Origin of the sequence: Micromonospora arida, from assembly GCF_003857035.1 — a bacterium.
GTDB classification, from domain to species: Bacteria; Actinomycetota; Actinomycetes; order Mycobacteriales; family Micromonosporaceae; genus Micromonospora; species Micromonospora arida.
This window is the reverse complement of the sequence record NZ_QGSY01000173.1, coordinates 1-56,470: the sequence shown is the minus strand read 5'-3', so window position 1 is coordinate 56,470 and position 56,470 is coordinate 1. Positions and strand designations below refer to the sequence as shown.

Annotated in this window: 51 protein-coding genes, 1 pseudogene and 2 riboswitches (1 of these 54 cut by a window edge); of the genes and pseudogenes, 29 read left to right on the top strand and 23 right to left on the bottom strand. The window is 70.7% G+C overall.

Annotated elements, in window-relative coordinates; all coding sequences use genetic code 11:
- The 4 genes from DLJ58_RS15200 to DLJ58_RS15185 all read left to right on the top strand — a co-directional run.
- Positions 1–89, top strand: partial view of an MmcQ/YjbR family DNA-binding protein gene (locus DLJ58_RS15200; RefSeq protein WP_124856947.1) — the 3' portion only. Its footprint begins 334 nt before the window's first position; 89 of the gene's 423 nt are visible here — the last part of the coding sequence; its start codon lies off the left edge, out of view; it ends in the stop codon at positions 87–89.
- 153 nt (positions 90–242) lie between these two features.
- On the top strand, positions 243–1,280 hold the full coding sequence (locus DLJ58_RS15195; RefSeq protein WP_124856945.1) for an SMP-30/gluconolactonase/LRE family protein: 1,038 nt from the start codon (positions 243–245) through the stop codon (positions 1,278–1,280).
- A 97-nt stretch (positions 1,281–1,377) separates the two neighbouring features.
- Positions 1,378–1,977, top strand: coding sequence for a DUF4291 domain-containing protein (locus tag DLJ58_RS15190; RefSeq protein WP_124856943.1), 600 nt, complete (start codon positions 1,378–1,380; stop codon positions 1,975–1,977).
- 80 nt (positions 1,978–2,057) lie between these two features.
- On the top strand, positions 2,058–2,753 hold the full coding sequence (locus DLJ58_RS15185) for an alpha/beta fold hydrolase (protein WP_124856941.1): 696 nt from the start codon (positions 2,058–2,060) through the stop codon (positions 2,751–2,753).
- Positions 2,754–2,801: 48 nt separating this feature from the next.
- On the opposite strand, the gene DLJ58_RS15180 is transcribed toward DLJ58_RS15185, so the two are convergent.
- The 3 genes from DLJ58_RS15180 to DLJ58_RS15170 form a co-directional block, all read right to left on the bottom strand.
- Positions 2,802–4,067, bottom strand: coding sequence for an MFS transporter (locus DLJ58_RS15180; RefSeq protein WP_124856939.1), 1,266 nt, complete (start codon positions 4,065–4,067; stop codon positions 2,802–2,804).
- Positions 4,064–4,684 carry an ArsR/SmtB family transcription factor gene (locus DLJ58_RS15175; RefSeq protein ID WP_124856937.1) on the bottom strand — a complete coding sequence of 207 codons (621 nt, stop codon included), beginning with the start codon at positions 4,682–4,684 and terminating at the stop codon, positions 4,064–4,066. Before DLJ58_RS15175 ends, DLJ58_RS15180 begins: the two co-directional genes overlap by 4 nt.
- 64 nt (positions 4,685–4,748) lie before the next feature.
- Positions 4,749–6,326, bottom strand: coding sequence for an LLM class flavin-dependent oxidoreductase (locus tag DLJ58_RS15170; RefSeq protein WP_124856935.1), 1,578 nt, complete (start codon positions 6,324–6,326; stop codon positions 4,749–4,751).
- Between the two features lie 114 nt (positions 6,327–6,440).
- Between DLJ58_RS15170 and DLJ58_RS15165 the strand changes: the two genes are divergently transcribed.
- Positions 6,441–7,034 (top strand): MarR family winged helix-turn-helix transcriptional regulator, encoded by a 594-nt coding sequence (locus DLJ58_RS15165; RefSeq protein ID WP_124856933.1) that lies wholly within the window; start codon positions 6,441–6,443, stop codon positions 7,032–7,034.
- 91 nt (positions 7,035–7,125) lie between these two features.
- Here DLJ58_RS15165 and DLJ58_RS15160 read toward each other — a convergent pair whose 3' ends face one another.
- Together DLJ58_RS15160 and DLJ58_RS34575 are read right to left on the bottom strand one after the other, a co-directional pair.
- Positions 7,126–8,637 (bottom strand): CehA/McbA family metallohydrolase domain-containing protein, encoded by a 1,512-nt coding sequence (locus DLJ58_RS15160; RefSeq protein WP_124856931.1) that lies wholly within the window; start codon positions 8,635–8,637, stop codon positions 7,126–7,128.
- 228 nt (positions 8,638–8,865) lie between these two features.
- A complete protein-coding gene (locus DLJ58_RS34575; RefSeq protein WP_244218946.1) occupies positions 8,866–9,528 on the bottom strand; it encodes a hypothetical protein in 663 nt (220 codons plus the stop codon).
- 422 nt (positions 9,529–9,950) lie between these two features.
- Here DLJ58_RS34575 and DLJ58_RS15150 point away from each other — a divergent pair, with 422 nt between their 5' ends.
- Positions 9,951–10,913 carry an AraC family transcriptional regulator gene (locus tag DLJ58_RS15150; RefSeq protein ID WP_124856929.1) on the top strand — a complete coding sequence of 321 codons (963 nt, stop codon included), beginning with the start codon at positions 9,951–9,953 and terminating at the stop codon, positions 10,911–10,913.
- Positions 10,914–10,954: 41 nt separating this feature from the next.
- On the opposite strand, the gene DLJ58_RS15145 is transcribed toward DLJ58_RS15150, so the two are convergent.
- A complete protein-coding gene (locus DLJ58_RS15145; protein WP_124856927.1) occupies positions 10,955–12,343 on the bottom strand; it encodes an aminotransferase-like domain-containing protein in 1,389 nt (462 codons plus the stop codon).
- Here DLJ58_RS15145 and DLJ58_RS15140 point away from each other — a divergent pair.
- On the top strand, positions 12,342–13,298 hold the full coding sequence (locus tag DLJ58_RS15140) for a DMT family transporter (protein WP_124856925.1): 957 nt from the start codon (positions 12,342–12,344) through the stop codon (positions 13,296–13,298). The two genes, DLJ58_RS15145 and DLJ58_RS15140, sit on opposite strands and share 2 nt — an antisense overlap.
- A 4-nt stretch (positions 13,299–13,302) precedes the next feature.
- On the opposite strand, the gene DLJ58_RS15135 is transcribed toward DLJ58_RS15140, so the two are convergent.
- Positions 13,303–13,698, bottom strand: a complete 396-nt coding sequence (locus tag DLJ58_RS15135; RefSeq protein WP_196924914.1) for a winged helix-turn-helix transcriptional regulator — start codon at positions 13,696–13,698, stop codon at positions 13,303–13,305.
- A gap of 96 nt (positions 13,699–13,794) precedes the next feature.
- Between DLJ58_RS15135 and DLJ58_RS15130 the strand changes: the two genes are divergently transcribed.
- Positions 13,795–14,652, top strand: a complete 858-nt coding sequence (locus DLJ58_RS15130; protein ID WP_124856923.1) for an SDR family oxidoreductase — start codon at positions 13,795–13,797, stop codon at positions 14,650–14,652.
- A 180-nt stretch (positions 14,653–14,832) separates the two neighbouring features.
- Complete coding sequence (locus DLJ58_RS15125) at positions 14,833–15,297, top strand: GNAT family N-acetyltransferase (RefSeq protein ID WP_208741108.1); 465 nt, start codon at positions 14,833–14,835, stop codon at positions 15,295–15,297.
- A 33-nt stretch (positions 15,298–15,330) separates the two neighbouring features.
- Here the strand turns inward: DLJ58_RS15125 and DLJ58_RS15120 are convergent, their stop codons facing one another.
- Both DLJ58_RS15120 and DLJ58_RS15115 read right to left on the bottom strand, forming a co-directional pair.
- Positions 15,331–15,690, bottom strand: coding sequence for a hypothetical protein (locus tag DLJ58_RS15120; RefSeq protein ID WP_244218945.1), 360 nt, complete (start codon positions 15,688–15,690; stop codon positions 15,331–15,333).
- Between the two features lie 119 nt (positions 15,691–15,809).
- Positions 15,810–16,496: a TetR/AcrR family transcriptional regulator gene (locus DLJ58_RS15115; RefSeq protein WP_124856921.1), complete on the bottom strand. Its 687-nt coding sequence runs from the start codon at positions 16,494–16,496 to the stop codon at positions 15,810–15,812.
- A gap of 219 nt (positions 16,497–16,715) precedes the next feature.
- Here DLJ58_RS15115 and DLJ58_RS15110 point away from each other — a divergent pair, with 219 nt between their 5' ends.
- The 4 genes from DLJ58_RS15110 to DLJ58_RS15095 all read left to right on the top strand — a co-directional run bounded on the left by DLJ58_RS15110 (position 16,716) and on the right by DLJ58_RS15095 (position 20,964).
- Positions 16,716–17,663, top strand: coding sequence for an ion transporter (locus DLJ58_RS15110; protein ID WP_124856919.1), 948 nt, complete (start codon positions 16,716–16,718; stop codon positions 17,661–17,663).
- A gap of 78 nt (positions 17,664–17,741) precedes the next feature.
- Positions 17,742–18,911 carry an acyl-CoA dehydrogenase family protein gene (locus tag DLJ58_RS15105; protein WP_124856917.1) on the top strand — a complete coding sequence of 390 codons (1,170 nt, stop codon included), beginning with the start codon at positions 17,742–17,744 and terminating at the stop codon, positions 18,909–18,911.
- Complete coding sequence (locus tag DLJ58_RS15100; RefSeq protein WP_124856915.1) at positions 18,911–19,756, top strand: phosphate/phosphite/phosphonate ABC transporter substrate-binding protein; 846 nt, start codon at positions 18,911–18,913, stop codon at positions 19,754–19,756. Before DLJ58_RS15105 ends, DLJ58_RS15100 begins: the two co-directional genes overlap by 1 nt.
- The gene (locus DLJ58_RS15095) at positions 19,753–20,964 is read left to right on the top strand and encodes a ferritin-like domain-containing protein (RefSeq protein WP_124856913.1); all 1,212 of its coding nucleotides are present in this window, start codon (positions 19,753–19,755) and stop codon (positions 20,962–20,964) included. Before DLJ58_RS15100 ends, DLJ58_RS15095 begins: the two co-directional genes overlap by 4 nt.
- Before the next feature lie 63 nt (positions 20,965–21,027).
- Here the strand turns inward: DLJ58_RS15095 and DLJ58_RS15090 are convergent, their stop codons facing one another.
- On the bottom strand, positions 21,028–21,378 hold the full coding sequence (locus tag DLJ58_RS15090) for a DUF1330 domain-containing protein (RefSeq protein ID WP_112589787.1): 351 nt from the start codon (positions 21,376–21,378) through the stop codon (positions 21,028–21,030).
- A 122-nt stretch (positions 21,379–21,500) separates the two neighbouring features.
- Positions 21,501–22,091 carry a TetR/AcrR family transcriptional regulator gene (locus tag DLJ58_RS15085; RefSeq protein WP_158629591.1) on the bottom strand — a complete coding sequence of 197 codons (591 nt, stop codon included), beginning with the start codon at positions 22,089–22,091 and terminating at the stop codon, positions 21,501–21,503.
- A gap of 118 nt (positions 22,092–22,209) precedes the next feature.
- Between DLJ58_RS15085 and DLJ58_RS15080 the strand changes: the two genes are divergently transcribed.
- Positions 22,210–22,563, top strand: coding sequence for a TraR/DksA family transcriptional regulator (locus DLJ58_RS15080; RefSeq protein WP_124856909.1), 354 nt, complete (start codon positions 22,210–22,212; stop codon positions 22,561–22,563).
- Between the two features lie 82 nt (positions 22,564–22,645).
- On the opposite strand, the gene DLJ58_RS15075 is transcribed toward DLJ58_RS15080, so the two are convergent.
- The gene (locus DLJ58_RS15075) at positions 22,646–24,040 is read right to left on the bottom strand and encodes an FAD-dependent oxidoreductase (protein WP_124856907.1); all 1,395 of its coding nucleotides are present in this window, start codon (positions 24,038–24,040) and stop codon (positions 22,646–22,648) included.
- A gap of 45 nt (positions 24,041–24,085) precedes the next feature.
- Entirely contained in the window at positions 24,086–24,583 is a 498-nt protein-coding gene (locus tag DLJ58_RS15070) for a GNAT family N-acetyltransferase (protein WP_124856905.1), read from the bottom strand.
- 95 nt (positions 24,584–24,678) lie between these two features.
- Between DLJ58_RS15070 and DLJ58_RS15065 the strand changes: the two genes are divergently transcribed.
- The 3 genes from DLJ58_RS15065 to DLJ58_RS15055 are packed head-to-tail and all read left to right on the top strand — an operon-like array spanning position 24,679 to position 26,572.
- A complete protein-coding gene (locus tag DLJ58_RS15065; protein ID WP_124856903.1) occupies positions 24,679–25,026 on the top strand; it encodes an ArsR/SmtB family transcription factor in 348 nt (115 codons plus the stop codon).
- The gene (arsB, locus tag DLJ58_RS15060) at positions 25,023–26,114 is read left to right on the top strand and encodes an ACR3 family arsenite efflux transporter (protein WP_124856901.1); all 1,092 of its coding nucleotides are present in this window, start codon (positions 25,023–25,025) and stop codon (positions 26,112–26,114) included. Before DLJ58_RS15065 ends, arsB begins: the two co-directional genes overlap by 4 nt.
- A gap of 17 nt (positions 26,115–26,131) precedes the next feature.
- On the top strand, positions 26,132–26,572 hold the full coding sequence (locus DLJ58_RS15055) for an arsenate reductase ArsC (protein ID WP_124856899.1): 441 nt from the start codon (positions 26,132–26,134) through the stop codon (positions 26,570–26,572).
- Here the strand turns inward: DLJ58_RS15055 and eno are convergent.
- Positions 26,554–27,819: a phosphopyruvate hydratase gene (gene eno, locus DLJ58_RS15050; protein WP_124856897.1), complete on the bottom strand. Its 1,266-nt coding sequence runs from the start codon at positions 27,817–27,819 to the stop codon at positions 26,554–26,556. The genes DLJ58_RS15055 and eno overlap by 19 nt on opposite strands.
- Before the next feature lie 118 nt (positions 27,820–27,937).
- On the opposite strand from eno, the gene DLJ58_RS15045 reads away from it, so the two are divergent.
- Positions 27,938–28,849, top strand: coding sequence for a MerR family transcriptional regulator (locus DLJ58_RS15045; protein ID WP_124856895.1), 912 nt, complete (start codon positions 27,938–27,940; stop codon positions 28,847–28,849).
- 139 nt (positions 28,850–28,988) lie between these two features.
- Here DLJ58_RS15045 and DLJ58_RS15040 read toward each other — a convergent pair whose 3' ends face one another.
- Together DLJ58_RS15040 and DLJ58_RS15035 are read right to left on the bottom strand one after the other, a co-directional pair.
- The gene (locus tag DLJ58_RS15040; RefSeq protein ID WP_124856955.1) at positions 28,989–29,984 is read right to left on the bottom strand and encodes a ribonucleotide-diphosphate reductase subunit beta; all 996 of its coding nucleotides are present in this window, start codon (positions 29,982–29,984) and stop codon (positions 28,989–28,991) included.
- Positions 29,985–30,034: 50 nt separating this feature from the next.
- Entirely contained in the window at positions 30,035–32,353 is a 2,319-nt protein-coding gene (locus tag DLJ58_RS15035) for a ribonucleoside-diphosphate reductase subunit alpha (RefSeq protein ID WP_244218947.1), read from the bottom strand.
- 193 nt (positions 32,354–32,546) lie between these two features.
- Positions 32,547–32,763: riboswitch (cobalamin riboswitch) on the bottom strand.
- A gap of 429 nt (positions 32,764–33,192) precedes the next feature.
- Here DLJ58_RS15035 and DLJ58_RS15030 point away from each other — a divergent pair.
- Positions 33,193–34,590, top strand: a complete 1,398-nt coding sequence (locus DLJ58_RS15030) for an enolase C-terminal domain-like protein (protein ID WP_124856893.1) — start codon at positions 33,193–33,195, stop codon at positions 34,588–34,590.
- A 7-nt stretch (positions 34,591–34,597) separates the two neighbouring features.
- Complete coding sequence (locus tag DLJ58_RS15025) at positions 34,598–35,320, top strand: FadR/GntR family transcriptional regulator (RefSeq protein ID WP_124856891.1); 723 nt, start codon at positions 34,598–34,600, stop codon at positions 35,318–35,320.
- Positions 35,321–35,511: 191 nt separating this feature from the next.
- Here the strand turns inward: DLJ58_RS15025 and DLJ58_RS15020 are convergent, their stop codons facing one another.
- The 4 genes from DLJ58_RS15020 to DLJ58_RS15005 all read right to left on the bottom strand — a co-directional run bounded on the left by DLJ58_RS15020 (position 35,512) and on the right by DLJ58_RS15005 (position 39,629).
- Positions 35,512–36,330 carry an ATP-binding cassette domain-containing protein gene (locus tag DLJ58_RS15020; RefSeq protein WP_124856887.1) on the bottom strand — a complete coding sequence of 273 codons (819 nt, stop codon included), beginning with the start codon at positions 36,328–36,330 and terminating at the stop codon, positions 35,512–35,514.
- Entirely contained in the window at positions 36,330–37,382 is a 1,053-nt protein-coding gene (locus DLJ58_RS15015; RefSeq protein ID WP_124856885.1) for an ABC transporter substrate-binding protein, read from the bottom strand. Before DLJ58_RS15015 ends, DLJ58_RS15020 begins: the two co-directional genes overlap by 1 nt.
- 40 nt (positions 37,383–37,422) lie before the next feature.
- Entirely contained in the window at positions 37,423–38,430 is a 1,008-nt protein-coding gene (locus DLJ58_RS15010; protein ID WP_091406814.1) for an ABC transporter permease, read from the bottom strand.
- Positions 38,431–38,750: 320 nt separating this feature from the next.
- A complete protein-coding gene (locus tag DLJ58_RS15005) occupies positions 38,751–39,629 on the bottom strand; it encodes an amidohydrolase family protein (RefSeq protein WP_124856883.1) in 879 nt (292 codons plus the stop codon).
- 274 nt (positions 39,630–39,903) lie between these two features.
- Positions 39,904–40,049, top strand: a riboswitch (cobalamin riboswitch).
- Positions 40,050–40,153: 104 nt separating this feature from the next.
- Here DLJ58_RS15005 and DLJ58_RS15000 point away from each other — a divergent pair.
- Genes DLJ58_RS15000 through DLJ58_RS14990 form a run of 3 tightly spaced genes read left to right on the top strand, consistent with a single transcriptional unit; the run spans position 40,154 to position 41,642 of the window.
- Positions 40,154–40,288, top strand: a complete 135-nt coding sequence (locus tag DLJ58_RS15000; RefSeq protein WP_244218944.1) for a CbtB domain-containing protein — start codon at positions 40,154–40,156, stop codon at positions 40,286–40,288.
- The gene (locus DLJ58_RS14995) at positions 40,279–41,049 is read left to right on the top strand and encodes a CbtA family protein (RefSeq protein ID WP_124856880.1); all 771 of its coding nucleotides are present in this window, start codon (positions 40,279–40,281) and stop codon (positions 41,047–41,049) included. The genes DLJ58_RS15000 and DLJ58_RS14995 overlap by 10 nt, the downstream gene beginning before the upstream one ends.
- On the top strand, positions 41,046–41,642 hold the full coding sequence (locus DLJ58_RS14990; protein ID WP_208741104.1) for a histidine phosphatase family protein: 597 nt from the start codon (positions 41,046–41,048) through the stop codon (positions 41,640–41,642). Before DLJ58_RS14995 ends, DLJ58_RS14990 begins: the two co-directional genes overlap by 4 nt.
- Positions 41,643–41,794: 152 nt before the next feature.
- Here the strand turns inward: DLJ58_RS14990 and DLJ58_RS14985 are convergent, their stop codons facing one another.
- From DLJ58_RS14985 to DLJ58_RS14975, 3 genes are all read right to left on the bottom strand, one after another.
- Entirely contained in the window at positions 41,795–42,454 is a 660-nt protein-coding gene (locus tag DLJ58_RS14985) for a phosphotransferase (protein WP_124856877.1), read from the bottom strand.
- 95 nt (positions 42,455–42,549) lie between these two features.
- On the bottom strand, positions 42,550–48,165 hold the full coding sequence (locus tag DLJ58_RS14980) for a GH92 family glycosyl hydrolase (protein ID WP_124856873.1): 5,616 nt from the start codon (positions 48,163–48,165) through the stop codon (positions 42,550–42,552).
- Positions 48,166–48,440: 275 nt separating this feature from the next.
- Complete coding sequence (locus DLJ58_RS14975) at positions 48,441–49,520, bottom strand: glycoside hydrolase family 19 protein (protein ID WP_124856870.1); 1,080 nt, start codon at positions 49,518–49,520, stop codon at positions 48,441–48,443.
- Positions 49,521–49,947: 427 nt separating this feature from the next.
- Here DLJ58_RS14975 and DLJ58_RS14970 point away from each other — a divergent pair, with 427 nt between their 5' ends.
- The 6 genes and pseudogenes from DLJ58_RS14970 to DLJ58_RS14945 form a co-directional block, all read left to right on the top strand.
- Entirely contained in the window at positions 49,948–50,967 is a 1,020-nt protein-coding gene (locus DLJ58_RS14970) for a polysaccharide deacetylase family protein (protein WP_124856867.1), read from the top strand.
- Between the two features lie 90 nt (positions 50,968–51,057).
- The gene (locus tag DLJ58_RS14965) at positions 51,058–52,017 is read left to right on the top strand and encodes an acetamidase/formamidase family protein (protein WP_124856863.1); all 960 of its coding nucleotides are present in this window, start codon (positions 51,058–51,060) and stop codon (positions 52,015–52,017) included.
- A 62-nt stretch (positions 52,018–52,079) separates the two neighbouring features.
- Positions 52,080–53,498 carry a WGR domain-containing protein gene (locus tag DLJ58_RS14960; protein ID WP_124856860.1) on the top strand — a complete coding sequence of 473 codons (1,419 nt, stop codon included), beginning with the start codon at positions 52,080–52,082 and terminating at the stop codon, positions 53,496–53,498.
- Positions 53,499–53,565: 67 nt separating this feature from the next.
- Entirely contained in the window at positions 53,566–54,681 is a 1,116-nt protein-coding gene (locus tag DLJ58_RS14955; RefSeq protein ID WP_124856856.1) for an endonuclease domain-containing protein, read from the top strand.
- Positions 54,678–55,403 (top strand): hypothetical protein, encoded by a 726-nt coding sequence (locus DLJ58_RS14950; RefSeq protein ID WP_124856853.1) that lies wholly within the window; start codon positions 54,678–54,680, stop codon positions 55,401–55,403. Before DLJ58_RS14955 ends, DLJ58_RS14950 begins: the two co-directional genes overlap by 4 nt.
- A pseudogene (locus DLJ58_RS14945) lies at positions 55,400–56,470 on the top strand (AAA family ATPase); the annotation flags it as partial. The gene DLJ58_RS14950 and the pseudogene DLJ58_RS14945, both read left to right, overlap by 4 nt.

The window sequence follows — 56,470 nt, the reverse complement described above, 5'->3', positions numbered from 1 at the left end:
TGGGCGAGTTGCTCACCGAGAGTTACTGCGTCATGGCCCCGAAGCGGCTCGCCGCCCGGGTCATCCCTCCGGCACCGCCGATCGGCTGAGCGCCGAGGGCATCCTGCCGCCGGTTGAGCGTCGGCGGTGTCCTGCGACCGACGGTTTCGGCCGGCACGCTCCGGGGATACCGCGCCGGACGGCCGTAGCCGTCGGTTACCGGCTGAAGCCGAGGCGCCGCCGGGCGGGTGAGGAGCAGGTCGATGTCGTCGCTGCCCACCGAGGAGGATCACCGGTTGACGCCGGTGTTTCAGGAGGACCGGGTGTGCACGGGCGTGACCACAGTGCGAGGGCGGGTGTTCCTGAGCTACCCGTTGGCGGATCGGCCCGGCGTGCAGGTGGTGGAGGTGCTGCCGGACGGTCGTCGTGTCCCGTACCCCGACGTCGCCTGGAACCGCGCCGACCAATCGCCGAGCGGGGCGTTCGTCCACGTCAACGGGTTGCGCGGCGGCCCGGACGGCCGGTTGTGGATCGTCGACTCGGGCGCGCCGCAGATCGGTTCCGCGCAGGTGCCCGGCGGTGCTCGGCTGATCGCGGTCGACCCGGACGACGACCGCGTGGAGCGGGTCTACCACCTCGACGAGGCGGTACGCCCGGGCAGCTACGTCGACGACGTCCGATTCAACGGCCGGGTGGCGTATTTCAGCGACGCCGGGGCGGCCGGCCTCATCGTGCTCGACCTCGACTCTGGTCGGTCGAGACGGGTGTTGGACGGGCATCCGAGCACGGCGGGCGGCCCGGTGGTCGCCGACGGTCGCGTGCTGCGTGACCCGGACGGCGCCGAGGTACGCCTGCACGTGGACCAGTTGGAGGTGTCGCCGGACGGTAGCTGGCTCTACTACCAGCCGGCCTCCGGCGGGATGTCCCGGATCGCCACCCGCTGGTTGGACGATCCGTCGGTGTCCGCCGACGAGTTGGCCCGGACTGTCGAACGCTGGTGTGACACACCCAGCACCGGCGGCACGGCCATCGACGCCGCCGGCACCATCTATCTCAGCGACCTGGAACGGCGGCGTGTCCTCGTCCTCGCACCCGACGGCAGCGTACGGACGCTCGTCGCCGACCCTCGACTGGCCTGGGTGGACGCGATGTGGCTCGACGCCGATGCCCGGCTCTGGATGCCGGCGGCCCAGCTGCACCTGACCGCCGGGCTCAACGGCGGGGTCTCGGCCGTCGAATACCCGGTCCAGATCTACCGGATGCCCGTTGAGATCGGGCCGCCCGCCCGGGACCACGGCTGAGTGCGCAATTCGACAGCCGCCGAACGGCACCGGGTCTCCCCCGGCCGGGTACGAAATCCCGGTGGAGAGGATGCGCCGGATGGGTGAAGATCGCAGGGTGTCCGTCCCTGCCCGTCAGATCCGTGCTCGTTTCTCGGCCGAGACGATCACCGTGTACCAGGCGTACCCATCGGAGATCGCGCTGCCGGCGGTGGCCGCCGGTCGCTTCGTGGCCCCCTTCAAGCGTGACCGGATGACCTGGATCAAGCCGTCGTTCCTGTGGATGATGTACCGCTGCGGTTGGGCCACCAAGCCTGGGCAGGAGCGCGTGCTGTCCATCGACATCACGCGGGAGGGCTTCGAGTGGGCGCTGACGCGAGCCTGTCTGAGTCACTACGACCAGGGCCTGCACGGTGACCGGGCGACGTGGTCGCGGCAGCTCAGGGCCAGCCCGGTACGGGTGCAGTGGGATCCGGAACGGACACTGCACCTGAGCGCGTTGCCCTACCGGTCCTTGCAGGTCGGACTGTCCAGCGAAGCCGTCGCCCGGTACGTCGACGACTGGACGGTCAGCGTCACGGACATCACCCCCACCGTCCACCGCGTACGGGAACTGGTGCGGGCCCATGACGTGCGGGCGGCCACGGACCACCTGCCGGCCGAACGGAGCTATCCGCTCCCGAGGCAGATCGCGGCCCACCTCGACGCCACCGGCTGACCTTTCGCGGTCACCGGCCCAGGCCCGCACCTGGTCCTGACGTATCGGGGCTGTCGGAGGGTGCCGATAGGGTCCCGCCCATGGCTGAATTCGTACTGGTGGCGGGGGCGTGGCTGGGATCGTCGGCATGGGACGAGGTGGTGGCACCACTTCGGGAGGCCGGCCACGGCGCCCACGCATTGACCCTCTCCGGCCTCGCCGAGAAGCAGGGCGTGCCCGCCGGGCAGCACACCCACGTGCAGGACATCGTCGACGAGATCGAGCGCGGCGACCTGCGCGACGTGGTGTTGGTCGGGCACAGCTACTCGGGCATTCCGGTGGGTCAGGCCGCTGAGCGGATCGGCGACCGCTTGGCCCGGGTGGTCTTCGTGGACTCCGAGGTGCCGGTTGACGGTGGGTCGTTCGCCTCCGGCTGGTGGCAGGGTCAGGCGGCCTTCGAGGCGCAGATCGCCGACAACAACGGTTTCTGGGCTCCGCTCGGCGCGGCCGACTTCGACGGTCAGGGTCTCACCGACGAGCAGGTCGCCCGGCTGATCGAGGGCTCCACGCCGCATCCGGGGGCGACGCTGACCGAGCCGGCCGTGCTGAACCGGCCGTTGGGTGAGCTGCCGGCGACGTACGTCAAGTGCCTGCTCGACGGGCCTGAGCCCAACGACACGGTGGCGAAACTGCTGACCAGTGACCACTGGCGACTGGTCACCATGGACACCGGCCACTGGCCGATGTTCTCCCAACCCACCGAGCTGGCCCGGATCCTGTTGGCCGAGGCCGCCTGACCCGCGGTGTCCTGGGCCGCGGCTCAGGACACCGCGCCGCCGCTGCCCTCAGGCGGCGTCGATGGTCTGGATGCGGCGCACCGGTGACGCGAGCAACCACAGCACGGCGAGCACGCCACCCAGGCCGGCGATGGCCAGGGTGGGTCGCAGCCCGATGGTGGTGCCCAACGCACCGCCGACCAGCGCACCGAGCGGTCGGATGCCGTAGTTGACGGCACTGTAGGCACCGGCCCGGCGTCCCAGCGCGTCGGCGGGTGTCACGGCGATGATGAGGGCGTTGAGGTTCACGTCCATCAGCATCACCCCGACGCTGGAGACCAGCTCGATGGCCGCCAGCATGGCGACCTTCGTCCAGGTGGGTCCGGACACCAGCGCGGTCAGCGCCAGTGGCGCGGGGAAGAGCACCGCGCCGATCATGGCGGTACGGCCCAGGCCGATGGCGCGCGAGACCCGAGGTGCGAGCGCCGCGCCCGCGAAGCCGCCGAGCGCTCCGAAACCGAGGGCGATGCCGATCGCGCCGGCTGACAGGTCGAGTTCGCGGCTGGCGTAGAGGACCAGCAGCGCGCCAGCGATGAAGGTGAAGAAGTTGACAGTGCTGGTGCAGCCGAGGGCGGCCCGTAGCACCGGGTGCCGCAGCACCAGCACGAGCCCTTCGCGGACCAGGCCGAGAGTGGACGTCCGGCGCGGCGGCGGCGGGGGCTCGGTCACCGGGATGCGGCTGAGCAGCAGCGCGGAGCCGAGGAAGGAGACCGCGTCGACGACGATCGCGACCGGCGCGCTGAGCGCCTGGACCAGCCCACCGCCGACGGCCGGGCCGGCGATGAAGGACAGCGACCGGCTCATGCTCATCTTGCTGTTCGCGTCCACGTACGCCGATCGCGGCACCAGGCCGACGAAGAACGCCTGACGCGCCATGGCGAAGAGCACCGCGCCGAAGCCGGTGAGCAGTGCCACCAGGTAGAGCTGGGTGAGGGTGATCGCGTCGAACAGGTAGGCCACCGGCAGGCTGAGCAGCACGGCGGCGCGGATCAGATCCGCGATGATCAGCAGTCGACGCTTGTGGGTGCGTTGGTCCACCCAGGCGCCCAGGAACAGGCCCAGCAGGTTGGGCAGCCAGATCAGCGCGGTGAGGACGCTGACCTGCACGGGGGTGGCGGTGAGCAGGGTGACGGCGATCAGCGGTAGGGCCAGTTCACTGATCCGATCGCCGAAGTGGGAGATCGTCTCGCTGATCCAGAAGGTGCGGAACCGCCGGTCGCGGTGCAGGGCCGGCGGGGGCCCGGTGTCGGCGGGGGCGTCGGTGGCGGCGGTCACGACGTGGCCGCGTCGTCGTCGCCGGGCTCGGCCGGGGCTTCGTCCCCCGGCTCGGGCAGCAGGTAGCGCAGCATGCGGACGATCCGCGCGTCGGGCGGGGCCGCCCCCTCCTTGCGCCGCACGTACGGGGCGATCAGTTCTTCAATGGACTCCTCCAGTTGCCGCAGCTCGTCGGCGGTGGCCACGAACCGCGTGTCGGCCATGCCGGCCAGCGTGCGCCACTCAGGGTCCAGTCGGGGCTCCTCATGCAGCAGCCACTGCTGGGGTGCATCGGCGTTGCGGGCGAACATCTCGCCGCGTAGCTGCCGGCTGGCGGACTGCCCCTCGGTGCCCTCCGGCACCGTGAAGCGGAAGCCTCGGGCTGCCGCCTGCCACCAGCGTTCCCGCTTGCTGGTGGCACCGTCCCAGTCGAGGACCAGGCCGAACGTCGCGAGGTGCCGCAGATGCCAGCTGACCACCGACGGTGTGGCGCCGACGTGCGGCGAGAGCCCGGTGGCCGTGGCCGGGCCGTGCCGCTGAAGGTGCTCCAGGATCGCCAGCCGGACCGGGTGGGCCAGCGCCCGAAGCGCCTGCGGCTCGCTGATCTCGAAATCCCCGTACGGATTCTTGAGAGACATGTTTCGAGAGTAGTCTCTCAGATTGGATCGGGGCAACCCCGAGCCGCCGCCGCGGCCCCGTTGATCAGGCGATGCCCAACCGCGCCAACGGCTCGACCAGCTCCCGCTCCTCGTAGCTGAGGTGCGACAGGAGGGCGTCGGTCAGCAGGTCCACCGCGGCCCGCAGCTCGGCGAGGCCGTCCGGAGACCCGACGTACGCGACCAGGGCCCGGTCGACACCCTCCAGCACGTCGTGGATGACGTGATGCTCCTGCTCCAGCCGGTCGACCACCGGGCCGAGTCGGGGATCACGTGCCCGCAACCGGGGGAAGAGCGACTGGTCCTCGATCGTGTGGTGGGTGGTGACGATGCGGCAGTACGACTCGCAGTAGACGCCGAGGGTCCACCGGTTCTGCCTCATGGTCATCGTATTGATGTGGGACCGGGCCGCACCGGCGTCGATTTCGCCGGCTGCCACCTGCTCGATCAGGTCGTGAATCTGGGCCAGCTCGGCGCGCAGGCCGTCGTGGATCTGCACGAGGTGTGCGCCGGTGGCCTGCTCCTGCGGGGTGTAGGCGCGCTCCGGGTCGGGCTCAGGCCCGGTCGGCCGGGTCGACTCGTCCCACACCTGCTGCTCGCTTCGCCGTACGCCGTCGTCCGGGGTCGGCACCACGGCGAACGCGCCACCGGTCGCGGTGGCGCGGCTCGCCCGGACCGGCGGCGCAGCGACCGGCTCCGGCTCGGGTTCCGGCGTACGCTCCGCAGCCGCGCCCCGGTCACGTTCGGCGGCGACCAGCTCGCGGACGGCGGGAGCCACCTCGCCGGCGAAGCGGCGCAGGTCGTCGGGGTCGTCGCTGCCCAGGATGAAGGTGCCGACGCCCTCCTCCAGTGCGAGTTCGGCCAGCTCCTCGGCCCACTGCTCGGCGGGCCCGTTCAGCGGGCCGCGCCCGACGGCCGAGAACTCTCCGGCGATGTTGAGCAGCCGACGCACGTCCCGCGGGGACCGGCCGGCCTGCTGGGCGGCGTCGTCGATGATCGCGTTGCCCTTGGTCAGGTCACCGGGCTGGAGGTAGCCCAGCGAGGGCAGCCAACCGTCGGCCCGACGACCGGTGAGCCGGAGCATCCGGGGCTTGTACGCACCCAGCCAGATCGGCACCGCGTGGGCCGGAGCGGGACCGCGCTTGGCGCCCACCACCCGGTGGAACTCGCCGTCGACCCGCACTCCCCCGCGCGTCTCGACGTCCCAGAGCTGACGGACGACCTCGATGGCCTCCTCCAGCGCTCGTACGCCCTGGCCGGGGGTCAGCCGCCGGCCGCCCATCGCCTCGATGGCATCCCAGAACGCCCCCGCCCCGAGGCCGAGGCTGATCCGGCCACCGCTGAGCAGGTCGAGGCTGGCCACACTGCGGGCGAGCACCGCCGGCGGACGAAGTGGCAGGTTCGTCACGTTCGCCGCCAGGTGCACCCGGTTGGTGCGGGCCGCCACGAAGCTCAGCAGCGTCCAGGTGTCGAGGAACGCCGGCTGGTAGGGGTGATCCTGAAAGGTGACCAGGTCCAACCCGACCTGCTCGGCCAGGACGGCGACACCGACCGTACGGTCCGGATTGTCAGCGCTGGGCGTGACGAAGGAGCCGAAGACCAGGTCGTGGCCGTAGTCGCTCATCTGCGAGCCTCCCGATTTTCCCGACGCCTCGGACGATGCGTCGCAACCTTAACCTTATGCCACACAGAACATCTTCTGCCAACAAGGTCTGGCTCACTGCGCTATTGTCGGGGGATGACGGGTGCCTCTCACCGGCCGGACCGGCCCGATCCGCTCGACGACGACCTGGGCTGGATGCTCGGGATCGTCTTCCGCGGTTACGTCCGGGCGGCCGAGCACGCGCTCACCGACTTCCCCGGTGGCCCACGCGGCTACCAACTGCTCACCGCGGCCAGCAACGGGCCGGCCCGAAACCAGGGCGCGATCGCCGAGGAGATCGGCATCGACCGCACCGTCCTCACGTACCTGATCGATGACCTGGAGCGGCCCGGGTTCGTCGCCCGGCGCGCGGACCCGGCAGACCGACGCAACCGGCTGATCGAGGTCACCGACGCCGGCCGTGCCGCGTGGGAGCAGCGGCGGTTGGCACTGCGGCAGGTCGAGTCACACCTGCTGGGGGCGCTCACTTCGGCCGAGTCGGCGACGCTGCGGTCACTGCTCCAGAAGGTCGCCTGCTCGGCCCAGGCGGTGGACCCGTTGCGCGACCTCTGCGAGGTGGTGACACAGGTGCAGGCCGACTCGGCGCCTGCTGCGCGCCGGACCGGCGCCGCGACGGCGCGGAGCGGGCGAACCGCCACCCCCCGAGCCCGCCGCAGCAGGCCCGACTGACCTGGATGCGACATCGCGGGCCCGCCCCGCACCGCCGACGTCGTCCGTCGAGCGGTGCCGGACAGGCCCGCGATGTCGCTACCGCGCCCGGTCAGCGCACGTGCACGAAGACCGGGTTCGAGTAGAACCACAGGTCGTCCCACGGGCTCTCCAGCCCGTCGGCGAGCGGCTCGGCCTCGTCGGTGCTGGTGCCACGCACCCGCGCGTAGGTGTCCGCCTCGACGTTGCGCAAGGTGTGCCGGATGACGTAGCTGTCGCCCTGCCGACGCCAGTCCCGCGGGCCGAACCGGGCCGCCACCTTGGTGGTGGGGTTGGTGTCGGCGTCCAGGCTGGCGCTCGGGCCGGTGATCTGACCAACGATCAGGTCGACCCGGCGGACCTCGGGCCGGTCGCCGTTCGCGTTCACCCCACCCAGCGGGCGGAAGGCGATCTCGATCTCGACATCGGTACGGCTGCGACGGCTCACCGTGATCGTCTCGCCCACCTCGGCGGTCCTGCCCTGGGACCTGGCGGTGACGTCGAGGCTGCGGATCAGGTCACCGGTGGTGACCCAGATCCGGCCGTTGCGCAGGCCGTCCATGATGTCGCCGTAGTCCTGGCGGGCGTGCACGTACGTCTTGCTGTACTCGCCCGGCCAGAAGTCGGAGCCGCCCCGGGTCCAGTGCACGTGCGAGTCCGAGGTCGCGGTGATCCACCAGCGCCGGCCCTCGCCGAGCAGTGAGTCCCACAGGCCGCCGACCCGGGCGGTCATCTGGTCGAAGCCGCCGTAGGTGGGGTGGTTGCCGTAGCCGCCCCGCTTGCCACCGTTGAGGGGGCCGGCCTGGTGACCGGGCGCACCCTCGAAGCCGATGTAGACGTCCGGCGCGGCGTCGTTGCCGTTGCGGAACTCGCGCGGGGTGTCCTGGCCGTAGACGCCGAGACCGGGCGCCGAACGGGACGCGTGGTGGGCGATCACCAGCGGCTTGTGCGGCATGCCCCGGGCGACCTTGAGGAACTCCACCATTCTGGCCTCGGTGTCGCGGGCCGGGTCGGTGGGGAACGCGTCGTACTTGGCGAACCGGCTCTCCAGCTCGAAGAGCTGCTTCGCCTCGTCCTCGTGGCGCGGAATCATCAGCGTGTGGTGGTCCAGCGAGGGCGCGTCGAACTCCATACCCCAGAACTGGAGCACCTCGGGGACCAGCTTGCGGGACCGCAGCAGGTCGGGGTACGCCTGCTCGATGTTCACCTTCGAGTGAGTCGGTCCACCGTGGTCGGTGCACATCGCCCAGGTCAGGCCGAAGTTCTTCGCCATGATGGCGTTGGTGACGATCGGGTAGACCGCGTCCGCGCCCTTGTGGAAGACGATCGGGGACTTCGTGGTGTCGAACTCGCCGCTGTACTCGGAGTGGATGTGGTGGTCGCCCGCACGCCACGCCCGGTTCTTGGAGTTGCCCCGGTCGGTCTTGTCGTCGTCACCCGGCCGGCGGTCCTCGTCGGCCCATGCCGCGCCGGCCCCGACCAGTGGGCTGGCCGCGGCCAGCGTCGCGCCGACGCCCGCGTACTTGACCAGCTTGCGCCGGGACAGCTGCGCGTGCTCGGTCTCTTCGGGATGCTTGTCTCTCACCTGAGAGCCTCTCCTCGATCAAGCGAATGCTCTTTCGATCAAGGAGCCTCGGAGAAGGCGGTGAACAGCCGCCGTACGCAGCGGGTGCGCACGATGAACACCCTGCCCCGACCTGCGCGCAACGCCGGCTTGGGCAGCAGCGGGTCACCCCGTGCTCGCGCAGTGTCCAGTCGGCACCGAGCTGTCCGGGTCAGGGCCACCGGACGACCGGTGCCCGTCGACGGCCCGTCAGATCCGGGCGCGCGGCAGCCAGCCCAGGAATCGGAGCCGGACCCGGGGTAGCGGCACCGTGGGCAGGTCCTCAGCGGCGGCGACGAGGCAGGAGCCGAGATAGACCGCGAGGGAGGCGCGCGCGCCACCGAACTCGGCGAGCAGTTGGCTCTGCTTGGTGGCGCAGGGCCACTCGCGGCCGCATCCGGTGCAGGTCCAACTCGGCGGGTTGGGGAGGTGCTCCGGCAGCTTGGCGCGGCGGTACCGACCGACGACGCTGTTGTCCGAGCGCACGTCGCGTCGCCGCGCCGCGGCACTTTCGTTGCGGTGGGCCACCGGGCGGGCTCCGGGCAGGTAGCGCCCGACGGTGCCGAAGAGCACCCCGACGCGGATCAGGGCGTCCGGTCCGACGTGCTGGGTCAGCAACGCGGTCATCAGATAGTGCCCCAGCAGGTCGAAGGCGTCACGGTGCAGGCCCAGATCGCGGCAGAGGTCGACGAACTCCGGCGTGGTCAGTGGCACCCGGTCGTCGAGTGCGCGGCGCAGCACCTCACGGAGCCCACGTCCGAGCCTCTCCAGCGCGTCTCCCTCGCCCAGACCCAGGCTGTCCTCGTCCGCCACCCGGGCCAGCGCCTCGGCGACGGCCAGCCGAACGACGCGGTCAGGATCGGTACTGTCCAACGCTTCCCCCTCCGTGGGTCGGCCTCCCGGCAGTGACCCGGTCATCCTCCGACGAATCATGAACAAGATTTCGCTGTCGGCCACGAGGGTGGCTAGGACAGCAGACGTAGAGCCAGTTGGCGCGCTAGCCGGAAAACGAAGTCGAGCTGCCGACACAGCACGGTGATTCGCAGGACGGCGCGTCGGTGATTGTCGTATGGTGACATTCCCATCTACAGATATTGCGTCTCAGACTCGCTGACTGGTCAGACCAGGTCCGACACACTCAACCCGTCGCTGCCGTCCCGCTCGCGACGTTCCATCTCACCGCACCGCCGGCCAACGATGTGCCGGGTCACCGCCGAGTACCCCGGCACGTCCCGAACCTGCCGTCGGCACCCGTTCCAGCACCCGGCGGCACCTCCACCGGACGGAGACAGCGGATGACGTCATCGCCAGTGCAGACCCACGAGTTCGACAGCAGTGACCCGGCGACCATCCACGAATTCCTTTCCGCCACGTACGACCCGAAGCTGCGTATTCAGAGCAGGAACGGATATCGGCTCACCCATCACCGCGTCGACACCGGCCCCTTCGCCATCGCGACCACGCGCCAGAACGGGCACCTTGAGATCGACGCCAGCGCCCTCGGCGGGCTGGCCATCGGTCGGGCTCGCACCGCACACGGCGATCGCTCCTGCGCCGGATCGGCCCACCGGTTCGGCCCCGGCGATGTCTTCCTCGTGACGAGGCCGGAGGAGCCGTGCACCATCCACTGGCATCCCGGCGAGGTGGAGCTCTGCGTACTGGACCTGTCGGTGCTGGCGCAGGTGGCCACCACCGCGCCGACCCGCCGGCCCGGTCGGATCGAGTTCACCGAACTGGGTGCCGCCAGCAGTGCCCTCGCCCGGCAGTGGCGCAACACCACCAGCTTCGTCCGCGACATCGTGTTGAACAGCCCGGCCGCCGGGGCACAGTCACTGGTGATCGGCAACGCCGCCCGGATGCTGGCCGCGGCGGCGCTGGCGGTCTTCCCCAACACCGCGTTCACCGAACCGACCGCCGCGGACCGGAACGACGCCACCACCGCCACGTTGCGACGGGCGATCACGTTTCTGGAGGAGCACGCCGACCGGGACATCAGCGCGGCCGACATCGCCGGCGCCGCCGGCGTCTCCCTCCGGGCGGTGCAACTCGCCTTCCGCCGTCACCTCGGCACCACCCCGATGGCCTACCTGCGTCGGGTCAGGCTCGTCCGGGCACACCACGACCTGGTACGCGCCGACCCGCGCCAGGAGACGGTCTCGGCGATCGCCAGCCGGTGGGGATTCGCCAGCCACAGCAGGTTCACCGCGCGCTACCACGCCAACTTCGGTGTGCCGCCGCGCGAGACGCTGAACACCTGAGACCCGCGCCCAGGGACGCCAACCAGCCACGCGCCCGGTGTTCAACGGAGGACGCGGGCGAGGCGTCGAACGGCCTCGTCCATGAGTTCGGGCGCGGCTGCCGCGTAGGTGAGGCGTAGGTGCGGGGCCGGGGGCTCGGCCGCGTACCAGGGCCGGCCCGGGAAGACGGCGACGCCTTCGGCCGCTGCGGCAGCGGCCAGTGCCGCGTCGTCGGTGCCGGCGGCGAGGCGCACCCAGAGGTGCATGCCCCCACGTGGGATCGACTGGGGAGCAAGGGTTGGCAGATGCCGACGTAGTGCGGTCAGCAACGCGTCACGGCGTGTCCGGAGGGCCGTGCGCAGTGCCCGGCGATGCCGCGACCACGCCGGAGAGGTGAGGAAGTCGATCGCCGCCTGTTGCAGTGGTCCGGCGACGAAGAAGTCGTCGAGCAGCCGCGCGGAGCGCAGTCGCGCCCCGGCCGGGCCACGGGCTCCGATGGCGGCGACGCGTAGCCCGGGGGCGGTCGACTTGGTCAGCGAGCGCAGGTAGATGACGTGACCGTCGAGATCATCGCTGGCCAGTGGTGGCGGGGCCGGGCCGTCGATGGTGAGGTCACGGGCATAGTCGTCCTCGATCAGGAACGCCCCGGCGTCGCGTACGGCCTCGGCGACCTGCGCCCGGCGGTGCTCCGCCAGCGTCGCGCCGTGCGGGTTGGCGTAAAGGGGCTGGCAGTAGAAGAGCCGGGCGTCGGTGCGGGCGAACGCGGCGGCGAGTTGGTCGGGCCGTACCCCGTCGGCGTCAGCCGGCACGGGCACCACCCGCAGCCCGGCCGCGTGGGCCGCGGCCAACGCACCCAGGTAGGTCGGCGACTCGACGAGCAGGGCGTCGCCGGGCGCGGTGAGCGCCCGCAACGCGGACGACAGGGCGGCCTGCCCGCCGGGGCAGATCACCACGTCCTCGGCGTGCAGCCCTGCCCCGGCCTCGCGGGCGAACCAGGCGCGCAGGTCCGCGCGACCCTCGACCGGCCCACGCTGCCAACTCGCGGGCTGGCGGGCGGCTCGGGTGAGGGCGGCGCCGAGCGCAGCGGCAGGCTGTAGGTCCGCATGGAGGTAACCACCGGACAGCGGGATCGTTCCGGCGGGCGTCAGCGCCAACAGCGCCTGCATCTCATCCTGACCGAACCGGCGGGGCCCGAGCGCGACGGTCTGCCAGGACAGGTCGGGTACGCCCGGCTGGTCCGGCGGAGTGGCCACAAAGGTGCCCCGGCCGGGTCGCGCCTCGATCAGCCCCTCGGCCGCCAACTGACGGATCGCCTCGGCGACGGTGACCGGCGAGGCCTGATGTCGGGCGGTCAGCTCGCGTACCGAGGGCAACCGGGCACCGGGACCGGCGGCGGCAGCGAGACTCCGCAGATCTTGGATAACGCGTTGGGCTGCGTTACCGTTCTCCATGAGGGACAAGAGTAGCGCTACTGTCAGAACCACGGTAACAGCGGATCGGATCGTCGGGCTCGGCCTCGGCGCACTGGGCGTGCTCGGCTTCAGCCTGTCGCTTCCAGCCACCCGCATCGTCGTGCAGCAGCTCGACCCGTGGTTCGTCGCCTTCGGCCGCGCTGTCGGCGCGGGGCTGCTGGCCTGGGCGTACCTGCGTCTCACCGGCGCACCGCGGCCTACCCGCGGTCAGTGGCAACGGCTGCCGATCGTCGCGCTCGGAGTCATCGTCGGCTTTCCCTTGTTCACCTCGATGGCGCTTCTCACCCAGACCTCCGCGCACAGCGCGGTCGTCATCGCCGTGCTGCCCGCGATGACGGCGGTGTTCGCGGTGCTGCGGGCCGGCGAACGCCCGCCGCCGCTGTTCTGGATCGTGAGTGCCGGCGGACTGCTGGCGGTGCTCGCCTTTCTCGGCGCCAGCGGCGCGGTAGGCGGGGCCCTCACCCTGCCCGACCTGTTCCTGCTCGCGGCGGTCGTGCTCTGCGGCCTTGGCTACGCCGAGGGCGGCGCGCTCGCCCGCGAGCTGGGCGGCGCTCGGACGATCTGCTGGGCGTTGCTGCTCTCGCTGCCCGTCACCGTTCCCGTCACGGCCGTTGCCGCCGCCGCCAGTCCGCCGCAGGCCGACGCTCTCGGCTGGTCGGCGTTCGGCTATCTCACCGCGGTCTCGATGTTCCTGGGCTTCTTCGCCTGGTACGCGGGCCTGGCCCGGGGCGGCATAGCGCAGGTGGGCCAGGTCCAACTCGCCCAGCCGGTGCTCACCCTGGGGTGGTCGGCGCTGCTGCTCGGCGAGGTGGTCTCCCCCGCCTCGATCGCGGCGGCGCTGGTGGTGCTGGGATGCGTCGTGGCGACCCAGCGCATCCGCCAGAGCCCACGGACGGTCATGGCGCGACGCGAAGCCGGGGCGGGATCGTCCTAAGGCCTTAGCCCCGGTCGCGCTCGCGGCTGTCGCGGGCGGTCTGCAACTCGGGCACCGAGGCCTCCAGCAGATCGGCGAGGCCACGCAGTTGCTCGGCGACCCGGGCGCCGAGCGGGGTCAGCGAGTATTCGACGCGCGGTGGGATCGCGGTGAGCACCTCGCGGGTGAGCATCCCGTCGCGTTCGAGGGTCTGCAGGGTCTGGGAGAGCATCCGCTCGCTGACCCCGTCGATGCGGCGACGCAGCGCGTTGAACCGGTAGCGGCCCTCGCCGAGCGCCAACAGGGCCAGCGAGGCCCACTTCGAGGTGACGTCCTCGAACGCCGCACGGGAGGTGCAACCCCGCGCGAAGACATCGCTGACGAATTCCTGGGTAGGCCCCGCCGGGTCCTGGGCCGGCATGTCGCTCACCTCACCAGCCTATCTCATGCCGCCTATTGGTTAGTGCTGTAGATTAGTAAGTGCTTACTGATCTGTTCCCACCCCTCGGAGGTTCCCATGCCCACCTATGCCGTCACCGGCGCCACCGGCCGGCTGGGCCGCCTGGTGATCGAGCAGTTGCTCGACAGCGGAGTACCCGCCGCCGAGATCGCCGCCATCGTCCGCAGCCCGGAGAAGGCCGTCGACCTGGCCACGCGCGGGGTCGAGATCCGTAAGGCCAGCTACGACGACCCGTCGACGCTGCCCGGCGCCGTGGCCGGCGTACGCCGCCTGCTGCTCATCTCCGGCGACACTCCCGGTCAGCGCGTCGCGCAGCACACCGCGGTCATCGACGCCGCCAAGCTCGCCGGGGTGGAGCGTCTCATCTACACCAGCATCCTGAAGGCCGACACCACAGCGAACCCGCTCGCCCCGGAGCACAAGGCCACCGAGGAGGTCCTCGCCGCGTCCGGTCTGCCCTACACCGTGCTGCGCAACAGCTGGTACACCGAGAACTACACCGACCAGCTCCCGCAGTACCTGGGGTCCGGCACGATCCTCGGCGCCACCGGCGGCAGCAAGATCTCTGCGGCGACCCGGGCCGACTACGCGGGGGCGGCCGTGGCCGCGCTGGCCCGCGAGGAAGACGGCAACGCCGTCTACGAACTGGGCGGCTCCGCGTTCACCTTCGACGAGCTGGCCGAGACCGTCACGGAGGTGACCGGCACCACCGTCGTCCACCAGGACATGTCCGCCGCCGAGCTGGCCTCCGCTTTGGAGAACGTCGGCCTGGACGCGGGCACCGCCGGCTTCGTCGCCGCGCTCGACCACTCGATCGCCAATGGCGAACTGGCAACCGACAGCGACGACCTCAGCCGTTTGCTCGGCCGGCCGAGCACCCCACTGCGCGACGCCATCCGGGCCGCGCGGGCCTGACCGAGTTCATTGCCGAAGCGGGCGGCGGCGGCCCGGTCGCCGTCGCCCGCCTCGACGCTGAAGCCGCACACGTATCCTCGGCGGCATGGTGAGGCACGTCGATGAGCAGCTCTCCCGGCCCGTCGGGTCGCCACGTCGGCACGCGTTGCAGTCCGACCTGGACACTCCGGCGTCCGCCCGGTGAAGGGCGACGACCTCGTGGTCCGCGCCGCCGTGGAGCAGGACGACCCCGAGCTGGTCTTCGACGTGCTGTGGCAACTCGCTCCCGACGACGCTCGGCCGGACGCCGCCCGGCTCGCGACCGCCTGGCGCGACCTGCACGCCCAAGCCGGACGCCGCCTCCTGCTGGCCGTCGCCGGAGACACCTTCGTGGGCACCCTGGACACCCTCGTCGCCCCCAACCTCACCCACGGCGCGCGACCGTACATGGTGGTGGAGAACGTGGTGGTCGCGCCTGGCTGGCGCCGTCGTGGAGTCGCCCGGGCCCTCATGCTGGCGGCGCTCGACGAGGCGACGGCGGCCGGTTGCTACAAGGTCCAGCTGGTGTCGAACGCCGCGCGTACCGACGCCCACCGGTTCTACGCGTCCATCGGGTTCGCGCAGTCCGCTCTCGGTTACCGCCGATATCTCACCACCGCAACGTGACGCCGGCTGCGGGCGCTCCCGCGTCCCGGCCGACTACTCCGCCTCGCCCTGCTCCTCGGTAAGCTCGGCAAGGACGTCGGCCGCGTCAGAGTTCCCGCCGTCGGCGAGCCGACGGAGTTCACCGACGTCCGCCCGCTCCGCGGCCAACTCGACGAGTTGGTCAGCCGCGTCCCGGTCACCCTGGTCGGCGAGACGCCGCAGCTCTTTCGTGTCGCCGAGTTCGGTGGCGAGTTCGACAAGTTGGGCCGCCGCGTCGGCGTTGCCATCCTCGGCCAGCTGACGCAACTCGCCCAGGTCGCCCCGCTCCCCCGCGAGCTCGACGAGCTGGTCGACCGCGTCCCGGTCACCGTCCTTGGCCCGTTGGCGCAGGTCGGCAAGATCAGAGTCGGACATCGCGCACCTCTCCGCAGTTGGCGCGGGGTCGCCTGGTCCCGCTCACCATCGAGAACCTAGACCAGCGGGCGTCGAGGTGGGCGGAGGACCGGCAGACACCACCGGTACGCCGGAGGTGGTCAGCCCGCCTCGGTCGACTCCCCGAGCAGCAGGCCGGTCAGCAGACTGCGCAGGGTTCGTTCGACGAGATCCGCCCGGGGTGCCGGTCCGGAGGGCTGACTGAACGCCGCAACCAGGTGCGGGTACGCCGCGAGGTCCACTCCCGCGAAGCTGAACGCCCCGGCGGGGGACTCGCGGCGGGCGAAGAGGCTCACCACGCCGGTCATCATCGCGATGGCCTCGAACTTGGCGGCGACGGGGCAGCGCACGGGTTCCAGGATCCGGATGCAGTTGTCGAACCAGGCCAGGCTCTGCGGACCGATGCCGGACGGCCGGTGGATCAACTCGAGCAGCCACGGGTGGGCACCGAACAGCGCCAACTGCCGGCGCCCCAGCAGCACCATCGTCTCCAACCAGTCGCCCTCCACCTGCGGGTACGGGCGCAGCTCCCCCACGGCCCGGTCGGTCATCAGGTCCAGCAGGTCGTCGCGGGACGACAGGTAGCGGTAGAGGGAACCGGCGCCGGTACCGAGCGCGGCGGCCACGGCGCGCATCGACACCGCGGCCAGCCCTTCGGTGTCGGCCAGGGTGATGGCGGCCACGACGATGGCGTCCCGGCTGTGCGCCGGGGCGGGGCCGCGGCTGCCGCGTTCGGGCCTGCTCCAGATCGGCTGCCGGTCGGGGCCGCCCGCAGGTGCGTCACTCACCGATCTACTGTAAACCGCAAACGCCGTTCGCGATTTGTGTCGTCGCCCCACGGATCACGCCGACGCGCGGCGAACGAGTCACGCCGCACGGACGGCGCGGTCGCGCAGCGTCGTTGATCTTGGCTAGGCTGGTGGGCATGCCCGCACACCAGCCGCACCGCCACGACGACGGCCGGCAGTGGGCCCCGGCCCGGCGCGCCTCATCGAGCCGGCCGACTGGTGAGTGACGCACCCGTGCCCGCCCAGCGGGGTGGTCCATCCACACCGCCGCCGCACCGCTCGGGTTGGATCGACCGTTGCGACCGGCTCGCCCGGTCACGGCCCTTCGAGATCGCCATCGTCGTGGTCATCCTCGCCAACGGCATCGTTCTCGGCCTGGAGACGTACGACGATCTCAGCCCTGCGGGCACCGCGCTGCACGCGCTGGAGCTGTTCTTCCGGGCCGTCTTCGTCGTCGAGATCGCCGTCCGGCTGGCCGCCTACGGCAGGCGCCCACAGGACTTCTTCCGACACGGCTGGAACGTCTTCGACTTCGTGGTGATCACGGCGATCTTCATCCCGGGCCTGCACGGCGACCCGGCGCTGCTACGGGTCGTCCGGGTCGCCCGCATGGTCCGCCTGGTCCGGTTCTCACCGGGCCTGCGGACCATCGTCTCCGCGCTGTGGCGCAGCCTGCCCGGCGTCACCGGGTTCCTCGCCCTGGCCGTGGTGACGCTCTACGTGTACGGCATGGCCGGCTGGCTGATCTTCGGCAACAGGTATCCGGAGGAGTACGGCGACATCGGCCGATCGCTGCTGACGTTGTTCGTGCTGTTGTCGCTGGAGACACTGCCGGACCTCATCGAGCAGGGCATGGCGATCTCACCGTGGACGCTGCTCTACTACGTCAGCTACGTGGTCATCACCGTCAACCTGCTGCTCAACATCCTCATCGCGGTCATCGTGAACTCCATGGAGGAGGCCCGCCGGTTGGAGATGACCGAGCGACTGGCTCCCGGGTACGACGAGGACGGCGACGGCGTACCGGACGAGGTGGACCGGATCGCGCTCACCCAACGGCTGGACGACCTGCGGGCGGTCATCACCGAGTTGGAGCGCGAGCTGCGCATCGACCGGGACGACGGGCACGGCCGACCCCACCGGGACAACGCCCGCGCCAGGCGGTGATCCGACGCTCGCGCTGCGTCTATGGGTTCGGATAGTGTCGGCGGCGGTCCCATCGGCCTGCCTTAAGGGGTACCGAGCATGACGACCAGTGTCGACAATGCCCAGACCGCCACCGATCCCACGGACACACTCGGCACGGTGATCGACGACGTGATCCGCCCGCAGGCACCGATCGTCGACCGGAATGGGGCCTTCCCCCGTCCGGGTGTCGACGCTCTCGCCGCAGCCGGCCTGCTCGGCCTGGCCTCCTCGACCGAGGTCGGCGGCGCCGGCCACGGCATGCGGGCGGTCGCCGAGGTGATCGAGCGGCTGGCCGCCGAGTGCGGGTCCACCGCGATGGTGGTGCTCATGCACTACGCGGCGACCGCCGTCATCGAGGCGCACGGTCCCCGGGACGTCCGCGCGGCCATCGCCGCCGGCGATCACCTCACCACGTTGGCGTTCTCCGAGTACGGCTCGCGCAGCCACTTCTGGTCGCCGACCGGCACCGCGACAGTCGCCGACGACGACACCGTCCGCCTCGACGCCCGTAAGAGCTGGGTCACCGCGGCCGGCGAGGCCAACAGCTACGTCTGGTCGAGCCTTCCGCTGACCCGCGACGCCGGCCCGATGACGCTGTGGCTGGTGCCTTCCGACAGCGCCGGCCTGAGCGTGACCGGCGACTTCGACGGGCTGGGTCTGCGGGGCAACGGCTCCCGCCCGATGACCGCCGACGGGCTGCGAGTTCCGTCGACGGCGAGGATGGCGGCCGACGGGGCCGGGCTGGACACCGCGCTCGGCGCGGTCCTGCCCTGGTTCCTGGTGCTCAACGCCGCCTTCTGTCTCGGTCTCGCCGACAGCGCGGTGGCCGAGGCCGGCCGACATCTCACCGGGACCACGCTCGCGCACACCGGCGCCGCCCTGCGCGACGCGCCCGTCACCCGACGCGACCTCGCCCGGCTGATGATCCGTACCGACGCGCTACGCGCCTTCCTGGGCGACACGCTGACCGCACTGGAGACCGGCCGCGACGACGCGATGCTGCGGGTGCTCCAGGTCAAGGCGCTCGCCGGCGAGACCGTCGCCGACGTGACCGATGGCGCGATGCAGCTCTGCGGCGGCAGCGCCTTCCGCAAGGAATTGGGCCTCGAGCGCCGTTTCCGGGACGCCCGCGCGGCCCGGGTGATGGCGCCGACCACCGACGCGCTGCACGATTTCGTCGGTCGGCTCGCCACCGGGCTCCCGCTGCTCGACGAGGCCAACCGCTGATGCCCGCGCCAACCGTCCTGCTGGGGGCTGTCGCGTACGACCCCAAGGTGGTGACCATCTGGGAGGGCTTCCGCACCTGGTTGCGCGGGCGGGACCTGGACTTCGACTTCGTCCTCTACTCGCACTACGAGCGACAGGTCGAGGACCTCATCGCCGGGCGGATCGACGCGGCCTGGAACTCTCCTCTGGCCTACCTGCGGGCCGAGCGGCTGGCGGCCGCCAACGGCACCGCCGTACGCGCGCTCACCATGCGCGACACCGACCAGGACCTCACCTCGGTCGTGGTGGTCCGCGCGGACTCGCCGGTGCGCCAGCTCGCGGACCTCGCCGGACGGGTGGTCGCCGTCGGGGCGGTCGACAGTCCACAGGCGACTCTTATCCCGCTGGACCACCTCGCCGCGCGCGGGGTCACCGTCGACGTACGCCGCTTCGACGTGGGTGTCGGCCTGCACGGCGACCACATCGGCGGCGAACGCGACGCAGCCCGCGCCCTGGTGGCCGGGGAGGTCGACGCCGCCTGCATGATCGACGCCAACCATCTGGCATTTGTCCAGGAGGGCACGTTACCGCCCGAGGGCACCCGGATCGTGGCGCAGACCGCACGCTACGACCACTGCAACATGACGGTCCGCGCACCGGAGTCCGACGGGGTCCGGCTCTTCGGCACGCTGCTGCTCGGCATGTCGTACGCCGATCCGCAGGTGCGTCCGCTGCTGGACCTTGAGGGGTTGACGGCCTGGCGGGAGGGCCGCACCACGGGGTACGACGTCCTTGCCGACGCGGTCGACACCAGCGGTTTCTACTCCCCCGACGGGCGGGTGACGGCCACGGACTACCGGCCGTGAGCGCGACACCGGTAGCCGCGCTCGACCTGGGTGACCTGGGTTTCGGCCGGGGCGCGCACCTGCTCGTGCAGCGCGCCCTGGCCGGGTTGCCGCCCGGCGGCCGGTTGGCGGTCTCCGGGCGCGACCCGGCGCTGCGCGTACACCTGCCCGCCTGGTGTCGTGGCCGGGGCCACCGGGTCGAATGGCCGGATCGGGGCGAGGCGAACGAGCTGGTGGCGGTGGTGGTCCGGGGGTCGGCGGATGACGACCGCTGGTTCGGCGCGGAGCGGGCCGGGCCGGCCCTGCCGTCGGCGCTCAGCAGCCGTCCACCCGCACGGTGGGGGCTCGGCGCCCGGGGCGCGCTACTCGAAGCCGGTGGTCCGGAGGCCCGGTTCGACCTGGACGACCGCGACCTGGTCTGGGCCGACATCGCCCCCCACCTGTACGCGCAGGCTGCCGCCCGACAGTGGGACCCGCAGACCGCGGTGCCGTGGGACGACCCGTTCGCGCTACCGGCCGACGTCGAGGCCGCGGTGGTGCAGGTGATGACGTACCTGGTCGAGAACGAGCAGGCAGCCCTCGTCGTGCCGGCCCGGTTCGTGGGACGCATCCACCCGCACTTCCGGGAGGTCGTGCAGCTTCTCGCCGTGCAGATGGCCGACGAGGCCCGACACATGGAGGTCTTCAGCCGGCGGGCGCTGCTACGGGGCGCCGAGATGGGCACGTCGTCCGCCGGCGGTCGGCAGTCGCTGTTCACCCTCGTCGCGGAGTCGGACTTCGCGCTGGCGTCGTTCCTGCTCTCCGTGCTCGGCGAGGGCAGCTTCGTCGATCTGCTGTCGTTCCTGCACGAATTCGCCCCGGACCCGGTGACCCGTCGGATCTGTTGGCTCGCCATGCAGGACGAGCGCCGGCACGTGGTGTTCGGCATGGCACACCTGGAGCATCAGGCGCAGTCGGATCCACTGCTGCGCGACCGGCTGCGGGCGGCCATCCACCGCCGTCACGACTCGCTGGTCGACACGGCGGGCCTCAACGCGGACGTCTTCGACGCGCTGGTGGTGCTCGCGGCGGGTGGTTGGCATCCGGACGACGTGTCCGCCGGCTTCGACCGGGTGCAGGCTCTGCAACACGCGATGGATCAGGGCCGTCAACGCCGACTCGTCCGCCTGGGCTTCCGGGCCGACGAGGCGGCGGCGCTCTCCGCCCTGCACACCCGCAACTTCATGTAGCCGATCCCCGCGCACGGCGCGGCGTGCGCGGGGATCGCGGCACGGCAGGTCAGCGAGCGCTGGTCACTGGCCGAGCAGGGTCCGGATCTGACGCGCGTAACCGGCCACCGTGAAGTCCGGGCCGACGGAGTCCACCAGGACCAGGTCGTTGATGGTGTGATCGACGCGTAGCGCCAGGATCGCCTGGTACTCGGGCGAGTTGTACCAGGTCATGGCGGTCTCCGCGTCCGGGAACTCGATCAGCACGACGGAACCGGGCCAGCTGCCCTCGAGGACCTGCACCTGGGCATCCAGGACGAGCCACTTGGCGCCGTACGCCTCGGTGGTGGCCTGCACCTGCTCCAGGTAACGCAGGGACTCCTCGGTCGGCACTCCGCCCGGGATACGCAGGTGATTGATCAGGTAGGTGCTCATGTCTCACTCCTCAATGCAGGGTGCGCTTACCGGCCGAAGGCGTACGACCGGTCGTCTTGGATTGGGTACGCGCCACGTCGGATGTAACGACGCGGACTGTTACCGCTGGGATCGGACGCGGATCAGGTGAGGATCCGGGCCGTGGTGATCGTGAAGAACTCCCGCAGGGCGGCCGGGTCACCGGATGCCTTCGCCCGCGCTGCCGCGCCCTCGTAGCTGGAGACGACGAAGCCGGCGAGATCAGTGGCGGGTTCGTCGCCGTGCAGTTCACTAGCAGCCCGCGCTTGCCCGATCGCCGCGGCGAGCGCGGCGACCCAGCGGCCGAAGCCGGCGTCGACGGCGTTGCGCAGGACATCACTGTGCGCCGGGATCTCGGTGGCGAAGTTCCCGAGCAGGCATCCACGGTCACCCATGGTGTCGCCGAGGCCGGTGATGTACCTCAGATGACCGGTGATCCGCTCAAGCGGGCTGCCGCCCTGCTGCTCGTCGAGCATCTCCAGCCCCATCGCCCCGGAGTATCTCGCCACCGAGTCGAGGGCGAGGTCCTCCTTGCTGGCGAAGTGGTTGTAGAAGGTGCCCTTGGGCGCCCCGGCCGCGGCGACGATGTCCTGGACGCTCGTCCCGTTGTAGCCCCGCAGGTGGAACAGGTCCAACGCGGCGTCGGACAACCGTTGCCGGGTCCCGGCGGAGGCCGGCGACTTCGTTCGTGGCATCTCGTGGCACTCCTCTCGCCCGGGGTTTCCGCTGACTGACAGACACCACGATATGACCGGTCGTCTCGGAATGCCAGTAATGTGACTGCCGTCATCCCCCAGGTACTGTGGAACGGCCATGAACAGGGATTCCAGCGCGATCCGCGAGGAGTTGCTGCGGCTGCGCGAGCAGAGCGAGATCCAGGCCACCGCCCTGGACGGTGGCCTCCGGAGCCTTTTCGAGGCGTCCCGGTCGTCCAACGCCGATGACGAGCACGACCCCGAGGGCAGCACGATCGCCTTCGAACGCGCGCAGCTCACCGCCGTCCTGGACGCCACCCGCCGACGCCTGGCCGAACTGGACGTCGCGCTGCGGCGGGTCGACGACGGCAGCTACGGCGTGTGCGAACGGTGCTCCCGTCCCATTCCCGCCGAGCGCCTCGTCGCCCGCCCGTCCGCGCGTACGTGTGTCGCCTGTGCCAGCCGACGGTGACGATGCCTGCCGGCGCCTTGGCGGTGGTCCGCCCGGCCGCGCCCCCGGCCGGAGGAGGTCTCACTTCGGGGGAACTGTCTGATCAGCTGGCGCAACAACCTCCTGCGGGCGCGGCGTCGAGGGCGATGAGGCTGATCGGTGCGGACAGCAGCCCTCCGGAGATGCCGGTCGACAGTCCACGCCCCGCCGCTTGCGGCTCACAGCAGTCGTCGCCGCCCGCCGAGACGGCGGAGTCACTGCTGCACACGCCGGTTTCGGGCAGGTCGAGCTGGACGTCGCGGGCGGCGGCCCAGTCTCCGGCCAGCGCGGCGACCACGGAGCGGACCTGCTCGTAGCCGGTGGCCATGAGGAACGTCGGTGCCCGGCCGTAGGACTTCATGCCCACGGCGTAGTAGCCCTGCTCCGGGTGGGCGAGTACGTCCACGCCGTGCGGAGGCACGGTGCCGCAGGAGTGCTCGTTGGGGTCGATCAGCGGGGCCAGGGCACGGGTGGCACCCAGCACCGGGTCGAGGTCCAGCCGCAGCTCGGCGGCGATGCTGTGGTCGGGGCGGAAGCCCGTGGCCCCGACCACCCGGTCGACGGTGATCGACTCGACGCTGCCGCCGCCGTGTCGCAGGGCCACACTCACCCGGCCGTCCGTCGGGGTGAGCGCCTGCACGGAGAAGCCGGTGAGCAGCCGGATCCGTCCGGCGTCGACGTGCGCACGCAGTCGTGCGCCGAGCGCGCCCCGCGCCGGCAGGGCGTCGGCGTTCCCGCCGCCGTAGGTACGCGTCGGCGCGGTGGCCCTGATGGCCCAGGTCACCTCGGTGCCGGGCTCGGCGGCGGCCAGCTCCGCCAGGGACAGCAGGGTGTTCGCGGCCGAGTGACCGGCGCCGACCACGAGGGTGTGCCGGCCGACGAACCGGCCCCGGTCGGCACCGAGGACGTCCGGCAGCGCGTGCTCCAGGTACGCCGCCGCATCGGCCTCCCCTCGCGCGCGCAGACCGGACGCGCCGAGGACGTTCGGCGTGCTCCAGGTGCCGGAGGCATCGATGACGGCGCGGGCGACCAGCTCGTCGCCGTCGGCGAGGCGGACCAGGAACGGCGCCGTGTCGCGCCCGGCGGTACGCAGCCGGTCGAGGCCGAGCCGGCTGATCGCCTCGACGCGTGCCCCGTACCGCACGTGTGGCTTCAGTTGTGGCAGCTGCGCGAGGGGCCGGAGGTAGTCGTCGACCAGCTCCGCGCCGGTGGGCAGCGCTTCCGGGTCGGGGGCGATCCAGCCGGCCTCGTCGAGGAGCCGGCGGGCGGCCGGGTCGATGTTGTAACGCCACGGCGAGAAGACGCGCACGTGCCCCCACTGCCGGACGGCGGCACCCGGGGTGTCACCGGCTTCGAGGACGGTGCAGGGCAGCCCGTGTTCGTGCAGGCGGGCGGCAGCGGCGAGACCGGTCGGACCGGCGCCGATGACGACGATGGGGAGGTCGTGCAGAGCGTTCATCCGTGACTCCTTGGTGTGGTGGCCGGTCTGCCGGGCCACGGCTGGTCAGCTGACGGTGGGGCTGCGACGTTCCAGCAGGACGACGTCGCGCCAACGGTCGTGGTGGCGACCGACCCGCTCGCGGACGCCGATCACCCGGAAGCCGGCCCGCTGGTGGAGGGTGAGGCTGGCCGTGTTCTCCGGGAAGACTCCGGACTGGATGGTCCAGATGCCGGCGGCTTCGGTCGAGGCGATCAGCGCGGCCAGCAGCAGTCGGGCGACGCCACGGCCCTGGGCGGCCAGGTCCACGTAGACGGAGTGTTCGACCACACCGGCGTAGACCGCGCGGGTCGAGGTCGGCGAGACGGCGATCCAGCCGAGGACCTCCCCGTCGCTGTCGACGGCCACGAAGCGGTGCGCACTGAGGCGGGTGGTGTCGAACGTCGCCCAGGTCGGCGCGGTGATCTCGAAGCTGGCGTTACCGGCGTCCAGCCCGGCCTGGTAGATCGCCAGGACCCGGTCGGCGTCGGCGTCGGTCATGGGGCGCACGGTGATGTCGGCCATCAGCGGGTTGCCTTCCGGAAGAGATCAGAGGACTGTCTCGACGTCCGTCGAATCAGACAGTTGCACACTGATTAGAGAAGTGTCAACCTAGACGAGTGTCGAATCAAGCAGCACAGGACGAGGTCTGCTGCCCCCCGCTCGCCGAACGGCGCGTGCCGGCCGAGGCAGCGGCGGTGCTCGCGCCCGCGTTCAAGGCCCTCGGCGACCCGGTGCGGCTGCAACTGCTGTCGATGATCGCCTCCGCCGAGAGCGGGGAGATCTGCGTCTGCGACCTGACCCCCGCGTTCGACCTGACCGGACCGACCATCTCGCACCACCTCAGGACGCTGCGTGAGGCGGGGCTGGTCGACGCCGAACGCCGGGGCACCTGGGTCTACTACCGCGCCCGGCCGACCATCCTGCGCCAGCTCGCCGCACTGCTCACCGTGGCACCGGCGGCATGAGCACGACGCTCCGGAAGGACCCGGCCGAGAGCTCCGTCGTCGGCCGCCTCTCCCTGCTAGACCAGTTCCTACCCGTGTGGATCGGGCTGGCGATGGCCGCCGGCCTGCTCCTCGGTCGGCTGATCCCCGGGTTGAACAGCGTCCTGGACGCGGTGCAGATCGGCGGGATCTCGCTACCGATCGCGGCCGGCCTGCTGATCATGATGTACCCGGTGTTGGCGAAGGTCCGCTACGACCGGCTCGACACCGTCACCGGGGACCGCCGGCTGCTGATCTCCTCGCTGGTCCTCAACTGGCTCGTCGGCCCCGCCGTGATGTTCGCCCTGGCCTGGATCTTCCTGGCCGACCAACCCGCGTACCGCACCGGTCTGATCATCGTCGGCCTGACCCGCTGTATCGCCATGGTCATCATCTGGAACGACCTCGCCTGCGGTGATCGGGAGGCTGCCGCCGTCCTGGTCGCCCTCAACTCGGTCTTCCAGGTCGTCGCCTTCGGCCTGCTCGGCTGGTTCTACCTCTCCGTGCTCCCCCAGTGGCTGGGGCTCTCCGGCGCCGAGCTGACGGTTTCGGCCTGGGACATCGCCGGCAACGTGCTCATCTTCCTCGGCATCCCACTGCTCGCCGGCTACCTCACCCGCCGCCTCGGCGAGCGCGCCAAGGGCCGCGCCTGGTACGAGGCCCGCTTCCTGCCCCGCATCGGCCCGGCCGCCCTCTACGGGCTGCTGTTCACGATCGTGATCCTGTTCGCCCTGCAAGGCGACGCCATCACCAGCCGGCCCCTGGACGTCGTCCGCATCGCCCTGCCCCTGCTGGTGTACTTCGCACTCATGTGGGCCGGCTCCTACGCCCTCGGACGCGCCATCGGTCTCGGCTACCAACGCACCACCACCCTCGCGTTCACCGCCGCCGGCAACAACTTCGAACTCGCCATCGCCGTCGCGATCGGCACCTTCGGCGTCACCTCCGGCCAAGCCCTCGCCGGGGTCGTCGGCCCGTTGATCGAGGTGCCCGTCCTGGTCGGGCTCGTCTACGTCTCCCTGTGGGCGCGCCGCCGCTTCTTCACTCCCCCGCAATCCGCGACCGCGTAATGGAAGGCAACCCCGACATGAGCGACAGACCCAGCGTCCTGTTCGTCTGCGTCCACAACGCCGGCCGTTCCCAGATGGCCGCCGGCTGGCTGCGCCACCTCGCCGCAGACACCGTCGAGGTGCGCTCGGCCGGCTCGGCGCCGGCCGAGACGATCAACCCCGCCGCCGTGCAGGCCATGCGCGAGGTCGGCATCGACATCACCGACCAGACCCCCAAACGTCTGGAGTACGCGACAGCGGAGTCCTCCGACGTCATCGTGACCATGGGCTGCGGCGACAGCTGCCCGGTCTTCCCCGGCAAGCGCTACGAGGACTGGAAGCTCGACGACCCGGCCGGCAAGGGCGTCGACGCCGTGCGCCCGATCCGCGACGAGATCCGGGGTCGGGTGGAGAAACTCCTCACCGACCTGAACCTCGCCACCCGCCCGAGGCGCACCCCTCAGCGGCCTCCGGCGTAGCTGGCGCGCTCGCCCAGCTCCTCCTCGATGCGAATGAGCTGGTTGTACTTGGCCGTGCGGTCGGAGCGTGACAGCGAACCGGTCTTGATCTGACCGCAGCCGACACCCACAGCCAGGTCGGCGATGGTGGTGTCCTCGGTCTCCCCGGATCGGTGCGACATCACCACCCGGTACCCCGCCTTGTGCGCGGCGTCCACCGTCGCCAGGGTCTCGGTGAGGGTGCCGATCTGGTTGACCTTGACCAGGATCGCGTTGGCGTAGCCGCCGTCGATCCCGTCGCGCAGCCGGTCGACGTCGGTGCAGAAGACGTCGTCGCCGACCAGCTGCACGCGCTCCCCCGCCACCGCGGTCAGCCGCTTCCAGCCGGCGATGTCGTCCTCGGCCATCGGGTCCTCGATCGAGCTGATCGGGTACCGGGAGACCAGATCGAGCAGGTAGTCGATGTGCTCCTCGACGGTGCGCTGGCGGCCCTCGCCGACGTAGTCGTAGACGCCCGCGCGGAAGAACTCCGAGCTGGCCGGGTCGAGGCAGATCCGCACGTCGACGCCGGGCTGGTAACCGGTGTCCTCGATGGCGCGCAGCACGAACCGCAGCGCCTCGTCGGCGTCCGTGACGTTCGGCGCGAAGCCGCCCTCGTCGCCGACGTTGGTGTTGTGCCCGGCGGCGGCCAGGGACGCCTTGAGGGTGTGGAAGACCTCCGCGCCCATCCGGACCGCCTCGGCGAACGTCTGCGCTCCCACCGGGGCGATCATGAACTCCTGGAAGTCGAGCGGATTGTCGGCGTGCGCGCCACCGTTGATGATGTTCATCATCGGCACCGGCAGCAGGCGGGCGCCGACGCCACCGACGTAGCGGTACAGCGGCTGCCGGTGGGCCAACGCCGCCGCCTTCGCGGTTGCCAGGGACACCGCCAGGATCGCGTTGGCGCCCAGTCGACCCTTGTCCTTGGAACCGTCGAGAGCGATCATCGTCTCGTCGATCAGGGCCTGGTCCTCCGCATCGAGCCCGAGCACCGCGTCGGCGATCTCGCCGTTGACCGCGGCGACGGCCGTGCTGACGCCCTTGCCGTGAAAACGCGCCAGGTCCCCGTCGCGTAGCTCGACCGCCTCGTTCGCCCCCGTCGACGCGCCGGACGGCACGGCCGCCCGGCCGGTCGACCCGTCGGCGAGGACCACGTCCGCCTCCACGGTCGGGTTGCCCCTGCTGTCGAGGATCTGCCGAGCCCGCACCAGACTGATTGCCGTCATCACACACTCCCTGCTCAAGCTGCCTGTTCGCAGCCAGACTGGCAGGAAACGGCAGCCCTGACACCGCGACGATGGACACGTTGACCCGTACCCCGGGGTGCGGGTTTAGGGTCGCGGGATGCGGGTGGGTGAGTTGGCACGCCGGACCGGAACCACGGTCCGGGCACTGCGGTACTACGAGTCGGCCGGGCTGGTCGTACCCCGGCGGCTGAGCAACGGCTACCGCGAGTACGACCCGATCGCGGTGCGGCTGGTGGCGCAGATCCGCGAGCTGATGGCGCTCGGCCTCACCGTCGAGGAGACCCGCCCGTTCGTCGAGTCGATCGCCGATGGTTCCGACGACACCGACGTGTGCGCGGCGGCGGTCGCCACGTACCGCAGCACCATCACCAACCTCCAGGAGCGGATCGGCAAGTTGACCGCTCAGCGGGACGCGCTGGACGCGCGCCTGGACGCCGCCGCGACCCAGGTCGTACCCGGCAGTCCCGCCGAAGCGGCCGACCCCACCGCGCTGGTCGGCGTCAGATTGCCACCGCTGTCCTTCTACGGCACCGACGGCCGCCCGGTCCATCTCGGCACGCTCGGCCCCGGGCGCAGCGTCATCTTCGTCTACCCGCTGACCGGACGACCGGGTGTCGACCTGCCCAACGGGCTGCTGGAGATCCACGGCGCGCGCGGCAGCACCGAGCAGGCCGCCTGGTTCCGCGACCACCACGCCGAGCTCCGCGCGGCCGGCGCCGCCCGGGTGTACGGCCTGTCCGCGCAGTCGACCGGGTACCAGCGGGAACTCGCGCACCGACTGCGGCTGCCCTACCCGCTGATCCCCGACCCGAGGCTGACCCTGGCCGACGCGCTGAGGCTGCCGACCCGCACCGCGGGCGACATGACGCTCTACGAGCGGTTGACGCTGATCGTCGCCGACGGCGCTGTCGAACACGTCTTCCACCCGATCCCGGACCCGGCGTCGCACCCACTGCACGTGATGCGGTGGCTCACCAAGCGACGCCAGGCAGGCACCACAACTCCATGATCGACGAGACTGGAACGACCCTTCCCCGCGATCTTGCACTTCCTGTCGCGACATAAAGGAAAATTGCGCGCATATCGGCGACCGAAGCTGCAAGATCGGCGCGGACGGGGTGTTGCAACGCGTCGGCCGCGGCCGCCCGCTAGAAGTCGTCGTCGAAGGCGACCGTGCCGGTCACCCCGACCTGGTACGCCGACACCCGCCGCTCGAAGAAGTTGGACAGTTCCTGGACGTCCTGCAACTCCATGAAGCCGAACGGGTTGCTCGACCCGTAGTGCGGCGCGATGCCGAGTTGGGCGAGGCGGCGGTCGGCGACGTGCTGGAGGTACTCCCGCATGTCGGCCAACGTCAGACCGGGTACACCATGGCCCACCAGGTCCTCGGCGAACTGCACCTCACACTCGACCGCCTCGGTGAGCATCCGGCGGACCTTGTCGGCGAGGTCGTCGTCGAACAGGTCCGGCTCCTCGGCGCGGACGGTGTCGACGACGTCGAACGCGAACGCCATGTGCATGGACTCGTCGCGGAACACCCAGTTGGTGCCCGAGGCGAGGCCGTGCAGCAGGCCGCGCGAGCGCAGGAAGTAGACGTACGCGAACGCGCCGTAGAAGAACAAACCCTCGATGCAGGCGGCGAAGCAGATCAGGTTGAGCAGGAACGTGCGCCGGTCCTCGCGGGACCGCAGCTCCCGCAGGTCGTTGAGAGAGTCGATCCACCGGAAGCAGAACTCGGCCTTACGACGGATCGAGGGGATGTTCTCGATGGCCGCGAAGGCCTCGAAGCGCTCCGTCTCGTCGGGCACGTACGTGTCGAGCAGGTTGAGATAGAACTGGACGTGCACGGCCTCCTCGAACAGCTGGCGGGACAGGTAGAGGCGACCCTCCGGGCTGTTGACGTGCTGGTAGAGGTTGAGCACCAGGTTGTTGGCGACGATCGTGTCACCGGTGGCGAAGAACGCCACCAGGCGGCTGACCAGGTGCCGTTCGGCCGGCGACAGCTTGTCCAGGTCGGCGAGGTCGGCGTGCAGGTCGACCTCCTCGACCGTCCAGGTGTTGCGGATCGCGTCGCGGAACCGGTCGAAGAAGTGCGGGTAGCGCATCGGGCGGAGAGTCAGGTCCATCCCGGGGTCGAGCAGCATGTGCGTGGTCCTCGTGTCGGTGGTGCTGGCGTCGGTGGTGTCGGCGGGGGTCACTGGCAGGCCTCGCACGACTCGGGGTTCTCCAGCGAGCAGGCCAGCGCCTCCGCGTCGACGACGACGGGTGCGACAGCGCTGACGGTGGCCTGCTGGATCCGCGTCGCTGGGCGCGAGCGCAGGTAGTAGGTGGTCTTCAGCCCGGCCTTCCAGGCGTACAGGTACATCGAGGAGAGTTTGCCGATGGTCGGCGCGGCCAGGAACAGGTTCAGCGACTGGGACTGGTCGATGAACGGGGCGCGGGCGGCGGCCAGGTCGATCAGCGCCCGCTGCGGCAGCTCCCACGCGGTGCGGAACAGCTCCCGTACGCCGGCCGGCAGCTCGGCGATGTCCTGCACCGACCCCTCCGCCCGCTTGATCGCCGAACGGATCCGCTCGGTCCACAGACCGCGGGCCTTCAGCTCGCGCACCAGAGCGGTGTTGACCTGGAGGAACTCCCCCGACAGGGTCTCGCGCTTGAACAGGTTGGACACCTGCGGCTCGATGCACTCGTAGCACCCGGCGATCGAGGCGATGGTCGCGGTCGGCGCGACCGCCACGAGCAGCGAGTTGCGCAGCCCGTACGCCTCGACCCGCTCACGCAGCGCGGCCCACCGCGCGGTCTGCGTACCCTCGACACCCCACAGGTCGGGCTGGAGCTGGCCCCGCGCGGCCCGGGTCTGCGGGTACGCCGGATGCGCGCCGAAGTCGCGCGCCAGGTCGGCGGAGGTCTCCAGCGCGGTCAGGTACAGCTCCTCGCTGATCAGGGTGGACAGTTCCCGCGCGGCCGGCGAGTCGAACGGCAGCCGCAGCGCGAAGAAGACGTCCTGGAGGCCCATCAGCCCGAGTCCGACCGGCCGCCAGCGGGGGTTGCTCGCCGCCGCCTGCGCGGTCGGGTAGTAGTTGATGTCGATGACCCGGTCGAGGAAGGTCACCGCGGTCCGCACCGTGGCGCGCAGCCGCTCCCAGTCGATGCCGCCGTCGGTGAGGTGGGCGGCGAGGTTCACCGAGCCGAGGTTGCACACGGCGGTCTCGGTGTCACTGGACACCTCGACGATCTCGGTGCAGAGGTTCGACAGGTGCACCACGTTGCCCGGCTCGGCGGTCTGGTTGCAGAGCCGGTTGGCGGCGTCCTTGAAGGTCATCCAGCCGTTGCCGGTCTGGGCGAGGGTCCGCATCATCTTCCCGTACAGCTCCCGTGCCGGGACCTGCCGCACGTAGCGCCCCTGCGCCTCGGCCTCCCGGTACGCGGCGTCGAACCGCTCCCCCCACAGGTCGGGCAGCTCGGGCACCTCGTGCGGGTCGAACAGCGACCACAGCTCGTCGGCCTCGACCCGGCGCATGAACTCGTCCGGCACCCAGTTGGCCAGGTTGAGGTTGTGGGTACGTCGGGCGTCCTCGCCGGTGTTGTCCCGCAGTTGCAGGAACTCCTCGATGTCCGGGTGCCACGGCTCCAGATAGACGCAGGCCGCGCCCTTGCGCCGGCCACCCTGGTTCACCGCGGCGACGCTCGCGTCCAGGGTGCGCAGCCACGGCACGATCCCGTTGGACTGCCCGTTGGTGCCCCGGATCAGCGCTCCCCGGGAGCGGACCCGGGAGTACGCGATGCCGATGCCACCGGCGAACTTGGACAGGTTGGCGACCTGGGCGTACCGCTGGTAGATCGAGTCCAGCTCGTCGAGCGGGGAGTCGACCAGGTAGCAGGAGGACATCTGGGTGTGCCGGGTCCCGGAGTTGAACAAGGTCGGCGAGCTGGGCAGGTAGGCCAGGCTGGACATCAGCCGGTAGAAGCCGACCGCCTCGTCGGCCGTCCGGGACAGGCCGCAGGCCACCCGCAGCAGCCAGTACTGCGGGGTCTCCAGCACCAGCCGGCTGGTGGGGTGGCGCAGCAGGTAGCGGTCGTACACCGTGCGCAGGCCGAAGTACTCGAACCGGCGGTCGCCGTCCGGGTCGATGGCGTGGTCGAGGGTCGCGGCGTGTGCGGCGACGAACGCGGCGGTGTCGTCACCGATCAGGCCCTCGGCGTGGCCGACCCGGATCGCCGCGCTGAACGAGGTGATGCCCTGGCGACGCACCTCCTTGTCGACGTAGCCGGCCAGCAGTCGCGCGGCGAGGCGCGAGTACTGCGGCTCCTCACCGATCATCTCGGCGGCGGTCTGGATGGACAGCCGGTCCAGTTCGGCAGTGGTCGCGCCGTCGTAGAGGCCGCTGATCGTGCGGGTGGCCACCCGCATCGGGTCGACGTCGGTCAGGTCGTCGGCCCACCGCTCGACCGCACGGACGATCTTGTTCACGTCCACGGGTTCGGTGCCGCCGTCGCGCTTGCGGACCTGCATCGGCGTCCGCCGCACTGCCGCGTCGCCGCTGGCCGGGACTACCTCGGTGACTGTCACCACTCGCTCCTCGGAGTTCGAGACCTGGTGGCCCGGACGCGAGGAGACAGACACCGACGGACGCCACGCCAGTCCGGCATGGGGTCAGGTGGCGTCAGCCGTCCCACGCGGCCTCGGACCGCCGCCCACCCGGGTGCGGGTACGCGGCGCGCTGGCAGGTCTTCGGACTCGCGGGCACGACCGGTCTCGCCGGTCTCCTACTGGCCGTCGCTTCCCAGGCCGATTGGTGGCCCAGTGCTGTTGACGGCGGTCGTTCCCACTCACCGCTGCGGGACAGTCCCGGATTTCCACCGGGTTCCCTGTTGCCTCGACCGCCCCGGATGAGCGGCCGAACCAGCTACGCCCGACACCATATATAGGGGCGCAGCCGTTGTCACACCCCACATGTCGGTGTCGGGCGTGTCGGCGCCGACTCGGTGATCACTGTCACCACCCCGACCGAAAATGCCATGCCGACCGACGCCAGGCACCGAGACGGGGGCTCTCCACCGGGTGTCGACAGTCGACAAAGATGCGATGTATCCAGGCCATGGTGGCGCAGGCCGCATTCATGTGTCGTCGTCGATGCCCCGCAGGGGATGGAACATCCAATCTCCACGGACCGCCACTCCCGTCACCTTCACCCGCCAACCGGCATGATGGGCGGCAAGGCGGATCAGCCCGGCGAGGCAAACATCATATGTCTGTGGGCCTGCAGTGATCGACATCGTTGACGTGCTGGAGCGGCCCTCCGTATACTCCCAGTGATCATCTGATCTTTAGCCTAGCCGGGCGAGGAGCGCATGCCGCAGATCACCGCCGTCACCGTCGAAGACGTCCGCTTCCCCACCTCCCTGACCGCTGACGGGTCAGACGCCATGAACAAGGACGGCGACTACTCGGCGGCCTACGTCGTCCTGCACACCGACGGCGTCGACGGCGTCGGCGCGCCACTCGCGGGGCACGGCCTGACCTTCACCATCGGTCGAGGCAACGACATCGTCGCGGCGGCAGCAGTCCACCAGGCACAGCTTCTCGTGGGCCTGGACGTGGCGACGATGGCAGCGGACATGGGCGCGGTCTACCGCCTCCTCACCTCCGACTCGCAACTGCGCTGGCTCGGTCCGGAGAAGGGTGTCGTCCACCTGTCCCTGGCGGCCGTGCTGAACGCGTCGTGGGACCTGGTCGCCCGGCTCGCCGACAAGCCGGTGTGGCGGCTGCTCGTCGACATGTCCCCCGAGCAACTCGTCGACATCGCGGACCTGCGCTACCTGTCCGACGCGCTGACCCGCGACGAGGCACTGGCCATCCTGCGGGCCAAGGAGGGCACGAAGGCCGCCCGCCTCGCCGAGCTCGACCGGACCGGCTACCCCGCCTACACCACCTCGGCGGGTTGGCTCGGCTACGGCGACGACAAGCTGCGCCGCCTGTGTCAGGAGGCGGTGGACACCGGCTACGGCTACGTCAAGCTCAAGGTGGGCGCCAACCTCGACGACGACATCCGCCGATGTGCGATCGCGCGGGAGATCCTCGGACCGGATCGCAACCTGATGATCGACGCCAACCAGGTGTGGGACGTCGGTCAGGCCATCGAGTGGGTCACCGCCCTCGCCCAGTTCAAGCCACTGTGGATCGAGGAGCCGACCAGCCCCGACGACATCCTGGGCCACGCGGCCGTCCGCCGCGCCGTCGCTCCGATCGGCGTCGCCACCGGCGAACACTGCCACAACCGGGTGATGTTCAAGCAGCTGTTCCAGGCCGAGGCCATCGACTTCTGCCAGCTGGACACCGGCCGGCTGGCCAGCATCAACGAGATCGTCGCCGTGCTGCTGCTCGCCGCGAAGTTCGACGTCCCGGTGTGCCCGCACGCCGGCGGTGTCGGGCTGTGCGAGATGGTCCAACACGTGTCGGTGCTCGACTACGTCGCGATCTCGGGGGACCTCACCAACCGGGTCACCGAGTTCGTCGACCACCTGCACGAACACTTCACCGATCCCTGCATCATCCGGGACACCGGTTCCGGCAGCGGATACGTCCTGCCCAGCCAGCCCGGCTACTCCACCCGGATGCGTACCGAGTCGGTCGCGCTCTACCGGTTCCCTGACGGCCACTACTGGGCGGCGACAGACCCGACTACCGTGTCATCTCCGGAGGCGGCGTACGTGATCGCGGGTGGGAAGGCCACCCCCGCCGGCCGCTAGGGGGATCATGTCTCGCACTGACGAAGTGGTCAACGGCATCAAGCGGATGATCCTCGAAGGGCAGTTCAGGCCCGGGGACCGGTTGCCCATCGAGAAGGACCTCGCCGAGCAGCTCGGTGTCTCGCGGGGGTCCCTGCGCGAGGGGATGTCGGCCCTGTCGATCCTTGGCATCGTCAACATCCGCCAGGGCGACGGCACCTACGTCACCAACCTCGACGCGCCACAACTGCTGGCCCCGATGGGTTTCGTGGTGGACTTCCAGGGCCAGGGCGATCCCCGGCACATCCACACCGTTCGCCGTCTGCTGGAGTGCGAGGCCGCCTGCCTGGCGGCGACCAGGATCACCGACGAGGCCCTGTCCCAGGCGGGTGACCTGCTCGACGAGGCGGCCCGGTTGATCGGCCAGTCACCGCCGGACCACGAGCGGATCATGGAGATCGACATCGCCTTCCACCGGATCATCGCGGTGCACGCCGAGAATCCGGTGCTCGTCGGCCTGATCGAAGCCTTCGCCGGGCGCACCATCCGTGGCCGGCTCTGGCGGAGTCTGCACGAGGAGGGTGCGGACCTGCGCACCCATGACGAACACGTGGCGATCCTGAAGGCCCTCGTGGCACGCGACCCGGAGCGGGCGCGCACCCGGATGGCCAACCACCTGATCGGCGTGGAGGAGTCGTTGCAGGGGTTACCCGACGACGCCGACACCGGCATCGAGTCGGCCCGGTCGTGACGGCCGATGTGCGGGTCTCACGGTCGGCTCCACATGCTGCCACCGGCGAACTGCTCGTCCGAGATCGCCCGGTAGAGATTGCCGCCCTGGGGGGGCGCCGAAGCCCTGGGGGCTCACCCGCAGCGGCGGACCGACGCCGCTGCGGGTCGCCGGACGGGCGGGATCACGGGCGCCCCGCTGGACGACAGCCGTCACCGCTCGTCCCGATCCACGTTGGTGCTGCCGGTCATCGCCGCGACCAGATCGTCGGTGGTGACCTCGTCGGCGCGGAGTTGGGCAGCGCGCCGACCGAGGCGCAAGACCTCGACCCGGTCGGCGATCTCGAGCACCTGAGGCATGTTGTGGCTCACCAGCACCACCGACATGCCCGCGTCACGGGCACGCCGAACGACGTCGAGCACCCGCCCGGTCTGGACCACGCCCAGGGCCGCGGTGGGCTCGTCGAGGATGACCACGTTGGTCGCCCAGATGATGGCCCGGGCCACCGCCACGCACTGCCGCTGCCCACCGGAGAGCATCACGATCGGGGTGGTGACCCGAGGGATCCGTACGCCGAGTTCGTCCAGGGCGGCGGCGGCGCCCTGGCGCATGGCGCGCTTGTCCAACAGCCCGAGCCGGCCGAGCGGTCCGGAGCGGAGGATCTCCCGGCCGAGGTACAGGTTGGCGGCCACGCTGAGGTCGTCGGCGACGGCGAGGTCCTGGTAGACCGTCTCCACCCCCGCCCTCCGGGCATCGACCGGAGTGGAGAACTGGACCGGACGGCCGCCCACCCGGATCTCGCCCTCGTCCGGCGGGTGCACACCGGACAGGGTCTTGATCAGGGTGCTCTTGCCGGCGCCGTTGTCACCGATCAGCGCGACGACCTCACCTCGGCGGACCGTGAAGTCGGCGCCACGCAACGCCTCGACGTGCCCGAACCGCTTGACGATGCCGCGGGCTTCGAGGACCGGCGGTTCCGCGTCGGTGGGTTGCTGATCGCTGTCCGCGATGGCAGTGGGGATCGCGCCCATCACTGCACCGGCGGGTTGGCGCAGCTGGGCTCGAGCACCGCCTTGATCTCCGCCGAGTCGATGTTCTCCTTGGTGACGAACGTGACGCCGGTGTCTGCCGACGCCAGCGGCGCCTTGTCCCGAAGGTGCTTGACCATCTTGTCTACGCCGAAGTAGCCCATCTTGAACGGGTTCTGCACGACCAGCGCCGAGATCTGGCCGCTGCGCACCCCGGCGATCTCGTCCGGGGCCGCGTCCCAGCCGATGATGACCACCTTGCCGGACTTGCCGGCCGCCTGGATGGCCTGCGCGGCACCGAGCACGCTCGGCTCGTTGGCCGCGAAGACGCCGGCGAGCTTGGGGTTGGCGGTGAGGATGTTCTCGGTGACCCGTCGGGCCTCGTTGACGTCACTGCGGCTCGGCTGCTGGCCGACCAGCTTCAGGTTGGGGTACTGGGCGAGGCCGGCCTTGAAGCCGTCGACCCGCTCGGTGTTGGTCTGCGATCCGGGTTGGAACTCGACGAGCGCCACCTCGTGGTTGCCGGGGCCGAGCTCGGTGGCGAGCAGCTTCGCCGCCTCGGTCGCCGACGCGCGGTTGTCGGTGGCGAAGAGGGGCACGTTCGACGGCTGCGGGCTGGTGCCAGAGTCGATCATGGCGACCGGGATGTCGGCGCTGAGCGCCTTGTCGGTCGCCGGTGCCAGCGCGCTGGAGTCGGTCGCCGCGTAGACGATGCCGTCGACCTTCTTGGTGACGAAATTCTGGATCAGGTTGACCTGGCCCTCGACGTCGGTCTCGGTGGTCACCCCGTCCCACTGGACGGTGACGTCCCCGGCGCGCTGCGCGGCGCACTCGGCGCCCGCCTTGACCGTGTTCCAGTAGTCGGCCCCGACCGCCTTGGGTACCACGGCAAGCTTCAACGGGCCGCTCGCGTCCTTGGTCGCGCCGTCGCCGCCGTCACGGACCTCGACCCCGCCGCAGGCACTGAGCAGGGCGGTCGCCGCAGCCGCGGCCAGGATCGCCTGCGCGCGCAGGAGTCGTCCTCGCGTCCGCCGGCTGGTGGTGGTATGTGCCATGGTGTGTGTCCTTCCTCGTTCGGACTCTCGGAATGGCATGTCAACCCCGTGATTCCAGCCGCCGGCGGCGGTACTGGTCGAAGTAGACGGCGGCCCAGATGATCACGCCGACGATCACCTGCTGGTAGTGGATGCTGATGTCGAGCAGGACGGCACCGTTGCGGACCAGGGCGATGAGGAACGCGCCGATGATGGTCCCGACGATCCGGCCCTGCCCGCCGAACAGGCTGGCTCCGCCGATGACGGCGGCGGCGATGACGTCGAGTTCCAGCGAGATCCCGTAGTTGGGCTGGCCGGAGTTGACCCGGGACGCGGCGATCATGCCGCCCAGCCCGACCAGCACGCCGGCCAGGACGTACACCCCGGTCAGGTGCCGCCCGACCCGGATGCCGGAGCGGCGGGCCGCCTCCAGATTGGAGCCCATCGCGTAGGTGTACTGACCGAAGCGGGTCTGGGAGAGCAGGAAGGCGACCCCGACGGCGACCAGGACGGTGATCACCACGGCGAACGGGATGCCGAGGATCTGCCCGTTGCCGAGCAGTTGGAAGGACCGCGGCAGGCCGTACACGCCGACTGCTCCGGTGATGATGAAGACCAGGCCGCGACCCACGGACATCGTCCCCAGTGTCGCGATGAACGGCGGAATCCGGGCCACCGTCACCAGCAGGCCGTTCAACAGCCCGGCCAGCGCGCCGACGCCGATCGCGACCGCCGTCGCCGCCCAGAGCGAGAAGCCGAGGTCGCGCACGACCATCGCGCCCAACACGCCGGCGAGCGCCGCGACCGAACCCACGGACAGGTCGATGCCCTTCGTGATGATGACCATCGTCTGGGCCGTGGCGATGATGGCGATCACCGCCGTCTGGGCCCCGATGTTGAAGAGGTTGTCCGCTGTCAGGAAGTAGGGACTCGCGAAGGTCAAGGCGATGAACAGAACGACCAGCGCGGTCGCGGCGGTGAACTCGGAGACGGCGTGGGAGATCCGTTCCCGGAACCAGTCGCTGAGTTCGCCGCGCTGTGTGCCGGCGGTTGCCTCGGCGCTACTCATCGTCGGACCTGACCTCCCCAAGCGCGGCGCCGGCGTCCGACGGGGACCCGCCGACGAGCCGAACGCCTGTGAGCGACCGACCCCGCTTTAACGGTGGTGCGGCTAGGTAGCCACACATCCCCTGGAGATAGGTCTGATGTTTCCCACGATCAGGCGTTACCTTGCCACGCATTCACGTATGTTGCCAAGGTCTTGCGCGCATGTTTTGCCATCGTTACCTGCACCGTCGAAGGCATACGTCCGACCAAATCGACATCGCTGCCGCCGTCAGCATGTTATCGATAACATGCTATGTCCCCAGTTGGGAAGGCGCTGCCGCCTCAGGACGGGGCCAGCCGGTAGACCCGGCTGGCGGTCTGGCGCCAGATCGCGGCCCGCTCGTCGTCGGTCAGCGGGTCCAGCAGGTCACCGAGGACGGTGACCCAGCGGGTGTACGAGGTGGCGAGCAGGCACACCGGCCAGTCCGAGCCGAACATCAGCCGATCCGGCCCGAACACGTCCAGGGCGTGCTCGACTGCGGGCCGCAGGTCGGCCGTCGTCCAGGACCCGCCGTCCACCTCGGTCACCAGGCCGGAGAGCTTCGCCGTCGTGTTGGGCTCGGCCGCTAGCGCCCGCAGGTCGCGCTGCCAGTCACCGAGATCGGCGCGCCCGAGCGGGGGCTTGCCGAGGTGGTCCAGGACGAACCGCACCTGGGGCAGGTCGCGGACGAGGCGGGCGGCCGCCGGCAGCTGACGATGGCGCACCAGGAGGTCGAAGGCGAGGCCGGCGGCACCGACCGCGGCGATGCCGTGCCGCACGTCGGGGCGGTCGAGATAGGTCGGGTCCGGTTCGGACTGGACCAGGTGGCGGATCCCGACCAGCCGTTCGCCGCCGCGCGCCCTGCGTAGTCGGGCGAGGCGACGGTCGACATCGGCGGCGGTGAGGTCGACCCAGCCGACGACCCCGGCGATGAGGGGATCGTCGGCCGCGATGCCGAGCAGCTCGGGCGTCTCCGACCGAACCGCGACGGACTGGACGACCACGGTCTGGGTGACCCCGGCGGCCCGGGTCGCCGGGGCGAGCTCGACCGGCGTGAAGTCGTCGTCGATCGCGGGCATGGTGTGCGGGTCGATCCAGGGCTGTGGGTGCCGCGCCCGGACCCAGAGGTGATGATGCGCGTCGACGATGCCCGGCCGGCGCGCGACCTCGCCGGTCGTCACCGGACCCGTCCTGACGCGTTCTCGTCCACCCCACACCCCGCCCAGCCGCTGATCGAACCCTCCGGGTCAACCCGGAGCCACAGAGTCGATCTGGCAGGTTGACCATGTTAGCGGTAACAGACTGTTGTTGAATCCCGGAACGCGCGCCACGACCAGCTCCCCGCAGTGTCGCCTTTTGGTCTGACGAATCCCCTGGCGCCTGCGGCTGGGGCGCCTCGCTGACGTGCCGGTATCCGGACGCGGTCGGGGCGCAGGGTCCGGGTTGACCGTCTGAGGCGGCACCGCTACCGTCGACCCACTATCTGCGGCGACGCGAGGGAAGCCGGTGTGAATCCGGCGCGGTCGCGCCACTGTGAGCGGTTCCCCAACCACAACTGGGGGCCGCGAGCCAGGACGCTCGGTCGTCCGCAGCCTTGCGATGGGGACGCGTCATCCCTGGGGAGGTTCGTGTATTCATGTCCAGCTCCGCTTCCAGCCAGCCGGTGGTGCACCCCGCTGGCAGTGTCCGTCTACTGTGGCCGGTCTTGGCGACCGTAGCCGTGCTCACCCTGCTGGCGTACCTCGTCGCCTTCGACCAGGGGGCGGTGTCTCGCAGCGGGATGTACCTGCACGAGCTGATGCACGACGGCAGGCACCTGCTGGGTGTCCCGTGCCACTGAACACCACCACCACTCCCCCGTTCGTCGCCGTCCTCGTTCGCGGGCTGCTGGCCGGCCTGATCGCCGGCCTGCTCGCCGGGACGTTCGCGTACGTCGCTGGCGAACCGCACGTCGAGGCAGCCATCGCCATCGAGGAGGCGGCGACGCACGCCGAGCCCGCCGCAGGCGCGCACGATCACGAGGACGCCCTGGTCGGCCGGACGGGTCAGCGCGGCGGTCTGTTCCTCGCCACCGGCCTGTTCGGGGCCGCGATGGGTGGCCTGCTGGCCACGGCGTACGTCCTGCTGTCCCGGCGGCGGCGCGGCGACGACGACGGGCGGTCCGGTCTGCTGCTGGCCGGCGCGGCGCTGCTCGGCGCGGTGATCGTGCCGTTCCTCAAGTACCCGGCGAACCCGCCGGCGGTCGGCGACCCGGCCACCATCAACCAACGGACCGTCACCTACCTGTTGATGGTGGTGCTCGGGCTGGTGGCCGTGTGGGCCGGCTCGCTGGGCTACCGGTCGGTCGGCGCCCAGGCGCCTACGTGGCTGCGCGCCACTGCGGCCGTGGGCGGGTTCCTGCTGGTCACGGCAGTGTCGTACGTGGTGATGCCGTCCTTCCAGGAGGTTCCGGCGGACTTCCCGGCGACCCTGCTGTGGAGTTTCCGACTGGCCTCGCTCGGCACCCAGGTCGTGCTCTGGACCGGCATCGGCCTGCTGTTCGCGGCCCTGATGCACCACGAGCGGCGTCGTCGGGCCGGCACCGCACTGCCGAGCACGTGACCGGCACCAGCCTCCGGCTGGTCGCCCACGGTCACACCGCCGCTCTGCGCCGGACCCGCTTCGGCGGCGCCGACGACGGCCTGGACGAGGGTGGCCTGCGTGCCGCACTCGCCCAGGCCCAGGCGGGTGCGGACCGGCGCGGGCCTCTCGGCGTGAACGCCACCTGCCTCTCCAGCCCCGCGGTGGCCGCCCGACAGACCGCCGACGCGTTCGGCCTGCTGCCGACGATCGAGACCGCGTTGGCCGACTGTGACTACGGGGACTGGTCCGGCCGGTCGCTTGAGGAGATTGCTGAATCGCAGCCGCAGGCGCTGCACGACTGGCTGTCCGCACCGGAGTCCGCGCCGCACGGCGGTGAGTCCGTCACGGCCGTGCGGGATCGGGTCGGCGGCTGGCTGGACGAGCAGCAGAAAGCCGGTGGACGCGTCATCGCGGTCACCCACCCACTGGTGATCCGGGTCGCGGTGGTGCACGCCCTCGGCCTTCCGATGGCGACGTACCGGCAGGTGGACGTGGAGCCGCTGGCGGTCGTCCGGCTCACCAGCCGGGGCGCAAGCTGGCAACTCCGACTGGGCGCGCCGCTAGCGGCTTGAGTTCGCACCGAACGGCGTCGCGGTGCTGCGCTCGTCGATCCGGCTGGAACCGCTGGGTTCCGCCACCGAACAGGACCTGGTCGGGCCGCTGCGTGCCCTGATCGACGCGCTGCTGCCACCGCGCTGAGCCCGACTGGGCGCTCGGCTCTGCCTCAGCCCACGCGGGTGTGGACCAGTGCGGCGGCGCGACCCAGGGCGGACTTCTCGACGGCGGACAGCGCGGGGTCGACCCGGCGCAGACCCACCGCACGTCGTAGTTGGCTGGCCCGGGGCGGCTCGGCGCGTCGCTGAAAGGCATCGAGGCCGTCCCGAGCAAGATCGGCGAGTTGCGAGTCGTGACTGACCGCCACCTCGGCGAGGATGAGAGCGGTCATGGCCACGTCCAGGTCGGCCGGCCCCTCGGTCGCGTTGCGCCAATCGATGACCACCGGTCCGCGCGAGGTCACCATGACGTTCTGTGGGTGCAGGTCGAGGTGCAGGACGCGGTCCGCCGGGTCGGCGCTGACCCGGGCCGGCAGGGTGTGGAGGCGGTCGTGCAGGCCCACGAGCAGGTCGGCGGCCGCGCCGATGCCGGTGCGCCCGGTGAGCATCGACGCCAGGAGAGTCTCGCCGTGGAGTCGTTCGAGCACCAGGTCGGGCCCTTGGGCGTCGTACACCACGGGCACCGGGTAGCCTGCGGCCGCGACGTAGGCCATCAACGCCGCCTCGGGCGCGCTGTCCCCGCCCTGGCGGTAGCGGCGCAGCACCCGCGACTCGTCGAGCGCGTAGACGTCGGCGTCGCGCCCCGAGGCGAGCAGCGCGTGGTCGGCCATGGCAGACGACGCTAACAGTGGGTTGCGCGACAAGCGCGTGGGGCGGGCCTTGAACACGGCCCGCCCCACGCGGCTGTACTGTCCCCGGCTCGGTGCTAGCCGGTGACGGTGAACGGTCGGGACACCTTCGTCGCCGACGTGGCGCCGTTCAGCGTGACGCTGGTCGCGCCCGCCTTCGCCGCACCCGGAACGCTGACCGTCGCGCCGGAGATGACGCCGTCACCGTTCGCGCGCACGGTGCTGACCGCCAGTCCGGTCCCGAAGGCGATCGTGACCACCTCGTTCGGCGCGAACCCGGAACCGTCGACCATGATCGACGTGCCGCGCGGGCCCGAGGTGGTCAGCAACGCCACCCGCGGCTGGTAGGTCCGCGCCTCCGGCTCCCCGGTCACCTGGACGGTGGCAGTGGCCGGCGTACGCGAGGACGCCCCCGTCGCGGTGACGGCGTACCGGCCGGGTTGCGCGTCACCGGAGGTCGGCACCGAGGCGCGGACCGTTCCCGTCGCAGAGGCCGCGACCTTCATGGCCCGACCCGGGTCGGTGCCGACGCTGACGGTCACCTGCTCGCCGGCGGCGAAGCCGCTGCCGTTGACGGTGATCGCGCCACCGGTGGCGACGGTGCCGGACGCGGACAGCGCGATCGCCGGCTGCGATCCGCCCCGAGCCACGGTCACGGTGAAGGACTCGGTGCTGCTCGACAGCGTGTCCCACGGCGTGACGCGCACCGTGTAGGTGCCCTCCCGTGCGTAGGTGTGCTGGCCGCTCATCGCGCCGGACGCGCCGATCGTCACGTCGTCCGGAACCGTGCCGTCACCCCACTGGACGCGGGCGCGGTAGCCCGTCGTACCGGGAACGCCGCCGGTCACCGCACCGAGGTTCGCCGCGAGGGCCTGCCCGGCGGTGGCCGTCTGGTTCTTCGGGGCGGCGGTCGTCAGCGCCGGGGCGGGCGTGCCGTCGTTGGCCACGGCGAACACGTGGATCCGACCCGCCGAGCGGGGGTCACCGGTCTGCGTCGGCAGGGTCACCGACACCAGCGTCTTGCCCGCCGGAATCTGGTACGGCGCGGTGGCGAAGAGGAACGGCTGGGCGCCGTCACGGCTCGTGCCCTGCAACCGGTACGCCGTCCGGGCGACGATGACGTTGCCGTAGGACGGGGTGCCGTTGGCGTTGCCGCCCAGCGTCCAGTCGCTCAACTGGATCGGAATGCTGGCCGTGCTGCCGTCGCTGAACGTCGCCGTGCCGGTGGTGCTCTGGTTGCCCTGCGTTCCGGCGCCGATGAACGAGATGCTCTTCGCGTCCTGCGGAAGGTCGAGGACGACGGTCGCCCCGTTGCCGGTGGCGTTGTCCGGCTGCCCGGCCGGGATCACCGGCACTGTGAACCGCAGCGCCGTTGCGGGAACCTGCTGCGGCTGGCCCTGGGTCACACCACCGGCCGCCAGGGCGGCCCGCGAGTACGCCCACGACTTGGCGTCACAGTCCGCCGCCAGGACCCCTTCGTCGCCGACGCAGACGCTGTCGAACGCGGCGGTGAGGCCGGAGGCCGGGGCGTACGCCACCTCGACGCCGACCGTCGCGGAGCTCTGGCTTTCGCCGTCGGTCACCGTGACGTTCGCCTGGTGGTAGCCGGGTGTGGTGTAGGTGTGCGACCCGGCGATGCGGTAGACGGCCCGCGAGCTCAACGTCACGGTGCCCGCGGTGACCGGCGTGCCGTCACGCCAGTCGATGGTGGCCTGGTAGCCGTTGGCGTCGCCGCCGGTGACGGTGGCCAGAGGCACCGAGACGGGTACGCCGGTGCTCGCGTGCACGCCGTCCGCCGCGGTGACCGTGATGTCGCCGCCGCCGAGGTCGAGGTCACCCCCGGCGAGCAGCTCGACCTCGGCGAGGTTGGTCTGCGCGGCGCCGACGGTCTTCGTGACGGCGAGGCGGAACTGCGCGAACCGTCCCGGCTTGTCGATCGAGTACGGGCGGGTCTGGTTACGCCACGGGAACACCTGACCGGTGCGGGAGTCCACTGTGGTCCATGTGAGGCCGTCGTTGGAACCCTGCAGACGCCAGTCCGCCGGATCGCCGGCACCGGCCCCGGACGTGACCGTGTAGTACTTCGGCTTCTGCCTGCCACCACGGAAGGCCCAGGTGATCTGCGGGGTCGCCGAGGTGAAGGTCAGCTGCGTGGTCGACGAGTCGTCGAACAGCTTCGACGCGTCCTGACCGCCGGTTGCGGTCGCGGTGCCGAGACCGGGGCCGGTGACGTCCTGCAACGGCTTCGGCGCCTCGTCACCCTTGGTCAGCGACGGCGGGGCGTCGTTCTTGCCGCTGCCCCAGGACGACGGCTTGGATCCCATCTGGAAGTCGATGGTGCCGCCCTTGGCGAGCGTCGCGACATCCAGGGACAGGCCGCGCTGCTTCTTGCCGTTGACCGACACGCCCTGCACGTAGATGTTCGCCGCGCTGTTGTTCGGCGCGTTGACGACGATGTCGCCGCTGCTGCGGTGCACGGTCATGCGGGTGAACTGCGGCGAGCCGATCGCCCACTCGGACGACCCGGCCTGCAACGGGTAGATGCCCAGCGAGCTGAGGATGTACCACGACGACATCTCGCCGTTGTCCTCGTCGCCCAGGTAGCCCTGGCCGATCTCGCTGCCGACGTAGAGACGGCGCAGGATCTCTCGTACCGTCTCCTGCGTCCTGGCCGGCGCGCCCGCGACGTTGTACATGTACGGGATGTGGTGCGACGGCTGGTTGCTCATGCCGAGCTGTCCCATCCGCACCGCGCGTGCTTCGAGCATCTCGTGGATGACGCCGCCGTACCCACCGGGGCGGTCGGCGTTCTCCGGGGTGGTGAAGAACGCGTCGAGCTTGTCCCGCAGCGCCTTCTGCCCGCCGTACAGGTTGATCAGGCCCTGGCCGTCCTGCTGGGCGGTGAACGCGAAGTTCCACCCGTTGGTCTCGGTGTAGACGCCACCCCAGTCCAGCGGGTCACCGGCGAGGAAGTTGCCGGCGGCGTCGCGGCCCTGGAAGAGCTTCGTCTTCGGGTCGAAGAGGTGGACGTAGTTGCGGGCCCGCTCCAGGAAGTACCGCGACTCCTCCTTGAGCCGGGCACGCTCCGACTTCGGCGTGGCCGGGTCCTTGGCGAGCGCCGCACCCATGTTGCCGATGCCGAAGTCGTTGATGTAGCCCTCCAGCGCCCACGACACCGACTCCCCCGTGGACGTCGGCGTGTAGCCGAGGAACAGGGAGCTCTCGATGCCCTTGCGCCCGACCGCGCTGCGCCCGGACGCGACGGTCGCGTCCTTGACGGCCGCGTCGTACGCCGCGAGCGGGTCGGGCAGCTTGACCCCGGTGAGGTACGCCTGGGCCAGCGCCACGTTCGCGCTGGTGCCGGTCATCAGGTCGGCGTAGCCCGGGGACGACCAGCGGGCGATCCAGCCGCCGTCGCGGTAGTGCTGGACGAACCCGTCGGAGATCTTCGCGGCGACGTCCGGGTACAGCAGCGCGTAGGCGGGCCACACGGTGCGGTAGGTGTCCCAGAAGCCGTTGTTGACGTAGATCTGCCCGTCGACGATCTTCGCGCCGGTCCGGGTCGGGGTCGACGCGCCGGTCGGCGCCGAGACCGGGCTCGCGTACTGCCAGCGCGGCGCGGCGGCGGTGCCGGTGTTCTCCGACTGCGAGTTCGGGTAGAGGTTCAGCCGGTACAGGTTCGAGTACATGGTGACCAACTGCGACTCGTTGGCGCCCCGCACCTCGACCCGGCCGAGCCGGTCCTTCCACGCGGCCGTGGCGGCGGCGTGGATCTGGTCGAAGCTCTTGCCGGTGACCTCCAGATCGAGGTTACGGCGCGCCTGGTCGACGGAGAGGAACGACGTGGCGAGACGCATCGTCACCTCCCGCGAGCCGGAGAGGTCGAAGGTGGCCGAGGTCGCGGCGGACGCCGTCGGCGCCCGGTCGAAGGCGCCGGAGACGAACATCCGGCTACGACCGGCCGACAGGCCGCTTCCGTTGTCGACCCAACCGGTGAACGTGCCGTCCGTGCCGATGGTGAACGTGCCGTTGTGGAAGACGAGGCTTCCGGTCTGCTGCCCGGTGGGGAAGGTGAACCGCATGATCCCGGCGTGGTCGGTGGGCGACATCTCCGCGACCAGGCCGTTCTGGAGCCTGACCCGGTAGAGGTCCGGCTGCGCCGTCTCGTCGTCGTGGCTGAAGGCGAGCGCACGGCCGGCGGGCTGACCGGTGAGCGGCCCGCCACCGACGACCGGCATGACGGACATCTGGTTGCGGTCACCCATCCAGGGGCTGGGCTCGTGGGAGATCGCGAGGCCCTGGAGCATGGGAAGGTTGGCCTCGTTGTTGATCCGGTGGTACTCGTACTCCCACGAGTCGGAGGTCGCGTCGGTCACCGGGGTGAAGAAGTTGAACCCGTTCGGCACGGCGGTGATCGGCAGGTTGTTGCCGCGCGAGAAGCCGCCCGTCGAGTTGGTGCCCCGTCGGGTGTCGACGTAGTTGGTCAGCTTCGAGCCGTCGATCGACGCCGGCGCGGCCGTCAGCTCGATGTCGTCCAGCCAACCCTGGAACCGGGTCTCCCCGGTGGCCTGCGGATTGTCGTACGCGAGCAGGATGCGGTCGATCGTCTTGCCGCGCGCGACGGTGCCCAGGTCGGCCTGCACCAGGTTCCACTGGTCGGCGAAGAGCACCTTCGAGGCGCCCTGACCGGCACCCGTGAGCGGGTAGCCGTGCTGGTCGGCGGGCGAGCGACCACTCAGGTAGCTGCCGTCGGTGAAGTGCAGGTCGACGGCGGTGTAGGTGGACGGGTACCGGCCGTCTCCACCGGTGAACTCGGGGAAGATCTTGTACGACAGTCGGGTCTTCGGCCCGACCGGGATGGTGACGTCGAAGAGCTTGTTGGTCGCGTACGACCGGCCGTTGCCCTCGGCGCCGCCGGAGTAGCGCAGCGCGGCCAGTCCGGTGAACCCGACGTCCGGCTTCGTGGTGTAGCCGCCGTTCGGGCCGGCGGTCGCCTCGCTGACCATGGGGGTGGCCGGCGGGCGGACGTCCGAGCCGTCGCTGATGTTCCAGTCGGCGAGCTGCACGAGCGAGTCACCGGAGTTCGCGGTGACGTTGAGCCGGTAGAAGCCGTAGGCGTTCGGGTTCGTGAAGCTGTAGGTCTTGGTGGCGAAGCGCCCGCTGAACTTCTCGCCGGCACGCTTGTCCAGGTCGGTCCAGGTGCTGCCGTCGTTCGACCCCTGGACGACGAAGTCCCTGGGGTCACGGGTCGGTGCGTCGTTGGCCGCGGTCAGCGAGTAGCGCACGACAGTCGCCGGCTTGGCGAGCTGGTAGGTCACCCAGCCGCTGGACGCGAACACGAGCCACTTGGTCGACGGATCGTCGTCAGTGAGGTTCGCGGCGATCTCTCGCGGCTGGTTCTCGTCGCTCGCGGTCACGGCGTCGACCTGGCCGAGCAGGCTGCCGGGCAGCGTGGAGACCTTGCCGCTCAGGTTGGCCTGGACCGGCTTTCCGTTCTGGCCCACCTCCACGGTGCTGGTGGCGGGCTGCGGGTCGGCGGACTCGAACGAGGAGGTGAAGTTGCCCGGCGGTGCGGGGGTGGGGGCGGCGTTCGCCACGGGCGCGGCGAGAAGAAGGCCCAGCGGAAGCAGGGCGGCTGTCCTCGCCGCGATCAGGCGGGGTGAGAGAGGGCGCGCAAGGGGGGTGTGCGACATGAGGGACGGAGCCTTTCGACTCGAACCGGGTCGAGTACGTCGAACGTCTGGGCAGTGTGGAGCGGGGGTGGCGGTCGGAGCCCTGACATCGTTGTCATCGGAGTTCGTGAACAACGAGAGTCGGGGCGATGGACTGTCGCTGATAGTTCCGGGCACAGCACGGCCGTGTCAACGGGTTGGCCGCGCCGAAACGGCCGCCACCCCCTCGGGGTCCGGCGACCGATGCGCCGGGCCTCGACGCCGTCCGGCGACGTACGCCGAGGCCCGGCCACGGATCAGCAGTAGAGGTTGGCTCCGGCGGACACCCCGAGGATGCCGACGAACTGCTGGTACCTGGTGACGCGACTCTGCACCTGGGCGGGGTTTCCGCCGTTGCACTCGATCGAGCCGTTGATGCTGCGGATGGTCTGACCGAACCCGGCGCCGTTGACCATCGCATTGTGGGCGGTCATGGTGCCCGGCCCGTTCTGGGTCATCCAGTACCAGATACCGGTCTTCCAGGCCACCGCGGCGTCGGTCTGCACCAGCCACGGGTTGGTCAGCAGCGGCAGGTTGAGGGCGTTGCCCGCGGCGTTGTAGTTGAAGTTCCAACTGAGCTGGATGGGCCCCCGCCCGTAGTAGGCGGCCTGCCCGGCGGGGCAGCCGTACGGCTGACCGGGGTCGCAGTAGTGCGGGTAGTTAGCGGTGTTCTGCTCGACGATGTGCACGAGCCCGCCGGTCTCGTGGTAGACGTTCGCCAGGAAGGCCGCGGCCTCCTGGCGCTGGACGGTGGCGCTGCCGGTGCGCGCGAACGCCGGGTAGGCGCTGAGCGCCGCGACGAGCCCGGAGTACGTGTAGAAGGAGTTGCGACCCGGGAACATCTGGTTGAACTGGGCCTCGGTGACCACGAAGCCGCCCGGGTCGGTGGGCGGCGGGGTGGTCGGTGGTTGACCACCGCAGGTGTACGGCTCCCAGTACCAGGTGCTGACGACGGGGTCGTACCCGGGATTGTCATGCTCGGCGATGTAGTAGAGGCCGTTGGTGTACCGCACGATCGCCCCGGTGGCGTACCACGTCCCGGCGGTCCAGTTCGGGTAGGAGCAGGTCCCCCCGGTGGGCGGCGTGGTGCCGCCTCCGCACGCGCCGAGGTCCTCCCAGACGCCGGTCGTGCCCGGCGGGGCCTCGTTCTGGGTCCACCACTTCGCCCGGTAGTTGCGGCCGTTGTGGGAGACCTGCGCGTCTCCCCAGTAGACGGCCGAGGCCTGCCACGACGCTGAGCAGGCCGCCGCTGACGCGGCGGTCGCCGGGATGATCGCGACCAGTCCGCCGGCGACGATCAGTGCCGCCAGCGCGACCAGCGCGCGGAGTCTCGTCATGTGGTTGCTCCTTCCTCGGACCCCAGTGGCCGAAATCCGAGCCGGATATCGACCCAGGTGACTGTAACATCTTCTGTTCACAATCTTTACTAATTCGTCGACCTCGGACGGCGGCGAACTCCGTGGTCGGCCGCCGATACTTCCGATGAATTTCCGGATCATGTCGACCACAAAGATTCCGGCCGGCGTCAACTGACTCCCCGGCAGATCAGCCTCTAAGAAGTCCCGACTGGCCAGGGCAGGTGCCTACCTCACAAGCCGCCCTGCACTGTTCCGGAGTGATTCCGGAACTTGTTGACGTGTTCGAATTCTCGCTGTAATACTCCGATCCATTGAGGTCGATGCGGTGGCGCGCCGCGACCCACCCACCACCACACCTGTCCGGACTGCGCCGTCCGCCGTCCGGGTCTGCGAGAAGGGGCACCAGATGAGCAGACTCTTCCCCCGCACGGCCCTGTGGTCGAGGCGGTTGCGCGCGGCGCTCGCCGTCCTCGCCACCGCGGTCGCCATGTGCGGCGTCGTCCTCGCCGCCACCTCGACCCCGTCGAGCGCCGCCACCTGCAACGGCTACGTCGGCCTCACCTTCGACGACGGCCCGACCGGCAACACCAGCGCGCTGCTCAACGTGCTGCGCAACAACGGCGTACGGGCCACGATGTTCAACGTCGGGCAGAACGTCCAGAACAACAGGTCGGCCGCACAGGCCCAGGTGGCCGCCGGCATGTGGGTCGCCAACCACAGCTGGAACCACGCCCACATGACCTCGATGAGCCAGTCCCAGATGCAGTCGGACCTGTCCCAGACCAGCTCGGCGATCCAGTCGGCGACCGGCAGCCGGCCGGTTCTGTTCCGGCCGCCGTACGGCGAGACCAACTCCACCCTGCAGTCAGTGGCGTCGTCGCTGGGCATGCGCCAGGTGATCTGGGACGTGGACTCGCAGGACTGGAACGGCGCCAGCGTCAGCCAGATCGTGTCCAACGCGAGTCGACTCCAGGCCGGTCAGGTCATCCTGATGCACGACGGGATCCAGAACACCCGCGACGCGATCCCCCAGATCATGGCCAACCTGACCAGCCGCAACCTGTGCCCCGGCATGATCTCGCCGTCCACCGGCCGCGCGGTCGCGCCCGACGGCACCACCCCGCCGCCGACCACCCCGCCGCCCTCCGGCGGCACCTGCACCGCGACCGCCACGACCCCCAACGTCTGGGGCGACAGGTACAACACGTCGGTGACGGTCAGTGGCGCCAGCACGTGGACCGTGGTCGTGGCCATCACCTCGCCGCAGCGCGTCTCCACCATCTGGAACGGCACCGCCACCTGGGACAGCAGCGGGACCGTCATGACCATGCGCTCCAATGGCAGCGGCAACACCTTCGGCTTCACCACGATGACCAACGGCAACAGCAGCGCCCGCCCACAGATTCGCTCGTGCACCTCGGGTTGACATCGCCCAGGTTGAGTCGTGCGCGGTGGGTGCGCCCGGCACCCACCGCGCACCTGCCTGCCCACCGCACGTGGCCACTAGCCTGCACTGATGCGACACACCCTCACGCCCGGGGACGACACCCTGCACGGCCACTTCTCCCCCGACCTCCCGCCCGTGCTCACCATCGACCCCGGCGACTCCGTCACCTACCGCACCCTGGACTGCTGGTGGTCCGCCGGCCCGTACCCCGGCGGGCCGAACCGAGAGCGGCCCCGCGTCGCGCAGCACCGGCCCGACCACGGACACGCCTTGATCGGTCCGGTCGCCGTCCGCGGTGCGCGCGCTGGTCAGACCCTCGCGGTACGCATCGACACGGTCGTCCCGGGCAACTGGGGAACCACAGTGGCCGGCGGCTGGCCGAGCGGGTTCAACAAGCACTACGGCGTGCAGGAACACCAGGTGGTGCACGCCTGGACGCTGGACCCGGTGAGCATGACCGGTCGCAACCAGCACGGCCACACGGTTCCGCTGCGGCCCTTCATGGGAGTGCTCGGCATGCCGCCCGCCGAGCCGGGGCTGCACTCGACGACCCCACCGCGCCCGTGGGGCGGCAATCTGGACTGCCGGGACCTCACCGCCGGCAGCACCCTCCTGCTGCCGATCCCGGTGGACGACGCGCTGTTCTCCGTCGGGGACGGGCACGCCGCACAGGGTGACGGCGAGGTCGGCGGCACCGCGATCGAGTGTCAGATGGACGAGGTGACGTTGACCTTCGACGTACGCGACGACTTTCCGGTCACCGGCCCGGTGGCCCGTACCCCCGACGCGTGGCTGACCCTGGGCGTCGGCACGTCCCTCGACGACGCCACGTTCACCGCTCTGGACTCGATGCTGACCCTGATGCAGCGGCTGCACGGCCTCAGCCGCGCGGACGCGGTGGCGCTGGCCAGCATCGCGGTCGACGTGCGGGTGACGCAGATCGTCAACCAGACCGTCGGCGCGCACGCGGTGCTCCGCGACGACGCGCTGCGCTGGCCGGACGCCGATTCTGTCGGAGGGCTCCGTTAACGTGTGGTCACTGTCGCCGCGCCGGCCGGATCGCGCCGCTCGCTGACCCTCGGAGGCCCCCCATGTCCCAGGAGACGACCTACCTCGAACTGTCCGAAGTGGACGGTGCGCACAAGTTCTACGAGGTCATCGTCGACAACGCCACGCTGACGGTGCGCTACGGCCGGATCGGCGACCAGGGTCAGGTCAAGGCCAGTGCCTATCCGGACAACGCCCGCGCCCGGGCCGCCGCAGCGAAGAAGATCGGGGAGAAGGTCCGCAAGGGCTACGCGCCGGCGGTCCCCGGCGTCCGCCAGAAGCGCACCGTGTCGCGGCGGCAGATCGTGAGCACCCGCTCCACCGCCCACACCGCCCCGGTGCTCTGGCGCTACGACTCCGGCGGCCCCGCCTTCGGCATCTTCGTCGACGGGCAGCACTGCATGGTCGGCAACGAGCACGGAGTCATCACCACGCTCGACCACGACGCCCAGGTGCGCAGCCAGGTCCGCCTTCCCGACGGGGTCAAGTGCATCGTCGCCGACGACGCCTGGATCTACGCCGGCTGCGACGACGGCAACGTCTACGACCTGTCCGGCAAGGTGCCCCGCGTGGCGTACGCGATCGCCCCGGAGATCGACATCTACTGGCTGGACATCCACGACGGCGTCCTCGGCGTCTCCGACGCCAACGGCGGGATCACCGCCGTCGATCACGAGGACGAGTTCCTGTGGCGTCGCCCCGGGCGGGGGCGTTCGGCCTGGATGGTGCGGTGCGACGCCGACGCCATCTACCACGGCCACTCGCAGGGCGTGACCGGCTACGAGTGGCGCACCGGCAGCGAACTGTGGCACACCACCACCGGTTCGGTGCTCTTCGGCTGGCAGGAGCGCGGCAGTGTGTTCGCCGGGACGGGCACCCGCGAGGTGGTGCGGCTGTCCAAGTCGGGTCGGCTCGAACGCACCTACCGCTGCGACGCCCCGGTCTTCTCCTGCGCCACCGCCGAGGGCGGCGAGTACGTCTTCGCCGGTGACAGCCAGTCCTCGATCTACTGCTTCGACGAGGCAGGCACCCGGCTGTGGAAGCTCGGCACCGGCTGCGGCTCGGCGTACTCCATGCAGTACCACGACGACCGGCTCTACGTCGTCACCACCGGCGGCCATCTGGCCTGCATCGACGCGAGCGAGCCGGCGATCCGCGCGGCGCAGGCCGGGAACGTGCCCCAGGTACGCGACATCAAGGCCCCCCGCCAGGCACCCCAGCCGGTGCAGCCGACGATCGTCGAGGTGACCAGCGACTCGGGCGCGGGCGTGGTCGTGCAGTGCCTGGACGATCGGGGGCGGCTGCGGGTTCAGGTGCTCTCCGACGGTTACCGGCGCGACTGGTCGGTGCAGTTCCCCAAGGGGATTCGCGAGCCGGGCGCCCGCTACCTGGTGACCGAGGTGCGCGAGTCCAGCCGCGGTGGCTACTACCGCGCGTACGGCGACATCCGCCGGCTGCGCTGAGCGGGGGTCGCACCGCCTCGCTACCGAGGGTCCCCGGCCGCGCCCGTCGGTGTCGTAGGGTGCCGCCATGGCACACCCCGTCCGGGCCGACGGCGACGCCAGCAGGGCCTGGTGGGCTGCCCCGCCGACAGGGCGAGTCAGTCACCTGCCGGGCATCGACCCGGAGCTGCTGCGGGTGGCACTCGACCCGTTACCACCGGCGGCACCCGCAATCGTGCACTACCGGCCCACCGTGACATGCCCTCTCGGTGACCTCGTGGACACCCTGCTCGACCAACTGGACACCGCGGCCCTCGCGATGTTCCCCCGCTGGCTGGCGGGAGCCGACCATGTCGACAGCGAGGGCACGCTCGGCGTGGCGGCGGTGCGGGCACTCGCGGCCCGTACCGCCGCAGGCTCCCGGCACTTCGGCCCGTTCCTGGCCGACCTCGCCGAGCGAGGGCTACGCGGCCCGCACCACCCCGGCGGCCGATCCCGCTTCGCCCCGGGGGTACGCGCCGCCGGGCTCGCCCGAGTGATCGCCGACGCGTACGACCGGCAGAGCTGCGTACTCGTCATGGCCCTGCCCGACGCCGACGCCGACGCCGACGCCGACGCCGAGCGGACGCTGGTGGCCGCCGCCGAGTGGCTCGTGCGACACGGTGGCTTCACGGTGTGGTTGGCCGGCGGGACGCTGCGCCACGCCGACCGGGTGCGCTCGGTGCCCATGCCGGTGCCGGCGCGATTCGCCGGGCTGGCCAGCACGACCGAACGGCTTCCGGCCCTCGCCGCCGAGCCGGCGTCGACGGTGCTGGCCTGGCCGCCGATCGCGGGCGTGCCCCGCGGTGACAGCGCCGCCGAGCAGGCGTTGGAACGTGCGCTCGCACCGCACGACTGGGCGCGGGGCCGGCGGTGGAACCAGACCTACGAGTGGCACGTCCTGGCCACGGCGTACCGTCTGGATCTGTTTTGGCCCACGGAGGGTCTTGCGGTCGAGGTGGACGGCCCGGAGCATCGTGGGCGAATCGCTTTCGCAAACGACCGGCGGAGAGACGTACAGCTGCAACTCCTCGGGCTGGACGTGCTCCGCTTCACCAACGAACAGGTGCTCACCGACGCGCCGGCGGTGGTCGACGGGATCCGTCGGCTACTGGCCCGGCGACGCGCGGGCGGCACGCACCCCCACGGAGATGAGACATCATGACGAGCCCGGCGGACGTCCCGCACCTGACGCCGAACCAGATCAACGCCCTCGTGGTGCTGATGGTCGAGGCACGCCGACTCACCAACGTCGAGCTGAAAGAGCTGGCCGGTTTCACGCTGACCGGCAAGGACAACACGAAGCTCGTCGACCTTGGCCTGGTGGACACCGATCGGACGCACCGGCCCTTCGCCCACGAGCTGACCGAGCAGGGCTGGCGGGTGGCACGTCAGCTGCACACCGCCGCGCCGCCGAAGCAGGGTGGCTCGACGACCCGGTCCCTGTTCGTCGTCCTGTCCAACCTGCACCGTTCGCTGGACCGGCTCCGGGTCAGCCACGGCGATTTCTTCAAGCAGACCGAGGCAACGGCCGCCCCGGCGACCAGCGAGCCGCGACAGGAAGCACCGGCACCCACGGTGACCGCTACGACGACGGCGGCAGCGGCGGCACCGGTGTCCGCGGCGGAGGTGGAGGCACTGGTTCGCTCGGCGTACCGGGATCTGGCCACCGCGCCGGGCGCCTGGGTCGGCCTCGCCGACGTCCGCGACCGGCTCACCGACACCGACCGGGCCGCCCTCGACGCGGCGTTGCGGGCGATGGTCGGCCGGGAGGACGTCCGCATCATCCCGGTGGCGAACACCAAGTCACTGACCGCACGGGACCGGGCCGCGGCCGTCCGCATCGGGAACGAGGACAACCACGCCCTGGCGATCGGCCCGGCATGATCTCGGAGGACCAGCGGGCCGCGCTGGAAGCGGTCAGTCTCAACCCGGCGGTCACCCCGGACGACGTCTGGCGACCGAGCCCGCACAACGTGCCGGAACTGCATGAGAAGGTCGCCGCGGAGATCCTGCGCGGGGTGGCACGGGCCCGCACCGACGACACCAGCATGCCGCTCGGGGTGGCCATGCAGGGCCGCGCGGGCGCCGGCAAGACGCACCTGCTCGGGGCGGTCCGCGAACGGATCCAGGGCGACGGCGGCTACTTCTTCCTGGTCGACATGGTCAGTGGCAAGACGTTCTGGGAGAGCGTGGCCCTGGCCCTGGTGGAGGGGATGGGCCGCCCCCACGTCGGCTGGGGCACCCAGTTGAAGACCTTCCTGCGTCGACTCACCCCCCAGCTCGGCCTGCCGGTGGAGGTCCGCGACGCGGTCGCCGGCACCCGACCGGTGACCCGTGCGCAGCTCGACACCTTCATCTGGGCGCTGCGCGAGCGAGATCGGGAGGTCGGGCGGGACGCCCAGGACACCGCGCGGGCGCTCGTCCTGCACGGCGCCATCGACTTCGAGGCACAGGACGTCGGTTACGCCCACCTGATCTCCGAACCGGGTGACCCGACCGCGCGGGCGGCGTGGGGGTTGAGCCCCGCGATCCGCACACCGCAGCAGGTCGTGCAGGACATCTCCCGGCTGATGGCCCTGACCCTGGACCCCACGGTCATCGCCGTCGACCAGCTCGACACGCTGTTCGCCCAGACCAGCACCTCACTGCTCAACCAGCATCAGGGGCTGGAGGACGGCCAGGCCAAGGTGCTCGGCCCGATCGCCGACGGCCTGCTCAAACTCCGCGACATCACCCGCCGCACACTGGTCGTCGTCTCGTGCCTGCCGGACACCTGGGTGCTGATGACCCGCACCGCGCCCACCCCGGTCGCTGACCGCTTCCGTACGGCGACCCTGCCGGACCGGATCCCCACCCCGGAGATCGGGCAGGCCATCGTGTCGAAGCGCCTCGCCGCCGCCTTCGCGGGTATGTACTTCGGGCCACCGCACCCCACCTGGCCGATCGCCCCC

Bases quoted from the DNA above. Each gene is read 5' to 3' on its own strand.
- DLJ58_RS15135 (WP_196924914.1), bottom strand. From the start codon at position 13,698: ATGCCGGCCCAGGACCCGGCGGGGCCTACCCAGGAATTCGTCAGCGAT.
- DLJ58_RS15070 (WP_124856905.1), bottom strand. From the start codon at position 24,583: ATGGCCGACATCACCGTGCGCCCCATGACCGACGCCGACGCCGACCGG.
- DLJ58_RS15035 (WP_244218947.1), bottom strand. From the start codon at position 32,353: ATGCAGGTCCGCAAGCGCGACGGCGGCACCGAACCCGTGGACGTGAAC.
- DLJ58_RS14960 (WP_124856860.1), top strand. From the start codon at position 52,080: ATGTCCCAGGAGACGACCTACCTCGAACTGTCCGAAGTGGACGGTGCG.
- DLJ58_RS15185 (WP_124856941.1), top strand. From the start codon at position 2,058: ATGGCTGAATTCGTACTGGTGGCGGGGGCGTGGCTGGGATCGTCGGCA.
- DLJ58_RS15025 (WP_124856891.1), top strand. From the start codon at position 34,598: ATGTCTCGCACTGACGAAGTGGTCAACGGCATCAAGCGGATGATCCTC.
- DLJ58_RS15015 (WP_124856885.1), bottom strand. From the start codon at position 37,382: ATGGCACATACCACCACCAGCCGGCGGACGCGAGGACGACTCCTGCGC.
- DLJ58_RS15045 (WP_124856895.1), top strand. From the start codon at position 27,938: ATGCGGGTGGGTGAGTTGGCACGCCGGACCGGAACCACGGTCCGGGCA.
- DLJ58_RS15085 (WP_158629591.1), bottom strand. From the start codon at position 22,091: ATGCCACGAACGAAGTCGCCGGCCTCCGCCGGGACCCGGCAACGGTTG.
- DLJ58_RS14975 (WP_124856870.1), bottom strand. From the start codon at position 49,520: ATGACGAGACTCCGCGCGCTGGTCGCGCTGGCGGCACTGATCGTCGCC.
- DLJ58_RS15140 (WP_124856925.1), top strand. From the start codon at position 12,342: ATGAGGGACAAGAGTAGCGCTACTGTCAGAACCACGGTAACAGCGGAT.
- DLJ58_RS14970 (WP_124856867.1), top strand. From the start codon at position 49,948: ATGAGCAGACTCTTCCCCCGCACGGCCCTGTGGTCGAGGCGGTTGCGC.
- DLJ58_RS15165 (WP_124856933.1), top strand. From the start codon at position 6,441: ATGACGGGTGCCTCTCACCGGCCGGACCGGCCCGATCCGCTCGACGAC.
- DLJ58_RS15150 (WP_124856929.1), top strand. From the start codon at position 9,951: ATGACGTCATCGCCAGTGCAGACCCACGAGTTCGACAGCAGTGACCCG.
- DLJ58_RS14980 (WP_124856873.1), bottom strand. From the start codon at position 48,165: ATGTCGCACACCCCCCTTGCGCGCCCTCTCTCACCCCGCCTGATCGCG.
- DLJ58_RS15130 (WP_124856923.1), top strand. From the start codon at position 13,795: ATGCCCACCTATGCCGTCACCGGCGCCACCGGCCGGCTGGGCCGCCTG.
- DLJ58_RS15075 (WP_124856907.1), bottom strand. From the start codon at position 24,040: ATGAACGCTCTGCACGACCTCCCCATCGTCGTCATCGGCGCCGGTCCG.
- eno (WP_124856897.1), bottom strand. From the start codon at position 27,819: ATGACGGCAATCAGTCTGGTGCGGGCTCGGCAGATCCTCGACAGCAGG.
- DLJ58_RS14985 (WP_124856877.1), bottom strand. From the start codon at position 42,454: ATGGCCGACCACGCGCTGCTCGCCTCGGGGCGCGACGCCGACGTCTAC.
- DLJ58_RS14965 (WP_124856863.1), top strand. From the start codon at position 51,058: ATGCGACACACCCTCACGCCCGGGGACGACACCCTGCACGGCCACTTC.
- DLJ58_RS14950 (WP_124856853.1), top strand. From the start codon at position 54,678: ATGACGAGCCCGGCGGACGTCCCGCACCTGACGCCGAACCAGATCAAC.
- DLJ58_RS15055 (WP_124856899.1), top strand. From the start codon at position 26,132: ATGAGCGACAGACCCAGCGTCCTGTTCGTCTGCGTCCACAACGCCGGC.
- DLJ58_RS15020 (WP_124856887.1), bottom strand. From the start codon at position 36,330: ATGGGCGCGATCCCCACTGCCATCGCGGACAGCGATCAGCAACCCACC.
- DLJ58_RS15170 (WP_124856935.1), bottom strand. From the start codon at position 6,326: ATGAGCGACTACGGCCACGACCTGGTCTTCGGCTCCTTCGTCACGCCC.
- DLJ58_RS15195 (WP_124856945.1), top strand. From the start codon at position 243: ATGTCGTCGCTGCCCACCGAGGAGGATCACCGGTTGACGCCGGTGTTT.
- DLJ58_RS15030 (WP_124856893.1), top strand. From the start codon at position 33,193: ATGCCGCAGATCACCGCCGTCACCGTCGAAGACGTCCGCTTCCCCACC.
- DLJ58_RS14955 (WP_124856856.1), top strand. From the start codon at position 53,566: ATGGCACACCCCGTCCGGGCCGACGGCGACGCCAGCAGGGCCTGGTGG.
- DLJ58_RS15105 (WP_124856917.1), top strand. From the start codon at position 17,742: ATGACGACCAGTGTCGACAATGCCCAGACCGCCACCGATCCCACGGAC.
- DLJ58_RS15080 (WP_124856909.1), top strand. From the start codon at position 22,210: ATGAACAGGGATTCCAGCGCGATCCGCGAGGAGTTGCTGCGGCTGCGC.
- DLJ58_RS15120 (WP_244218945.1), bottom strand. From the start codon at position 15,690: ATGTCCGACTCTGATCTTGCCGACCTGCGCCAACGGGCCAAGGACGGT.
- DLJ58_RS15145 (WP_124856927.1), bottom strand. From the start codon at position 12,343: ATGGAGAACGGTAACGCAGCCCAACGCGTTATCCAAGATCTGCGGAGT.
- DLJ58_RS15175 (WP_124856937.1), bottom strand. From the start codon at position 4,684: ATGTCTCTCAAGAATCCGTACGGGGATTTCGAGATCAGCGAGCCGCAG.
- DLJ58_RS15040 (WP_124856955.1), bottom strand. From the start codon at position 29,984: ATGCTGCTCGACCCCGGGATGGACCTGACTCTCCGCCCGATGCGCTAC.
- DLJ58_RS15010 (WP_091406814.1), bottom strand. From the start codon at position 38,430: ATGAGTAGCGCCGAGGCAACCGCCGGCACACAGCGCGGCGAACTCAGC.
- DLJ58_RS15090 (WP_112589787.1), bottom strand. From the start codon at position 21,378: ATGAGCACCTACCTGATCAATCACCTGCGTATCCCGGGCGGAGTGCCG.
- arsB (WP_124856901.1), top strand. From the start codon at position 25,023: ATGAGCACGACGCTCCGGAAGGACCCGGCCGAGAGCTCCGTCGTCGGC.
- DLJ58_RS15100 (WP_124856915.1), top strand. From the start codon at position 18,911: ATGCCCGCGCCAACCGTCCTGCTGGGGGCTGTCGCGTACGACCCCAAG.